This is a genomic window from Streptomyces sp. NPDC091387, assembly GCF_044756945.1.
Taxonomy (GTDB): Bacteria; Actinomycetota; Actinomycetes; order Streptomycetales; family Streptomycetaceae; genus Streptomyces.
This window is the reverse complement of record NZ_JBIVTZ010000020.1, coordinates 56,126-110,769: the sequence shown is the minus strand read 5'-3', so window position 1 is coordinate 110,769 and position 54,644 is coordinate 56,126. Positions and strand designations below refer to the sequence as shown.

Sequence of the window (54,644 nt, the reverse complement as noted above, 5' to 3'; positions counted from 1 at the left end):
GTTACGCGGGCGGCGAGATGCTGGCCTGCGCGGCCGCCGGCATTCCCTTCGAGGTCGTGCCCGGTGTCGCCAACGTCGTGGGGGTGCCCGCCTACGCCGGGGTGCCGCTGCGTGACGCGCAGGGCGCGGACGTCCGGTTCGTGGACGCCCGTACCGCCTCCGACCGCTGCTGGAGCGAGGTCGGCGCGAGCGATGCCACGTGCGTCATCTCGACGACGCTCGACGCGGTGGCCGCGGCCGCCGGTGAGCTGGTGTCCGCGGGCCGCAAGCCCGACACCCCGCTGACCGTGACGGTCGGCGGCACGACGACCCGGCAGCGCACCTGGACGGCGACGCTGGGCACCATCGCCCAGCTCTTCAAGCAGGGCAAGGTCCTGCCGTCGCCGGAGGGGCACCGGCCCGTCATAGCCGTGGTCGGGGAACGCAGCTCCGCCGCCCAGCGCGACCAGCTCGCGTGGTTCGAGTCGAAGCCGATGTTCGGCTGGAAGGTGCTCGTGCCGCGTACGAAGGAGCAGGCGGCGTCGCTCTCCGACCAGTTGCGTTCGTACGGTGCGGTGCCGCACGAGGTGCCGACGATCGCCGTCGAGCCGCCGCGTACGCCCCAGCAGATGGAGCGCGCGGTCAAGGGCCTGGTCACGGGCCGCTACGAGTGGATCGCGTTCACCAGCGTCAACGCGGTGAAGGCCGTCCGGGAGAAGTTCGAGGAGTACGGGCTCGACGCCCGTGCCTTCGCCGGGATCAAGGTCGCGGCCGTCGGTGAGCAGACCGCCGCCGCGCTCGTCGACTTCGGTGTGAAGCCGGACCTGGTGCCCTCGGGTGAGCAGTCCGCCGCCGGTCTGCTGGAGGACTGGCCGCCGTACGACCCGGTCTTCGACCCGATCGACCGTGTCTTCCTGCCGCGTGCCGACATCGCCACCGAGACGCTGGTGGCCGGTCTCATCGAGCTGGGCTGGGAGGTCGACGACGTCACCGCGTACCGCACGGTCCGCGCCTCGCCGCCGCCCGCGGACACCCGTGAGGCGATCAAGGGCGGCGGGTTCGACGCGGTGCTCTTCACCTCGTCCTCGACGGTGCGCAACCTGGTCGGCATCGCCGGGAAGCCGCACAACGTGACCGTCATCGCGTGCATCGGCCCGGCCACCGCGAAGACCGCGGAGGAGCACGGTCTGCGTGTCGACGTCCTGTCCCCTGAGCCGTCCGTGCACAAGCTCGCCGAGGCGCTCGCCGCCTTCGGCGCGCAGCGCAGGGACGCGGCGAAGGAGGCCGGTGACCCGGTGACGCGGCCGAGCGAGCGCCGTCCCGGCGCGCGGCGGCGTCGTACGACGACCTGATCCGGCGTGACGGATCGTGGGGCCCGGACGCTTCTCCTCGAAGCGGCCGGGCCCCTTTCCGTTCCCCGCCGCTTTCCCGGCACAGGTGTCGGTAAGACGGTGATGTGTACGGGTCTAGTCTCGAAGCATGACTGTGTACGGAAACTTCCCCGGCTCTCGCCCCCGACGGCTGCGGACGACCCCCGTCATGCGGCGGATGGTCGCCGAGACACGGCTCGACCCGGCGAACCTGATCCTGCCCGCGTTCGTGCGTGAGGGCATCGCCGCCCCCGTCCCGATCTCGGCCATGCCCGGTGTGCAGCAGCACACCCTGGACAGCCTGCGGAAGGCCGCGGTCGACGCGGTCTCGGCGGGTGTCTCCGGGATCATGCTCTTCGGCGTCCCCGCGGACGAGAAGAAGGACGCCCGGGGCACGGCCGGCACCGACCCCGAGGGCATCCTCCAGGTCGGTCTGCGCGCGGTGCGCGAGGAGGTCGGTGACGATCTCGTCGTGATGTCCGACCTCTGTCTGGACGAGACCACCGACCACGGCCACTGCGGTGTGCTGACCGAGGACGGCCGGGTCGACAACGACGCGACGCTGGAGCGGTACGCCGAGATGGCCCAGGTCCAGGCCGACGCGGGCGCCCACGTGGTCGGCCCCAGCGGCATGATGGACGGCCAGGTCGGGGTGATCCGCGACGCGCTGGACCAGACGGGGTACGAGGACGTCGCGATCCTCGCGTACACGGCGAAGTACACCTCCGCGTTCTACGGCCCGTTCCGCGAGGCCGTCGGCTCGTCGCTCAGGGGTGACCGCAAGACGTACCAGCAGGACCCGGCCAACGCCCGTGAGTCGATGCGCGAGCTGGCGCTCGACCTCGAGGAGGGCGCGGACATGGTCATGGTCAAGCCGGCCGGACCGTACCTGGACATCGTGGCGAAGGTCGCGGAGTCGGTGGACGTGCCGGTCGCCGCGTACCAGATCAGTGGCGAGTACGCGATGATCGAGGCCGCCGCCGAGCGCGGCTGGATCGACCGGGACGCGGCGATCATGGAGAGCCTGACCGGTATCCGGCGGGCGGGCGCGCAGATAATCCTGACGTACTGGGCGACGGAGGTCGCGCGGAAGCTGGCGCGCGGCGGCGCCTGAAGCGGGTGCGTGAGCGTCCCGCCCGGCCCTGAGCAGGTCCGGGGCCGGGCGGGACGCCGGGGCTACTTCCCGGTGGCGTAGGAGGCCCAGATCCGGAGCGGCAGGACGTTGCCGCGCTCCGAACGCTCTCCGCCCACGCCCTGCATCCCCAGCAGCTGGGGGGTTCCCGGCTTGTTGCGGAACACCGTCACGGCCGTGGTCAGCCCCTGGGTGTGGCCGATGTACCAGGCCGACTTCATCCGGTCGTCCTCACCGGTCGCACCGGCCGAGAGGTCGGCGAGGGAGCCGCCACCGGAGAACTGGTCGAACTTCCCGTCCCTCGCCAGTGTCGTCCAGGCCACCAGCCCCAGGGTGTTCCGCACGTCCTTGGCCACCGAGGTGTCCATCGCGCGCTCCGGTACGGGCCGCTCGAAGCCGTCGACCGGCTCGCCGCCGCGCGTCACGCCGGTCACCGAGTACGGGTCGGCCCTCATGCCCTCGTTGTTGAAGGCGGTGTACGCGTCCGCCATCCTGACCGCGCTCGGGGTGGACGTGCCGAGGGGGAACGACTTGTCCAGGGGGGCCAGGCTGTCCTCGCGCAGGCCGGCCGCGACCGCCATCTTCTTCACGTTCTTCATCCCGATGTGCTTGCCGAGCTGTACGAAGGTGACGTTCGCGGACTTGATCAGGGCGTCGCGCAGGGTCGTCGTCGTCAGGGGGGCCGGCGCCGGGACAGGACTGATTCCCTGCCGGGCCCAGGGAATCGCCGCACGCGGGCCGCTCGTGATCAGCCGCCCCGTACTGTCGTAGCCGCTGTTCAGGGTGATTCCGTTGCCGCTCTGAAGAGCGGCGGCCAGCACGAGGGGTTTGAACGCCGAGCCGACGGGGACGCCCGCGGTGTCGGCGTTGTTCGCGTAACGGGTCGTCGCGTCGGCTCCGCCGTACACCGCGACCACGGCTCCGTCCTGGGGCCGCACGGAGGCGGCGCCGACCTCGACGTACTTGTCCTCGGGACGCTTCTCGGGATCGAGGTCGTGCTTGCGCGTGCTGCGCACGGCCCGCTCCAGCTGCTGGACCCGGTCCTTCTCGAAGGTGGTGTGCACCCGGTAGCCGCCCCGGGCGAGGTCCTTGGCGGTGAGGCCGGAGCGCTGCTTGACGTACTTGTTGGCGATGTCGACGAGGTAGCCGGTCTGGCCGCCGAGGCTGGTCGGTTTGACGGCCTTCCGCGGCTCGGGGAACTTCGTGTACGAGGCCCGCTCGGTCTTCGTCATCATGCCGATCTCGACCTGCCGGTCCAGGATCCACTTCCAGCGCTCGACGGCGCGTTCGTGGTTGGCCCTGCCGTCCGCGGGGTCGTACTGCTCCGCCCCCTTCAGCAGCGACGCGAGCATCGCCGTCTGGCTGGGGTCGAGCTTCTTCGCGGGGATTCCGTAGTACGTGACCGCCGCTGCCTGGACGCCGTAGGCGCCGCGGCCGAACCAGCTGGTGTTCAGATATCCCTGGAGGATGCTCTGCTTGCTTTGCTTGTTGCTCAGCTTGACCGAGATGAAGAACTCTTTGAACTTCCGTGTGGCCGACTGCTCCTGGCTGAGGTAGGTGTTCTTCACGTACTGCTGGGTGATGGTGGAGCCGCCCTGGGTCTCACCGCCCTTGACCATGCTGACGGCCGCGCGGCCGATGCCCGTCAGCGATACCCCGGAGTCGGAGTAGAAGGTCTCGTTCTCGGCGGCGATGACCGCGTTCTCCATCGAATCGGGTATGTCGGCGAGCGTGACGTTCTGCCGGTTGACCGCGCCCACGCTCACCAACTGGCTGCCGTCCGCCCAGTAGTAGACGGTGCCCTGCATCCGCGCCTCGTCGTTCTCGTCGGGGATGTCGACGGACGAGTAGACCGCGGCGAACAGCCCGGCCACCGCCGCTGCTCCGAGCAGGACCCCGCTCAGCACCTGCCGCCACGAAGGGACCCAGCGGCGCCAACTGGCTCTCCCCCGGCGGGGGTAGTCGACTCGGCGGCCGTGCGGGCGTTTCGGGCGGGTGGGGCGTCGGGGCATGCTTCAGCTCCTCGTTCACCGTCCGCAGCGGGGGCGCGGACTTGTGAGAGGAGATGTTCCGGATCGCGATCAGGTTGTCTCTGCACCCCGTCCGGTACCGCCCGTGCTCAGAGCGCCGGTTCGCCACCCCAGGCGGTGAGGATACGAGCCGCCTCCCGGCCCAGTGTCCGGTCGTCGGCCAGCCGGTGCAGCACCTCGGCCCGGCTCTCGCTCGGGCCCGCCTGGTTGAGCGCGGCCAGGGCGTTGTCCCGGACGAGCTGGTCCTCGTCGGAGAGGACGGCGGCCGCCATCGCGTCGTGGATCTCCGGGTCGTCCGCGTAGGGGCCGAGCGCCATGGCCGCGTACTGCCGCACCAGGTCCTCGTCGGGCCCGCGCATCACGGCCAGCAGCGCGCGGGCCGCCCGCTGCCGGTGCGTGTCCTGGGTGGGCGGCGACAGCCGCAGGGCGGTCGTGGCCTCGATCCTGGCGAGCTCGTACTCCTCGGTGTCCTCGGTCACCGAGGCGAGGAACGTCAGGGCCGCCGGGTGGTCGGGCCGGTCCGCGAGTATGTCGCCTATTCCCGCGACGAGTTCGCGTCTTGTGTCGCTCTCGGGGGGCTGCGCGTGGAACTGGTCGATGAGGCTCTCTGTCCGGTCCATGGTGAGTGGCTTCCCCGTGGGAGGCGGCGCACTCCCCGTACACGCCCGTGCCCCGCCTGCCCCGCCGGTGGGCGGGGTGGACGGGGGGCGGGGTGGACGGGGGGCGGGCAGGGCGGACGCGGCAGAAGGGGCGGACGGGGCTCAGTACTGGAGGGCGTCGGCCATCTCGGTCTGCCAGTAGGTGACGTAGCCGTTGTCGTCCCAGTAGGTGTTGGCCGGGAGCGTCAGCTCGGCGGGGGTGCCCGTGGAGCCCACGTTGCTCTTGCCGGCGAAGTTGACCTGGAGGTGGGCGGCCTTGCGCGGGGCCGGACCGCTGCCCGGCTCGCCGGTCAGGCCGATGGCGGCGTAGGCGGACTCGCCCGGCTCCAGTGTCACGACGGCCTGGGGCTGGCTGTCGTCCAGGATCGGGAAGACGGCCTGGGCGTCGTCGAAGCGGAGCTTGGGTGCGTAGTAGGCGTTGCAGAGCTGGGAGCCCGCGTTCGTCACGGTCAGCAGCAGGTGGTTGACCGGGCGGCTCACCTTGGTGACGGTGACCTTGGTGTTGCTGCCGGTGCAGGTGACCGTCTTGGTGCTGGTGGGGCTGGCGGTGTTGCCTGCCTTGTTCGCGCCGGTCTTGACGGGCGGCACGGTGTTCTTCGTCGTGCCGCTGCCGCCGGACTTGGTGCCGGAGTTGGTGACGGGGGCTTCGGTGGCGCCCGTCTCCGGTGCGGCGGTCTGGGGCTGGGACTGGGGCTGGGACGTGGCGTGGGACTCGGGCTGGGACGTGGCCTGCTTGTCGATGGTGTTCGCCACCGGGGCGGCCGCTCCGGCCTTGCTGCTCTCGCTGCTGCCGCTGTCGCCGCTGCACGCGGTGAGCGAGAGGGCGGCCAGGAGCGCGGTGGCGGCGACGACGGTGGTGCGGATGCGGTTGCTGCGCATGGTGGTACTCCCCGTGAAGTGGTGGTGCTGGTGGTGGTGCTGATGGTCTGTGCGGTTCTTCGGTGCCGGTTGTTCAGCGCCGGTCGTTCAGTACTGGTTGTTCAGCGCCGGCTGTGTAGTGCTGGCTGTTCAGTGCTGGCTGTTCAGTACTGGAGGGCGTCGGCCATCTCGGTCTGCCAGTAGGTGACGAAGCCGTTGTCGTCCCAGGAGGTGTCGGCCGGGAGTGACAGCTCGGCGGCGGTGCCCGAGGTGCTCCCGGGGTTCTTGCCGGCGAAGTTGACCTGGAGGTGGGTGCCCTTGCGCGGCGCCGGGCCGGCGCCGGGCTCGCCGGTCAGGCCGATGGCGGCGTAGGCGGACTGGCCCGGGTCGAGCGTCACGACGGCCTGGGGCTGGCTGTCGTCCAGGATCGGGAAGACGGCCTGGGCGTCGTCGAAGCGGAGCTTGGGTGCGTAGTAGGCGTTGCAGAGCTGGGAGCCCGCGTTCGTCACGGTCAGCAGCAGGTGGTTGACCGGGCGGCTCACCTTGGTGACGGTCACCTTGGTGTTGTCGCCGGAGCAGGTGGCGTCCTTACCGTTGCTGGTGGTGCCCGGCTTGTTCGTGGAGCCGCCGGTGTTCTTCCCGTCGCTGTCGGCGGGCGGTGCGGTGTTCTTCGTCGTGCCGCTTCCGCCGGTCGTGGCGTCGGCGTCGGTGGCGTCGGTGCCGTCCTTCTCCGGTGCTGCGGACTGGTCCTGCTTGTCTGCGCTGTCCGCAGCGGGAGCGGACGCTCCCGCCTTGCCGTTGTCACTGGTGCTGCCGTCGTCACCGTTGCATGCGGTGAGCGAGAGGGCGGCCAGGAGAGCGGTGGCGGCGAGGACGGTGGTGCGGATGCGGTTGCTGCGCATGGTGGTGCTCCCCGTGAGGTGGTGAGGGTGTGTGAGGTGCGGTGCGGGTCGTTCAGGGCCGGTGGATGAGGATCATGACGACGGTGCCGGTCACGATCACCACCCCGATGGCAAGGACATCGATGAGCTCGATGCGGAAGAGCGTTTTCATTGCTCGTCCCCCGTTGTCGCTGCGGTGTGGTCACAGACTGCGGGGCGATGGATTCCGGCCGCAACGCCTGCCGGGCCATTGGGGATGCTGGAACGTCTGCGCGTACTGTGACCTGGGCAGATTCCACGTCCCTGGAATGGTGTTCCGGGACGAATCAGGAGGGGGAACGCTGCAGTGGCGACGCCGGAGGCCGAAGATTTCGCGGCCCTGCTCAAGGAACTGAAGGACCGTTCGGGACGCAGTTACGGGGTGCTCGCCACGAAGCTGCACGTCAGCACGTCGACGCTCCATCGGTACTGCAACGGGGACGCCGTCCCCAACGAGTACGGGTCCGTCGAAAGGCTGGCCCGGCTGTGCGGGGCCACGTCCGACGAACTCGTGGAGTTGCACCGGCGGTGGATCGTCGCCGAGGCCGCGCGGCGACGCGGAAAGCCGGAATCCGGGGCGGCGGCCGCCGGGTCCGGGGCCGATGCCCGTGCGGTGTCCGCCGCAGGGAGAGCGCCGGCTCCCGAGCCCGAGCACAAGCGCGAGCCGGAAGCCGCAGCCGTGCCTGAACCCGCACTCGCAGCCGCACCCGAGCCCGCGCCCGCTTCCGAACTGGAACGTGAGCACCTGGCCGGGTCCGCCCCCTCGGGCAACCGCTGGCGGCGCGCGTCCGCCCGTACGCGCGTCCTGCTCGCGGCGGCGGCCGTCGTCGCGCTCACCGTGCCGACCGCCGTCGTCGCCAACCAGCTCGCCGGGGCGAGCGAGGAACCCGCGGCGAACGCCTCGGACGCCAAGCACCCCGGGGACGGCAAGAAGGCGGACGCCGTGGCCGACGCCTCGGAGAGCGCCTCCACGTCGCCCAGCCCGTCGCGGAAGCCGAGCGCCTCCGCGACCACCGGGTCGGCCGAACCGACCGCAGAGGCCTCCGCGACCGCCTCGCACCAGGCGGGGACCGAGCCCAAGGCCGCCACCGGCCGGCCGCCGACCGTCACCATCAGCTCGTACAACTGGGACGGGCCCTGCGGCCAGTACTACCTGCTGGACGACGACCCCGCCAGCGTGCCTCCGCCGCCCGATCCGGAGGACACCCGTGGCTGGGCCCGCGCGCTGGGCGGGGTGGACGGCGGCCACATGAAGATCGAACTCACGGTGCAGGGGCGGTCGGAGGAAGCGGTCGTCCTGCAGGGCATGAACGTGCGGGTGCTGAACCGCAGCGCGCCCCTGAAGCAGTCCGCGTTCTCGATAGCTGACGGCTGCGGGAGCGGTATCGAGCCCCAGTCCTTCGATGTGGCCCTGGACAACAGCCGTCCCACGGTCACCCCTGTGGCGGGGAAGCAGGGGGACAAGACCGTGCCGCCGAAGAACTTTCCGTTCCGCGTCTCCTCCAACGATGTGGAGGTCTTCGACCTCAACGTGCATGTGGAGGGCCATGACGTCCGCTGGTACCTGGAACTGCGGTGGAGCAGCGGCGGCCAGACGGGCACGATGCGCATCGACGACGGCGGCAATCCATTCCGTACGAGCAGCATCGCGGGGCGGCCGGAGTACCGCTACAACCGCAGCGCTTCCAAGTGGGAGACCGACTGACGCCGCCGGATCCCGGGTCTCGGGTCTCGGGTCCCGAGCTTCGAGATCCGAGCTCCGAGAGGGGCGGTTCACTCGTTCGAGCGTATGAAGGGGCAGGTCGCCCCGAGTCTCGGGGCTTGGGATTCGAGCTCCGGGATTCGAGCTGCGAGGTTCGAGCGCCTTCTTTTAACCGGTGGGGAAAGAAGGGTGGTTGGGAAAACCTTCCTGACCTCCCTGACCCGTCACGGCCAGCAAGTATGACTAATGGTGACAGCTTGCGACGGAGCGTCGCGACTGTCTACGGTGCGAGAACTGAACGACCCCGACCGGTGTAATCAGCACCGAGCCGGGGTCTGACCTCCAAGATCGAAAGAGCGATCTCGTGGCTGTTGAGCACCTTAGTCCCGCCCTGCCCGCGTCCGCAGTGTCGCCCCCGTACCCGATGGCCCATCCCGGTTACGGCAAGCGATCCGTTCCGGACCAACCCGCCCCCCGCGCTGATGACTTCGACCTGCTGCCCTTCCGGGAGCGGTATGTCGCCGCGTTCATCGAGCGGCTGCCCGAGGGCGCCACGATGGGCGTGAAGTGCCTCGCCAAGCAGATCCCGTTGTACGGGCAGCAGGCCGTCGCCTCCGCGCTGACCGCGCTGTCGGTGGCCGGACACCTGCGGCGCGTACGGTGCGCGGTCGGCGGCGGAGACCAGGTGCGCTGGGTGTTCCAGACCTACTGGTCACGGACCTCGCACGACAACGAATGGTGGACGAACCACCTGGCACCCGAGCCAGTGCCCGCCCATGAGCCAGTGCGGGAACCCGTACGGGAACCGGCGCCCGAGCCCGTGCGGGAAGCGGTCCCCGCGCCCCGCACCGAGAGCCGCGCCGCCGCCCCCGCTCCCTCGCCCGCGTATCTCGCGCTGGCCGGGATCGGGCGGGCCGACGCACGCCTCGCGCTCTCCGCCGCCGACTGCACGGCCCTGGAAGCCCTGGCCGAGTGCTGGTTCGCACGCGGTGTGGACGCCGACTACCTCACCCGCGCCCTCACCGCCGGACTCCCCGCCCACGTCGACTCACCCGTCGGCTTCGTCCGCCGCCGCCTCCACGACAAGATCCCGCCCGCACTCCCCACCACCCCCACACCGCCGCCCACCGGAACCCCGGTCCGGCGCGTGATGATGGAGTGCACCGAATGCGGCACCCCCGGCCGCCCCGAAGCACTCCCCGACGGCCTCTGCCACCCCTGCCGACAGCCCGAAACCACCACCACCAACACCCAGGCGGGCTCGCCCGCCGAACCCGACGTCACCCAACTCGTCGCCGGGCTGCGCGGGCTCCTCGCGGGCGGTAGGTGAGCGGGCGCTCACCTGTAGTCCTATTAGATGGTGACATGGGAAGATTCGGCGATCACCGCGCGAAAGACGTGGCGGGTGCGGCAAGGCCGTTGACAGCGAAGGTGGAACCGGTGGAATCAGCCGAGGCGGAGAAGAAGCAGGTCGGGCGGACCTTCACGTGGCCGTGGTTCCTGGTGGCGGTGATCGTCTACCTGGGAATCATCCAGGGCGTCGGGCAGCTGACCGGAGTCGACACCTCCTCTTCCTCCTCCGACAGCCAGTTCCCGACCACCGAGTCGATCGTGCGCAACGCGCTGATCCCGATCGGCATCTCGATCGTGTTCGTGGCCGCACTGGTGACCTGGCTCGGCTGGTGGGGCGAAGTGCTGCGCTACCGCGCGCCCGTGCGGCGCTGGGTGCGCTGGGTGCCGATCTCCATGCTGCTCGCCGCCCTGGTCGGGATGAACTACGGCCACCTCGGCGACCAGAGCGCCTCCCTGGTCGGGAGCCTGCTGCTGCTCGGACTGTTCGTCGGTGTGGGCGAGGAACTGATGTTCCGAGGCATCGGCGTCCACGTGTTCAAGCGCGCCGGATTCAGCGAGGGCAAGGTCGCCCTCTGGTCATCCGTGGTCTTCGGCCTGGCTCACGTCAGCAACGCCATCGGCCAAGGCGCCCAGGCGATCATTCAGGCCCTGGTCGTCTGCACCTCGGGCTACTTCTTCTACCTGTGCCTGCGCGTGGGCGGCGTGATCCTGCTGCCGATGCTCGTCCACGGGCTGTGGGACACCAGCCTGTTCTCCAGCATGGTCGGCACCGAGCCCGTCGCCTACCCCGGTCTCGTCCTCATCATCGTGCTCCAGGTCGCCCTGATCATCGTGCTCGCCAGGCGACGCCGCAGGGTCGAGCCGGTCTCGCCCCAGAACGCGGGACAGTCGGCTCTCCCCACCCCTCAGTCCCCGTAGGAGCCGGAAAGCCCCTGGGGGATCAGTCCCACCAGAACGCCCACGTCTCCTGGTTCAGCACCGCCTTCTCCGCGTACGTCCGGAGGGTGTTGAGCGTCGACTGCTGGATGTTGTCCGGGCAGAACGCGAAGTGCTCGGCGGCCAGCGCCTCGGCCTCGGCCGCCGTGGTCGGCGGGCGGCTCACGGAGACGACCATGGTGTCGAAGCCGAGCACCACGACCCGCGCCCCGAACCGGTCCTCCCAGGAACGCAGCACCGCGCAGAGCCGGGCCACGTCGTTCTCGTGGTTGAGCGGCCCCGACCAGCCGATCGCCGCCGGTATGTCCGCGCTGCGCCGCGCGGGCACCAGCGCCGCCCGCATTCCGCCCGGCGAGAAGTCCATCTGGGTCATCTGGTCCGCGATCTCGGCCGCCAGACCGTCCGGGGTGTCCGGCCCCGCCTCGGCCGGCACGGGAGCCAGGCCCGGCCAGTCGGCCGCCTCGTCGCCGAGGTCGAGCTCTTCCTCGGCGTACGCCTCCCACACCTCGCTCAGGACCTCCTCTGCGTCATGGTCCCCGGGGTACGTCATCCGGGCCGGCATGAGGTCCCATCGTTCGGGCCACTGGGTGCGCATCCCGCCGTCGATCAGCACCGGAAGCAGCCCGACGGGCCGCCCCAACGCGCGCAGCAAGGCCCACGAGCCGGGGACCGCGGACTCGTCCCCGTACCAGAGCAGTGGTTCGTCCCACGCGCCGTCGGCCGTGTCGACCACGCGTGTGCCGGGCGGGAGTTCCAGCCCGGTGTCGGCCGGAGAGCGGAGAGGATTCGGGAGCATCGCCATGCCGAAACTCTAGGGAGCGTTCGAGCTCGGCGAAGCCGTTTTGTTCAGCGAAGCGCAGTCCATCAGGCGCCTGAAGGACCGGCGTAGTCCCGGTTTCGGCGGAGCGGCCGCAGTTGGCTGAGAGAGATGAGGAGGAGCCCGGCGAACAGGAAGGCGATTCCGCCGAAGAAACGGACATTCCAGGAAACGCTCGGCAAGATTCCAAAGTAGAAGAGGCTCTGCAGAAGTACGGACGCGCCCGTGAGCAGGCCACCGAGGCCGTGGAGCCTCGGCCTGGCGACGTGGCGACGCGCCGTGGGCAGGATCCATCCCGTCCGCAGTGTCACGATTCCCAGGGCGATCGCCAGCAGCCCCAAGACCCCGCCTGTTCCTACTACCCATGCCATGGTGTCGCTCCGCTCCGACCGCTAACAGGCCAGAAACGCGAGTTGCGTCCGGCCCGAAGATACCCACATGGTTGCAGCACCTGGTGGTGCCTGACCATGCCGGTACCAGGCAGTCTCCACGCTTCAGCACTGCCGTATATGCGCGCCGACTGCTCAAGATTCGCCGGACAGCCCTTATGCGCCCCCACTGACACTTGTCCCGTCAGCGTCCTACGTGCCCGGTGAACGCGGCCCAGGTGGCGGGGGCGAGGGTGAGCGCGGGGCCCTCGGGGTTCTTGGAGTCACGGACGTGCACGGCGCGGGGGTGAGCGGCGACCTCGACGCATGCGCCGCCCTGCTCGCTGCTGTAGCTGGACTTCCGCCAGTCGTAGGCGACTTCGAGGCACGCGCCGCCCTCCTCGCTGCTGTAGCTGGACTTGAACCACGTATGTGCGGTGCTCATAACTCTCCTAGCAGCCGGTCCAGCCGTCCCCTTGAAGCCACTGACACTCGTCCCGTCAGCGTCCTACGTGCCCGGTGAACGCGGCCCAGGTGGCGGGGGCGAGGGTGAGCGCGGGGCCCTCGGGGTTCTTGGAGTCACGGACGTGCACGGCGCGGGGGTGAGCGGCGACCTCGACGCACTCGCCGCCTTCGTCGCTGCTGTAGCTCGACTTCCGCCAGTCGTAGGCGACTTCGAGGCACTCGCCGCCCTCGCTACCGCTGTAGCTGGACTTGAACCACGTATGTGCGGTGCTCATAACTCTCCTAGCAGCCGGTCCAACAGACCCTTCGAATCCTCGACGTTGTGGGCCTGCGTTCGCAGCATCGCATATTTCTGCGACAAGATGCTGACCTCGTCCGGGTCGGAGATGAGCTGGCTGCCACGCTGCGTTTCGGTGTAGGCGAGACGTTGGTAGTCCGGTGTTTCCAGCAGGATGAACGGGCCGGCGAGGGCTGCGTGCGTGGCTCGGTCCAGGGGCATGATCTGGAGCGCGAATCCGGGGAGATCGGCACATGCGCGCAGGTGGCGAAGGGTCTCCTCATGCACGACAGGGCCGCCCAAAGGTGCCCGCACGATCGCCTCGGAGAGAATGAAGCTCGTGGTGGGCGGGAGCGTGCGCCGCATGATCTCCTGACGCTCCAGCCGGTTGCTGACGTGGGTGTCGATCTCCTCCGGGCTGAACGCGGGAACGCGGCTGCCGAAGACGGCCCGCGCGTACGTCTCCGTCTGCAACAGGCCGGGCAGAACCTGATTGGCGAAGAACGACAACGCCAGCGCCGACCGCTCCAGGTCCATGTACTGCTCCGCCCACGCCGGGATCAGGTCCACCTCCGGCATGTTGTCCACCGCCGTCTCCAGCGTGCCCTTCGTGTCCAGGAGGCCGTCCAGGACGCGGGCCAGGGGAGGGAGCAGGGTGCGGCGGCCCTGCTCGATGGAGGCGATGGTCTCCGGCTGGGCGCAGGCCTGTTCGGCCAGTTGGCGCTGGGTCAGTCCCGCGGCGATGCGGAACCGCGCCACGAGCGCGCCCACGAGCTTCATTGCCGACGCGTTCTTGCGCTGCCGATTCCTGGGGTGCATACGGTCCCCACTCCCCACTCTTGTCCGTACTTCACGCGTGATCGGGACGTACAAGAAATCTGTACGGGTGCACGTAGTGCATCAGCGTAGTCACGGAGTGTGACTCTCGTCTCATGAACGAGACGATGCAACTCGTGCTGATGCGCGAGCGGTTCTGCCGGCGCGAGCGCCGATCGGTGCGGTCCGTACGGGAGTTCGTGCGGGCGGCCGCCCAGGACTGGGGGTACGGGGCGCGGGCCGACGACGTGCTCCTCTGCGTGAGCGAGCTGGCGACCAACGCCCTGGTGCACGGGGTGCCGCCGGGGCGCGGGTACCGGGTGCGGCTGATGCTCAGCGAGGCGGGGCAACTGCTGCGGGTCGAGGTGCACGACAGCGGGGACGGGACGCCCGCGGTGCGGGAGCCTGCCGGGGAGTCGGGGCGGGGGCTGCTGATCGTGGCGGCGTACTCCGACGGGTGGGGGGTGGGGGAGCGCAGCCCCGGCAAGGTGGTCTGGTGCCAGTTCCGCAGGGGGCGGTGACGGGGGCTCCGAGGGCGGCCCAGGTGGTGAGATTTCGCCAACCCCGTTAAGGAGAAGCGTCGTTGAGGGATTTTCACTTGCGCTGACGAAGGGCGCGGCGCTTAATGGTTCCTTCGCGGCGAGCGGATCATTCATAGGGGGAACAGTGGAATCACCGGCCGTACCGCCGCGTCCGATGGGCGCCCCGTCGCCGTTCGCGCGCGCGGTGGACCTCAGGATCAGCAAGCGGCTGCTGTGGGTCGGGCCGGCCGCGTATCCGCTGGAGAACATCGTCCGCGTGTTCACGTTCGTGCTGCGCCCGCGTCGCAAGGAGGCCATCGCGCTCTTCTGCAAGCGTGTGGCGTTGATGCTCGTGATGGCGGTGGGCCTGACCGTGCTCATTCTGCTGGTGGACGGGGTGGCGACCCTGAGCCGGGGCGAGAGCGGCGGTGGCCCGTTCATCTTCTTCGTGTGGCTCGGGGCGGCGGGCTCGCTGGCCTACTTCCTGCTGGACATGACGAAGGTCTTGGCGGCCCGCGAGCACTTCGTGCTCGCCGTGGAGACGTCGGGGCTGTCGACGGCGATGGTGACCAGCCACGACCCGAACCATCTGATCGAACTCGTCGGCCGCATCACGCACGCGATCGACCATCCGGAAGCGGAGTTCACCGTGCGGGTGGAGGGAATCAGCGCGAGTCCCCATATCTACCACTACGGCGACAACGTCAATATGTACGGCGGATCCGGGAACGTGGGGATTGCGAATTCATGACCGGCGACACCGTGAACATGTACGGCGGCTCGGGGAACACGGGCATCCAGAACAACCATTTCGCGCAGCCCGCCGCCGAGCCCGTCTCCCCGGAGCTGCGGGAGGCGGTACGGGAACTGCTGCGGCTGGTCGGTGAGCTGCGGGGGCAGCTCCCGCCCGCCAGTGCCCGGGTCCTCGACGACAACCTTCCGGCCCTCACCGGAGAGGCCGACGCGCCTCCGGCACCCGAGGAGCGGCACCGCGCGCTGCTGGCGGTCGCCGGGATCGCTGCCACGGTGTCGACGGTCGGGGAGCCGGTGATCGAGGCGGTCCGGAAGGTGCTCGGCCTCCTGGGCGCTGTCTGAGCCGTACGCGCAACTGCCGTACCCGCAACCGCCGTACGCGGTGTGTGGCGGACCCCTCAGCGGGCCAGCGTCGCGAGGATGGTCTTTCCCTGGCTGCCGTGACGGCGCACGGTGACGCTGCTCGCCAGCCGGAGGACCATCGGCCAGCCGAAGCCGCCCGTCCGGCCGGTCAGGTCCGGGACGCGGCACTGCGGATGCGCGGGGCTGGGGTCGACGACCCGTACGTGCAGGGCGCCCTGGTCGGCCCCGAACGACAGGGCGGTGACGCCTCCGGCGTACCGGATCGCGTTCGTCACCAGCTCCGACGAGAGCAGCACCAGATTCTGGACCGCACGGGCGGACGGGGCCGGATTCAGCTTGGCGACGAAGGCGGCGGCGGCCTCGCGGGCCTCCGCGGCCCGGACCGGTGGCGGTGTGGTTTCCGATGACATTTCCGCAGCGACGAAGTCGGGTGTGGTGCATTGCTCTGTCATGTGGATTCACCCCAGAGGGAATGGCTCGGCAGCCGGTCTTCGCTGCGTGTACCCGAGCCCTTGCCGTATATCCGAAATTGGCCCGTACGAGTGACCGTCCGTTCCGAGGCGTGCGGCGGCCTCCTCGGGGAAGGTGGCCGGTACCAGACAGTGCGGCTCGCCGGAATCCGTTCCGGGACGACCGCCGCGGCGAAGGGAACAGCCCATGAACGAGTCCGTAGACCGCTCACCGGACTCGAACGCGGTGATCGTCGAGCCGGTGCCCGATCTCCAGCTCCAGCTGCTGCTCCAGCTCCTCGACCGGGAGATGCGCTCCGGGCTGCCGCTCACGCTGACCATCCCGGCCGGTGTGCTGCACGGTGACGTGATCGGGCACGAGGCCTGGAAGGCGGACTGGGCCAGGAGCCTGCGCCAGGTCGAGGGCGAGGGCGCCAACCTCATCGCGGAGTTCCCCGAGACGGTGGACCAGGGCATCAAGGAGCTCAGGGCCGACGAGGACACGCAGCAGCTTCCCCGCTGGATCCATCTGCGCGACGCCACCCTCGTGATCGGCGGCGCGGCCCCGCTGCGGCTCCCGCTGTGGCGCGGGCGGCTGTCGGACGTCTCCGGGTGGGCGCTGGGACGTCCGGAGTAGTTCCCGGCCGGGCAGGGGAGCCGACAGCGACGCTTACGCATCGCATTCGTCGAATGACTGTGCGTAGTCGATTTTCGGCTGACTGTCCGTCCCTCACGTCGCGCGTGTCGCTCGCGTCGACCCTTGCGCGCCCTTGCCGGTGCTCGTTTCATCCCTCCTGGGGCGGTATGACGCTTTCGGCCAGTCGGTTCGGGCGGTCTAGTGGATCAGTCCGGGCTCGATCAGGCTGAATCCGACCGATCGCTTCTGTCCGACCTCAGAGGAGACGAACGTGCGTAGTCATCACCGTGTCGCGGCTGTCGCCGCATCCTTCGCGCTGGCCGGCGCGGGCCTGCTGGGAGTGGCCTCGCCCGCGGCGGCATCCGCGGCGGGGCTTTCCTGCGGCACTCCCAGGCTCCTGGTCGGGAGCGCGGGACACCACGGCGCCTCCATCAGCTGTACGGGCGGAGCGTTCACCGAGTTCATCGACTGCAACAAGCCCGGCTACGGCACCTACCGGCACTTCGGCAACCGCGCGGTGTCCGGCGGGACCTCCACCACCTGGTGCGACATCGGCGCGGATGTCACAACGGTGGGGGTCACGGCCTCCTGAGCCCTCAGGGGGCCTCACCCCCCTGAGGCACCACCCGCGTGGGCCACGTGCTCCGGGCCCGACGCGCGAAGGGCCGCCGACGGCGCTCCGGGTCAGGAGCGTGCCGGCGGCCCTCCGCGGCCGCGCAGGTCAGGACCGTGTGGTGCTCAGAGCCGCTCGGGCGTCCGGATGCCGAGGAGCTTCATGCCCTGGTGGAGCGTGCGGGCGGTGATGTCGCAGAGGAACAGCCGGTTCTCCACGACCTCCGCCGAGTTGTCCTCGCTGAGGACGTGGCACTGGTCGTAGAACGTCGTGTAGTGCGAGGCCAGCTGGTAGAGGTACGAGGCCAGCTTGTGCGGCTCGTACCCCGCCGCCACCTCGGACAGCACCTCGCCGAACTGGTCCAGGTGCAGACCCAGTGCCCGCTCGGCCGGGGCCAGCTCCAGCTCCGGGTGCGCGACCGGCTTCGCGTCGCCGGCCTTCCGCAGGATCGACCGGATACGCGCGTACGCGTACTGGAGGTACACGGACGTGTCGCCGTGCAGCGACACCATCTGGTCCAGGTCGAACTTGTAGTCCCGCACGGCGGAGGTCGACAGGTCCGCGTACTTCACGGCGCCGATGCCGACGTACCGGCCGTTCTCGACGATCTCGTCCTCGGTCAGGCCGATCTTCTCGGCCTTCTCCCGGACCACGGCCGTCGCCCGCTCGACCGCCTCGTCCAGCAGGTCCTCCAGCTTGACCGTGACACCCTCACGGGTCTTGAACGGCTTGCCGTCCTTGCCGAGGACGGTGCCGAACGCCAGCTGGTGCGCCTTGACGCCGTCGCTCAGCCAGCCGGCCCGCCGGGCCGTCTCGAAGACCATCTTGAAGTGCAGGGACTGCCGCACGTCCACCACGTACAGCAGGGTGTCCGCCTTGAGGTTCCGCACCCGGTCGCGGATCGCGGAGAGGTCGGTCGCCGCGTAGCCGTAGCCGCCGTTCGTCTTCTTGACGATGAGCGGGACCTTGTTGCCGTCCGGGCCCAGCACGTCGTCGAAGAAGACGCAGAGCGCACCCTCGGAGCGGACGGCGACACCCGTCTCCTCCAGGATCCGGCAGGTCTCCTCCAGCATGTCGTTGTAGCCGGACTCACCGACGATGTCGGGGTCGCTGATCTCCATGTCGAGCTTGTCGAAGACCGAGTAGAAGTAGATCTTCGACTCGTCGACGAACCGCTGCCACATGGCGAGCGTCTCCGCCTCGCCGGCCTGGAGGGCGACCACCCGGTCCCGCGAGCGGGCCTTGAACTCCTCGTCGGAGTCGAAGAGGGCCCGCGAGGCCTTGTAGAGCCGGTTGAGCGAGGACATGGCGGCCTCGCCGTCGGCCTTGTCGCCCTCGTGGTCCAGCTCGTCGGGGTGCTCGATCAGGTACTGGATGAGCATGCCGAACTGGGTGCCCCAGTCGCCGATGTGGTGCCGCCGGACCACGGACTCGCCGGTGAACTCCAGGATCCGCACCATCGCGTCACCGATCACGGCGGACCGCAGGTGACCGACGTGCATCTCCTTGGCCACGTTCGGCTGGGCGTAGTCGATGACGGTGGTGCCCGCGGCGCCGTCGAACGGCACGCCGAGCCGGCCCTCGTCGTCCGCGGCACGGGCCGCGAGCGTCTCGGTGATCGACTTGTCGGAGAGCGTGATGTTCAGGAAGCCGGGGCCGGAGACCTCGATGTCCTTGATCAGATCGCTCGCCGGGAGGGCGGCCGTGACCTGGGCGGCCAGCTCGCGCGGGTTGCCCTTGAGCTTCTTGGCGAGGGCCAGGATTCCGTTGGCCTGGAAGTCGGCCCGGTCGCTTCGGCGCAGCAGCGGGTCCGCGGTGCCGGCATCCGGCAGGGCTGCCGTCAGGGCGTCCGCCAGCTGCTGCTGGAGCGTGGAAGCGAGGGAATTGACCGAGGCCATCAGCTGGCTGCCGTTTCCGTAGGAGTACAAGGGATGACGCCAAGTATCCCACGGTGTGCAAAGCCGTTTTCGCGCTGTGGGCGGTACCTGGGAGAATGGCACCCGCCCCTATGAGTCCTACAAGAGAGAAGGACGTGCCGACCGTGGCTCAGAGTCAGAGCAGCACCGAGACCGACTGGGTCTCCCGCTTCGCGGACGAGGTCATCGCCGAATCGGAGCGTCGTGCGCCTGGCAAACCGGTCGTCGTCGCCTCCGGCCTCTCCCCGTCCGGGCCGATCCACCTGGGCAACCTCCGCGAGGTCATGACCCCGCACCTGGTCGCCGACGAGGTCCGCCGCCGCGGCCACACCGTCCGGCACCTGATCTCCTGGGACGACTACGACCGCTACCGCAAGGTGCCGAACGGCGTCCCGGGCGTCGACGAGTCGTGGGCCGAGCACATCGGCAAGCCGCTGACCTCGGTGCCCGCCCCGGCCGGCTCCGCGTACCCGAACTGGGCCGAGCACTTCAAGGCCGCCATGCTGGCGTCGCTGGACGAGCTGGGCGTCGAGTACGACGGGATCAGCCAGACGGAGCAGTACCTCGCGGGTACGTACCGCGAGCAGATCCTGCACGCGATGCGGCACCGCGCCGACATCGACGCCGTCCTGGACCGCTACCGGACCAAGAAGGACGGGGCGGCCGGGGCCAAGGGCAAGAAGCCGCAGCAGAAGAAGGCCGACGAGGCCGAGCTGGAGGCCGAGGCGGGCTCCGGCGCCGCGAGCGAGGACGACGGCAGCGGTGGCTCGGCCGGCTACTTCCCGTACAAGCCCTACTGCGGCAACTGCGAGAAGGACCTGACCACCGTCACGTCGTACGACGACGAGAGCACCGAGCTGAACTACACCTGCTCGGCCTGCGGCTTCGCGGAAACGGTTCGGCTGAAGGAGTTCAACCGCGGCAAGCTGGTCTGGAAGGTCGACTGGCCGATGCGCTGGGCGTTCGAGGGCGTGATCTTCGAGCCGAGCGGGGTGGACCACTCCTCGCCCGGTTCCTCGTTCGTCGTCGGCGGCCAGATCGTCCGAGAGATCTTCGACGGCGTGCAGCCGATCGGACCGATGTACGCCTTCGTCGGCATCTCCGGCATGGCGAAGATGTCCTCCTCCAAGGGCGGCGTGCCGACCCCGGCCGACGCGCTGAAGATCATGGAGGCCCCGCTGCTGCGCTGGCTGTACGCGCGCCGCAGGCCCAACCAGTCCTTCAAGATCGCCTTCGACCAGGAGATCCAGCGGCTCTACGACGAGTGGGACTCGCTGGAGCGCAAGGTCGCCGACGGCTCCGTGCTGCCGGCCGACGCCGCCGCGTACTCCCGCGCGATCGGGACGGCCGCCGGTGAGCTGCCGCGCACCCCGCGCCCGCTGCCGTACCGCACCCTCGCCTCGGTCGCGGACATCACCGCCGGAGCGCAGGACCAGACGCTGCGCATCCTCAGCGAGCTGGACCCGGACAACCCGCTGACCTCGCTGGACGAGGCCAGGCCCCGGCTGGACCGGGCCGAGAACTGGATCACCACCCAGGTCCCGGCAGAGGCCCGCACCATCGTCCGCGACGAGCCGGACAAGGAGCTCCTCGGCTCGCTCGACGACGAGGGCCGCGCGTCGCTCCGGCTGCTGCTGGAGGGTCTCGACTCGCACTGGTCGCTGGACGGGCTGACCACGCTCGTCTACGGCGTGCCGAAGACCCTGGCCGGGCTGGAGCCGGACGCCAAGCCGACGCCCGAGCTGAAGACCGCGCAGCGGTCGTTCTTCGCGCTGCTGTACCGCCTGCTCGTCAGCCGGGACACCGGGCCGCGACTGCCCACGCTGCTGCTCGCGGTCGGGGCGGACCGGGTGCGCACGCTGCTCGGCGCGTAACGACGCACGGCCGAAGGGCCGCCATCCCGTTCCCGGGGTGGCGGCCCTTCGGCGTCGCTGCGGTCGGTGTGCCCGCGTGCCCGGTGCGGCCTACGCGATGTGGTCCGCTTCGAGTTCGGCGTGGTAGCGGTTCTTGAAGCCCTGGATCAGCTGGCGGAGCAGGGCCGCGCTGCGCGGGTGCCGCACGTTGTGGCCGTCCGACAGGTGTATGTCGAGGACCTCGATGCTGGGGTACGTGCTGTGCTGGGTCACGAACGCGGCGAAGACCTCGTAGGCGATCTCGCTGAACTCCGCGTCCTCCTGCGCCCACTCCTCGGCCCACTCCTCGGCTGCCTCCGCGACGGGCTTCGGCTCCTCGGGGACCTCGTCGGACGCGGGGACCTCGTGCGCCTCGTGCGCCTCGGGGACCGGCACCTGCTGCTCGCCGCGCGGGGCCGGCATGGCGCCGATCGTGCCCACGTTGCCCAGCGGGCGGGTGCGGCGGGGGCCGGTCGGGATCATGACCGGGCCGGGTTCCTGGGTGTCCACGTACGTCGGGTTGTACGAACCCTCGTACGCGCCGTCCGGCGCCTGTGCCGCGAACCACGGGCTCTCGTACGAGGCGGGGTCGGGGGCGGGGGCCTGGTTCTGCGGCTGGGCCCGGGAGTGCGGCTGGAAGGCGCTCTGCTGCTGGGGCTGCTGGGGCTGCTGCGGGTTCTGCCGCTGATGCTGCTGGTTCTGTTGGTGGTTCCGCTGCTCGTTCCGCTGCTCGTTCCGCTGCGGGTTCTGCTGCTCGTTCTGCGGCTGCCGGTCCGGCTCGGCGTACTGCTCCTGCCGCGGGGCGCCGACGAGTTCGGGCTGCTGGAACGGGGCCTTCTCGACGGCGGCGACCGCTTCCGCGGCGGCGGGGGCGACGGGGGCCGGGGGCAGCAGGGCCGGTTCGATGCCCGCGGCGGCGAGTCCGGCCGGGCCGGTCTCGGCCAGCGGGATGCCGTACTTCGCGAGGCGGAGCGGCATCAGGGCCTCGACGGGGGCCTTGCGGCGCCAGGCGCGCCCGAAGCGGGCCTGGAGACGGGCCTGGTAGATCAGCCGGTCCTGTTCGAGCTTGATGACCTGCTCGTACGACCGCAGCTCCCACAGCTTCATCCGCCGCCACAGCCGGAACGTCGGGATGGGGGAGAGCAGCCAGCGGGTGAGGCGGACACCCTCCATGTGCTTGTCGGCCGTGATGTCGGCGATCCGGCCCACGGCGTGCCGGGCGGCCTCGACGGAGACCACGAACAGCACCGGGATCACCGCGTGCATGCCGACGCCGAGCGGGTCCGGCCAGGCGGCCGCGCCGTTGAAGGCGATCGTCGCGGCGGTCAGCATCCACGCCGTCTGGCGCAGCAGCGGGAACGGGATGCGCAGCCAGGTCAGCAGCAGGTCCAGCGAGAGCAGGACGCAGATGCCGGCGTCGATGCCGATCGGGAAGACCAGCGAGAAGTTCCCGAAGCCCTTCTCCATGGCGAGTTCGCGCACGGCCGAGTACGAGCCCGCGAAGCCGATCGCTGCGATGAGCACCGCACCGGCGACCACGAGCCCGATGAGTATGCGGTGCGTGCGTGTGAGCTGCATCGCGGCCACCCGCGATCCCCTTCCCGTTTCTTCGTCTCCGACGTCCGGTCCGAAGGGACGATTTCCAGTTCTGGCGGGCACAGCCTGGCACATGCGTGCGAGAGGCGTTGCGCGGGGAGGGGCGAAGCCCGGTTCCCGCGGGAGGACCGGGCTTCGTGAATCCGCTTCTGTGCTGGGGCGTTGGCGCTGTCCGGCTAGCTCGCGGCCTTGTCGCTCGCCTTGTCCGTCGCCTTGTCGGTCGTCTTGGACGCGGGCTTGGTGGACGCCTTGGGCGAGGTGCTCGCCTCCGGGCTCTCGTTGGCGGTGGCGACCGCGGCGACCGCGTTCTTGGCGGCCATCTCGGCGCCCGTGGTGATCTTCTCGGCCGACGGGGTCTTCGATCCCGCGTAACCCGCGCCGTTGTAGGTGAGGGTGACGACGACGTTCCCCGTACGGGCGACGATCGTCGCGTACTTGAAGTTCTCGCCCGTCTTGTCGAGGTCGTACGTGATCAGCGTCGCCTGGTCGCCGATCGCGCTGACGGGAGTCGTGACGACCTTCTTCGCGCCCTCGACGGCCTTGACCTTGGCGAGCTGCTTCGTGAGGTCGTTCCCGGCGCGGTCGGCGCCGCTGCCCAGGGCCTGGTCCGAGGCGAAGCGGGTGAAGCCGACGTCGAGCCAGCGGTACTGGGAGCCCTTGACGCCGTTGTCGTCCAGACCGTTCCAGGAGCAGCTGCCGCGGGCGGCGGTGTCGCTGGACTTGCCCTGGGTGCCCTTCTTGTGATTGGCCGCGGGGACCAGGGACGTGACCGTCTTCTCGGTGATCGACTTGCACGGGTCGGGCAGCTCGGCGAACTTCGCCGCGGCGACCGCGGGTTCCGACTTCGTCGCGTCCGGCGCGGGGGACGAGGAGGAGGCCTTGTCCTTGTCGCCGTCGGAGTCCGACGAGCAGCCGGCGACGACGAGCATCACCGGAACGGCGGCGCAGGCGAGTATGCGGGTGAGTCGCGGGGCTGATCGGTGCATGGTTCCTTCACTCGGGTGGCGCGGCGCTCTGGCGGCCGGACGGTCGGTGGGCGGGGGCGCCGGCGTGGTGCGGGCGGTCGGCGGGCGGTGGTTCCGGAGGGCCACGGTACGACGGACGGCAGCCGGATGCCGCCTCGGCCGGACGGTTCGCGAAGTGGCCGGCGGCCGGGCCGGACCGGCCGGGGACGGGGTTACTCGCTGAACCTGTCGACCAGTTTCCGGCCCAGTGCCTGGGCCTTCTCCTGCAGTTCCTTGCTGTCGGGCACCTCGGTGGAGAGGGCCGGCTGCGCGGTGTACTGGATGGTCACGATGACGTTCGATGTGCGGAATACCACGCTCACCGTGCGGTGCTTCGCGGTGGAACCCGCCCGGGTGAGCGAATCGTCCAGAAACGCGCTGTCGCCGAGCGAATCGAGGACGCGGGGCTGGAGGCTGCCGTCCGTGGTGGTGCCGGCGTCCCCGCCGGTCTTCGAGTCCGGGTCCGCGCTCCTGCCCGGCTCGCCGCTCGCGGTCCCGGACGAAGCGTCCGGTGTGCCGTTCCCCGCGCTGCCGGACGGGACGGAGGACGAGGGCAGGTCGGCGGCGGCCTCCTTCTTCGCGTACACCGCGCGGGCGCGGTCGTCGTCGCTCACGGCCGGGTCGTACGAGACGACCCGCTCGAAGTCGACGAAGAGGCTGCGGGCGCCGTCGGGTGCCTCGGTCTTCCAGCGGCAGCCGGCCCGCCGTTCGGTGTCGTACGTGACGGCGGGCGAGCCGTCGAACACCTTCTCCTGCTGGGCCTCCGGCAGCTCGGCGGAGCCGGGCAGCAGGTCCTTCAGCGTGGCGGGCGCGATGGAGCGGCAGGCCTCGGGGAGGGTGCGGTACTTGCCCGGGGGCGCGGCCGAAGTGGTCGGGGCCCCGGGCTTGCTGTCGGTGTCGGAATCACCGGTTCCGGTGCCGCTGCTGCAGCCGGCGGCGAGCGCTGCGATGAGCACGGCGCCGGTTGCGTACGCCATTCGTCGCACGGTCCTGGGCTCCCTTCGTGCGAAAAACGGTTGCCGCTCGTCGGCGGCCGGTGGACACAATGTGTATCGCACGCGCCGCTGTGAATGCCCGTCGGCCGATACTTTTGCCGACCTTGGCACCGGTTTTGCGCTTTCAGGCTTTTCGGGGGAATCGAGGAACTATGTCGTACGTAGAGGTGCCGGGCGCGAAGGTCCCCATCCGCATGTGGACCGACCCGGCCAAGGTCGAGGACGTCGCGATGCGGCAGTTGCACAACGTCGCGACACTGCCCTGGATCAAGGGCCTGGCCGTCATGCCGGACGTCCACTTCGGCAAGGGCGCCACGGTCGGCTCGGTCATCGCGATGCACGGTGCGGTCTGCCCTGCGGCGGTGGGCGTCGACATCGGCTGCGGCATGTCCGCGGTGAAGACCTCGCTGACCGCCAACGATCTGCCCGGGGACCTGACCAGGCTCCGGTCGAAGATCGAGCAGGCCATTCCGGTGGGCCGCGGGATGCACGACGAGCCGGTGGACCCGGGCCGGCTGCACGGGCTCGCGGCGACCGACTGGGACGACTTCTGGAAGCGGTTCGACGGGGTGGCCGATGCGGTCAAGTTCCGTCAGGAGCGGGCCACGAAGCAGATGGGAACGCTCGGAGCGGGCAACCACTTCGTCGAGTTCTGCCTCGATGAGTCGGGTTCGGTCTGGCTGATGCTGCACTCCGGCTCCCGGAACGTCGGCAACGAACTGGCCGCCTTCCACATCGGAGAGGCCCAGAAGCTGCCGCACAACCAGGACCTGATCGACCGCGATCTCGCGGTCTTCGTCTCGGACACCCCGCAGATGGCGGCCTACCGCAACGACCTGTTCTGGGCGCAGGAGTACGCGAAGCACAATCGCGCGATCATGATGGCGCTCTTCCAGGACGTGGTCCGCAAGGAGTTCAAGAAGGCCGAGGTGGCCTTCGAACCGGTCATCTCCTGCCACCACAACTACGTGGCGGAGGAGCGGTACGACGGCATGGATCTGCTGGTCACCCGTAAGGGTGCCATCCGGGCGGGCTCCGGTGACTTCGGGATCATCCCGGGCTCGATGGGCACCGGCTCGTACATCGTGAAGGGCCTCGGCAACGAGAAGTCCTTCAACTCGGCCTCGCACGGCGCGGGCCGGAAGATGAGCCGGAACGCCGCCAGGCGGCGCTTCTCCACGAAGGACCTGGAGGAGCAGACGCGGGGTGTGGAGTGCCGCAAGGACTCCGGCGTCGTGGACGAGATCCCGGGCGCGTACAAGCCGATCGAGAAGGTCATCGATCAGCAGCGGGACCTGGTGGAGGTCGTCGCGAAGCTGAAGCAGGTCATCTGCGTGAAGGGCTGAGCGCGCCGGGGCGGGGGAGAGCGCGGGCCCTGGGGGAGCGAGAGCGGGGCCGGGGTGAGACCCACGGGGGTGGACTCACCCCGGCCCGTCCCGTCAGGCGGTGCGGTGGACCTTGGAGTTGGAGGCCTGGGCGCGCGGGCGGACCACCAGGAGGTCGATGTTGACGTGGCTGGGGCGGGTGACGGCCCAGGTGATCGTGTCGGCCACGTCCTCGGCGCTGAGGGGGGCGTCGACGCCGGCGTAGACCTTGGCCGCCTTCTCGGTGTCCCCGCGGAAGCGGGTGGTGGCGAACTCCTCCGTCTTGACCATGCCGGGGGCGACCTCGATGACGCGGACCGGGGTGCCGACGATCTCCAGGCGGAGGGTCTCGGCCAGGACGTGCTCGCCGTGCTTGGCGGCCACGTAGCCGCCGCCGCCCTCGTAGGCGGAGAAGCCCGCGGTCGAGGAGAGGATGACCACCGTGCCGTCGCCGCTCGCGGTGAGGGCGGGGAGCAGGGCCTGGGTGACGTTGAGGGTGCCGATGACGTTGGTCTCGTACATCTGGCGCCAGTCGGCCGGGTCGCCGGTGGCGACCGGGTCCGCCCCGAGCGCGCCGCCCGCGTTGTTGACCAGCACGGCGAGGCCGCGGAACGCGGTGGCGAACTCGTCGACCGCGGCGCGGTCGGTGACGTCCAGGGCGTACGCCGTGGCCTCGTGGCCCGCCGCGGTGATCTCGGCGGCGAGCGCCTCGATGCGGTCCTTGCGGCGTGCGGTGACCACGACGCGGTAACCGGCGGCCGCCAGTTGCCGGGCGGTCGCGGCACCGATGCCGCTGCTCGCTCCGGTGATGACGGCGATGGGGGATGCGGCCATGGCGGGCTCCTCGGACAGCTGATCGATACGGGGCCAGGATAGGCAGGCGCGGTCAGTGGTTGCGCGGGGCGTACATGATCACGGCCATGCCGGCCAGGCAGACCAGGGCGCCCGTCACGTCCCAGCGGTCGGGCCGGTAGCCGTCGGCGACCATGCCCCAGACGATCGACCCCGCGACGAAGACCCCGCCGTACGCGGCGAGCACCCGCCCGAACTCGCCGTCCGGCTGGAGCGTGGCGACGAAGCCGTACGTGGCCAGCGCGACGACCCCCGCACCGATCCAGGCCCAGCCGCGGTGTTCCCGGACACCTTGCCAGACCAGCCAGGCGCCGCCGATCTCGAAGAGCGCGGCGACGACGAACAGGGCGATGGAGCGGACCACGGACATGTGATCAGCGTGTCATGCGCGGCGAGGTGCCCTGGAGGCGCGCCCGGCGCCCGGCCGGTCAGCCGGAACAGCGGGCCCCGCGGTCTCGCGGGGACGACCGGATCTGCGCTTCGTGCACTCTCCGCGTGCCGCAGCAGCCCGCCGGCCCCCGCCGCACCGCGATGCTCGCCGAGCTCTCGGTCGTGTCGCGCCGCTACATGGCCGCGTACGCCCTGTTCAACCAGGCCGTCGCCGACCGGCTGCGGCTCCACCCCACCGATCTCCAGTACCTCAACCTGCTCGGCCTGGAGGCGGCTCCCGTCACCACGGGGCGGATCGCGGAACTGACCGGGCTCACCACGGGGTCCGCGACCCGGCTGGTCGACCGGCTGGAGCGGGCCGGTTACGTCACGCGCGCCCGGGACACGGTGGACCGGCGGCGGGTGCTCGTCGCGACGGTGCCCGCGCGGATGGCGGAGTTCGGGGCGCTCCGGGAGCAGCTGAACGCCGGCTGGTCGGCCATGTCCGAGGCCTACGACGACGCTGAGGTCGCGCTGCTCATCGCCCGTATGCGGCGGACGGTCGAGCTGAGCGCGGCGCAGATCGCGGGGCTGCGGGAGGGCGACAGCGGGCCGGGGTGAGGACGGGACCGGGTGCCGTGTCGCGCTCAGCCGGCGGACGGGTCCGGTGGCCCGGCGGGGGAGTCGCCGAACTCGCGGACCGCTTCGGTGACGATCGCCTCCAGCCGGGCGTGATGGGCGCCGCGCCAGTACACCCGGTCGCACTCCGTGCACTGCGCGAAGACGTCGTACGAGCGCTGGGTGCCGTCCTCTAGGCGTGCGCCCACGGTGTCCTTGTCGGCCGCCGTCAGCCGTCCGTTGCAGGCGGTGCACCGGCTCCACGGGGCGAGCGCGGGCGCGAACCGCTCCAGTACGTCGCGCAGTTGCTCCTCGGGCCGGTCGCTGTAGACGTACGCCCCCGCCCAGATCTCCCGCCGGCGGAGCAGGCCCCGGTCCCGGGAGAGCAGGACGCGCCGCTCCTTCGCCGAGCGTGTGGCCAGTGCGGGGTCGCCGATGTCCTCGTACTCGTAGGCGGCGTCGACGCCGAGCAGCCGCAGCCGCCGCGCGAGGGTGCCGAGGTGGACGTCGAGGAGGAAGCGCAGGGGCGCGCCCGGCACCCGCTGCGGGCGCCGCACCGCGTGCACGTCGACCACGTCGCCCGCGGCGGGAATGTGCGACACCGGGACCGGGCGGCCGCCGACGAGGAGCTGCCCGGCCTCGGTGAGGGGCACCCCGAGCGATTCGACGACATGGCCGAGGGTGGACGCGCCGTCGGTGGTCACGGCCGTCCGCCCGTTGCGGCGTTCGTGCGCGACGAAGAGCCGCAGTTCGGGGGCGACTTCGAGGTGGATCTCCGGTCCGTTCACCTGGTCAGGATGCCATTGGGCCGGGTACGCGGGCCACGGGTTTCGGGCGGGGCGGGGACGGGGGTGACGGTGTGGGCCGGGCGGGCTCGGGCGCGGAAGGCGGCGGCGCGGCCGGGTCGCCGGTCAGCGATCCGGGTGGAGGTCCAGCCGCCAGTCGTTCGTCAGCAGCGGATGGCCCGGCGGGTACTCGACCTCGCACTCGCCGAGCAGGGTGAAGCCCGCCTTGCGGCACACCCCGTTCGACGCGCCGTTGGCCACGGACGGGTAGGCGTGCAGAAAGCGGTGCCGCTGCTCGGCGCGCGCCTGCTCGGCCACGGCCCGGGTCGCGGCCGACGCGATGCCCCGCCCCTGGAAGCCCGCGAGAACGGCCCACCCCGTCTCGTACACCTCCTGGCCCCGCCAGGTGCGCTCCCAGAACCCGATGGTGCCCACGGCCTCGTCCTCGCCGGTCAGCGCGATGCGGAACATCCTGCCCCGGCCCGTCCGGTCCGCGCTCAGCGCCACGTAGCGGCCGTGGCGCCCCAGGAGCTGCTCCTCCGACTCGGGGCCGCCCAGATGGTCCATCAGCTCCGGTGCGTTGGCACGGCGGAGCAGCTCCAGATCGCTCTGCGACCAGGGCTCGATCCGTACGGGTGATGCTGTGGTGCGCTCCATGCCAGAACTGTAGGACGGGGCACTGACAGTCAGCGGGGCCCGTGGGCGGCCAGCGCGGTCGGCGGCACGCCGACCGTCGCCGTGAAGTCCCTGACCAGGTGCGCCTGGTCGCTGTAGCCGAGATCCGCGGCGAGCGCCGCCCAGTCGGTGTCCGGCTCCGATTCGGCGCGTTCCAGCGCCTCGTGGATGCGGTAGCGCAGGATCACCCACTTCGGCCCCACGCCGACGTACGTCGCGAACAGCCGCTGGAGCGAGCGCACCGACACCCCCTCGGCGCGGGCGAGTCCGCTGACGCGGCGGACCGTGCGGTCGGTGCGGATCAGCTCGGCCAGGGCCATCGCCCGGTCGGCCAGCGGATCCGGTTCGGGGCCGAGCGCCAGCAGGTACGCGTCGAGCGCGGCGATCCGCTCGTCCTCCGGGCCGGGGTCCAGGACGGCGGCCGGCGCGGCGGGCGGCGTGAACACCTCGGCGGCCGGGACCCGGCGCCCCGTCCACTCCGCCACCGGCCGGCCCGGTGCGAACGGGTGGAAGCCGCCGGGCCGGAACTGCACCCCGCAGACCCGTCCCCGGCCCTCCAGCTTCTGGGTGAACAGCTCCAGGCCGATGCCCGAGACCTCGGCGAACCCGGCCTCGTCGTCGCCGCAGCCCGCGTACCGCTCGAAGACCAGGTTGACGCTGGGGTGGGGGACCAGCTGGGAGGAGTACGGCTCGGGCAGGTCCCAGTCGATCAGCCAGTAGTGCTCCAGGTACGGACGCAGCGCGGGGGCGGGTTCGCGCCGCCGGAACCGTACGTGCGTGAACAGTTCGGGAGCGTCGACGATGCCGCGGGTGTCACGCCGGAGACCTCGGTGGCCAGTCATGACGGCCGATCCTATTGCCGCGGCCGATCCCGTGTCCGCCGGTCGCGTCGTGTTTCTTCAAGACTCCTGCCGCTGCCGCGTGCATGGTCGAAGCATGAAGAAGATCAGTGAATTGCTGGATGCGGCGGCCGGTGGCGCGCTGCCCGTGATCCGTGGGATCGACGACAGCCGGCTGAGCGGTCCCACACCCTGCGCGGAGTACGACGTCCGCGCCCTGGTCAGCCACCTCTCCCAGGTGGTCGTCAACTTCACGGCCCTGGCGTCCCGGCAGGACGTGGAGTTCGGTGCGGCCCCGGACGTGGTCACCGGGGACTGGCGCGAGCGCTTCGGCGAGCAGACGGCCGCGCTGGTCGAGGCGTGGGCCCGGCCCGGCGCGGAGGACGGGACCGCGGGTTCCATGGGGTTCCCGGCCCGGACCGTCGCCCACATGGTGCTCGGCGACCTGACCGTCCACGTGTGGGACCTGGCCCGTGCGACCGGTCAGGAGTTCGTGCCGGACGCGGACGTGCTGGACGAGCTCGCCCCGGCCATGGCGGCGATGGCGCCGAAGGCCCGGGAGGCGAAGATGTTCGGCGAGCCGTTCCCCGTACCGGAGGGGGCTAGCCCCTTCGTGCGGGTGCTGGCACTGACCGGCCGCGACCCTGACTGGCAGCCGCCCCAGGGGTGACGCCCGTGGCCGGAAAACGTGCGCCCGGCGCACTCGGTCCGTCGTAGAGCGCGCCGACGGTCTCGTACGCGCTGTCCACGATCCTCTCGGCATCCACCAGCATCGCGCGCTCGGCGAGCCGGGCCGCCTGATGGGTGTACGGGGACGGCGGCGCCGGGTGCCGACGCCGCCACCAGCTCGCACCTGCGGCGTGGATGCCGCCGGCGAAGACCAGCACGGGAATGGACAGGGCCAGCAGAGTGTCGCCCATGGCAGGCCTCCCTCAGTCTCGGTGCCTCCTGCATCGGCAGGTTCTCCAGGTCAACTGAAGATCACTCTTCGGCCAATGAATGGCCGGATAGGGCTGGCCGACGAACGCCCGTCATGCAGGCGGGCGTTCGTCGGTGAACGGGCCGGGCCGCGGGTTCCGCACGGTCACTGCGGCGCGTAGGCCAATAATAGTTCCGGTTTGTCCTTTGGAGTCCGATACGCATAGATTCCTGTCGCGCTGCCTGCGAACTGCGAACTGTGAGCCCTCTAAGCACAGTTGAGCGACGACGCGATCCCTCACCCCCATCGGCTGGGAGGACCCGCCCACATGTCCGGAACCGTCAACCGGTGGACCGCCGTGCTGCGCAGATCCTGGAGGGACGGCACGCTGTGGCCGTGGTGCCTGGCGGCCGTCGCGGCGGCCTGCGGATACGCCGTGGCCACCGTCTTCCACCCCGGGTATCTCAGCGCGGACAGCAACACCCAGCTGTGGCAGGCGCTGGGGGACGAGCCGGTGAACGACTGGCATCCACCGGTGATGGCACTGGCATGGCGGCTGCTCATCGGGATCACGGGGGACTTCTCGGCCATGGCCGCCCTCCAGGCCGCCGTGCTCTGGGGGACGCTGTGGGTCCTGGCCCGGCTGGTGTGGCGGAAGACCGGCAGCCGCGGACTCTCCCTCGCGGTGCCGGCCGTCGGCTTCGCGCCGCACATCATGAACCTCACGGGAGTGGTGTGGAAGGACGTGCACCTCGCGTACGCGCTCCTCGCGGTCCTCGCCATCGCGCTCACCGTGCGCGACCTGCCGCGGGACCGGACCGGGACCCGCTGGGCCCTGCTCGTGCTGGGCACGCTGTTCCTCGTGTACGCCGCCCTCGTGCGGAAGAACGGCATCCCCGCCGCGATCCCCGTCTTCGCCCTGCTGGTCCTCGCCGCCTGGCCCGCCCCGGGCCGGCGCCGCTGGCTGGCCGCCACCGGTGTCTTCGCCGCGGCCGTGATCGCCGGCAGCGCCGGTGTCTCAGCGGCCACGGCCCCGCTGGCCACCCGGGTGTACGCGGTGATCCCGGTGGACGACCTCGCCCATGTGCTCACCCCGGCCCAGATGCGCGCCGCCGCCGAACAGGCCGGCGCGAGCACGGACCTGCGCGACCGCCTGGTCACCACCGCCACCACCTGCCAACAGCGGCACATCACCTCCGACGCGTACCTCCAGTGCTTCCCCCGGGACCGGCCGTTCGACGTGACGTATCTGGACCGGCACGCCGACGTCGTCGTCCGGATGTGGACGCGCCAGATGCCGCGGCACTGGAAGGGCTACGCCGAGTACCGGGGCCGGGTCTTCACCAAGCTGCTCTTCCAGAGCAACCAGGTCTTCTGGAACGGCACCCAGGTCAACGCCGGTGCCCGGCTCCACCCCGAGGTGCGCGAGGAGCCGCTGAACGACACCCTCAGGTCCGCCCTGCAGAACTACGTGACCGGCTTCGCCCGCGACCTGCCGATGCTGTTCCAGGGCTGGTTCTGGCTGGCCGTCTCGCTGGTCCTGGTGCTGCGCCGCCGGTGGCCCGGCCCCTACGCCCGCGAACTCCGGCTCATCGGGGCCAGCTCACTCCTGTACATCCTCGCCTACCTGCCCACGGCGCCCGAGTCCAACTACCGCTACGTGTACTGGCCCGCGCTCTCCGGGACCGTCGCCCTCACCCTCGTCGCGACCGCCTACGCGGCCCGTCGCCGCGCGGCGGCCGGTGGCACCACCGGTGAGCCGGACACCCGCCCCGCAGCGCTGCCCGGCGGCCGGGCTCCCGAGGCCGGACCGGCGGGTCCCCGCGAGGACGCGGGCGCCGCCGTGTGACCGCCCGCTGACCCGGGCGCCCCCTCCGGGCGCCGACGGGGCGAGGCCCGGAAGCCCTGCCCTTCGTCGACGAAAGGCCGGGTCAGGGCCACACCAGGCAGTACGCCTGATGTCCCGCGTCGTGCAGCCGGTGGGAGAAGTCCTGCCACTCGTGGAGCAGTTGGTAAACGTTGTACGCGTCGCGCGGGCCGCCGCGGTCCGGGACGGTGGACCAGATGAAGGCAGCGGCACCCACCGACTCCTCGCCGACGCCGCGCAGCGGGTCCACGACCGTCATCGGGAGCCTGACCACCGCGTAGTCGGGGTGCAGGACGACCAGCTCCAGCGGCGGGACCTTGTGCAGGGGTATGCCCTGTATGCCGGTGAGGACCATCGCGGCCACCGTCTCCGGCTTGATCTTGCTGAACATGCCGCCCATGCCCAGCTCGTCACCGCCGAGCTCCTCCGGGCGCATGGAAATGGGCACGCGTGCGGCAGTGGCCCCGTCGGGAGCCCCGAAATACTTGTAGGTCACCCCCACCCGGCCACTACTCCTGCTTCCGGCTCCGCCGCCCACCTGCGCACTACCGGCCTGTATACCCTGCCTGCGCTCAGCCTCGCGCCGGTGCCGACCCCGCCGGGCAGGCTCGGGCCCCAGGTCGTCGGTCCCTTCGCCCACTCCGCCACCGCGATGCATATCTCATCCACCCGACTACTAACTAGGAGACACAGCCCCCGCCGCGCAACCCGATCATCGTGTCAGTGACCTCCCCCACGGGCGTGCGGTGAAACACCCGTCCGCAAGACCGTCCGTGGCTCTGACACCATGGCATGTGTGAGCTTTCCCTATGACGCCCCAGTTTCGCAGACGCTTTTCGACCGCGCGTCCCTCGTGACGCCCGGCGGCGTGAACTCTCCCGTACGTGCCTTCCGGGCCGTGGGCGGTACGCCCCGCTTCATGGTGTCCGGTACCGGTCCGTACCTCACCGATGCCGACGGGCGTGAGTACGTCGACCTCGTGTGCTCGTGGGGGCCGATGATTCTCGGCCATTCCCACCCCGAGGTCATCGCCGCAGTTCAGGAGGCTGTCGCCCGCGGCACCTCGTTCGGTACGCCCGGGGAGGGCGAGGTCGCGCTCGCCGAGGAGATCGTCGCCCGGGTCGAGCCGGTGGAGCAGGTACGGCTCGTGTCGTCCGGCACCGAGGCGACCATGTCCGCGATCCGCCTCGCCCGCGGTTTCACCGGCCGGGCGAAGATCGTGAAGTTCGCCGGGTGCTACCACGGTCACGTCGACGCGCTGCTCGCCGCCGCCGGGTCCGGGGTGGCGACCTTCGGGCTGCCGGACACGCCCGGGGTGACCGGCGCCCAGGCCGGCGACACGATCGTGGTGCCGTACAACGACCTGGAGGCCGTGCGGGCCGCGTTCGCCGCGCACCCCGGCGAGATCGCCTGTGTGATCACCGAGGCGTCTCCGGGCAACATGGGTGTCGTGCCGCCGCTGGACGGTTTCAACGCCGGGCTCAAGGAGATCTGCGCCGCCGACGGCGCGCTGTACATCTCCGACGAGGTCATGACCGGGTTCCGCACGTCGAAGGCCGGCTGGTTCGGCATCGACGGGGTACGGCCCGACCTGATGACCTTCGGCAAGGTGATGGGCGGCGGCTTCCCCGCCGCGGCCTTCGGCGGGCGCGCCGACGTGATGGCGCACCTGGCCCCGGCCGGCCCGGTCTACCAGGCAGGCACCCTCTCCGGGAACCCGGTCGCGACCGCCGCCGGTCTCGCCCAGCTCCGTCTGCTGGACGACGCCGCGTACGCGAAGGTCGACGCGGTGTCCGCGGAGATCCGGGGGCTGGTGAGCGGGGCCCTGGCCAAGGAGGGCGTCGCGCACACCGTGCAGGCGGCGAGCAACATGTTCTCCGTCTTCTTCACGGACCGGCCGGTCCGTGACTACGAGGACGCCAAGCGGCAGGAAGCCTTCCGCTTCACCGCGTTCTTCCACTCGATGCTGGCGCAGGGCGTCTACCTGCCGCCGTCGGCGTTCGAGTCGTGGTTCGTCTCCACCACCCATGACACCCGGGCCGTCGAGCGCATCGCCGCCGCGCTGCCCGCCGCAGCCCGCGCCGCATCGGAGGCCACCGCATGAGCGAGAACAGCAGCAGCGAGAACAGCGGCACGGGACGCGAGGACATCACCGTCGTCCACCTGATGCGCCACGGAGAGGTGCACAACCCGGACGGAGTCCTCTACGGGCGCCGCCCCGGCTACCACCTCTCCGAGCTCGGCCGGCAGATGGCCGACCGGGTCGCCGAGCACCTGGAGAAGCGCGACATCACGCATGTCGTCGCCTCCCCGCTGGAGCGCGCCCAGGAGACGGCGACGCCGATCGCCAAGACGCACGGACTGGACCTCGCCACCGACGGGCGGCTCATCGAGGCGGCCAACGTCTTCGAGGGCAAGACCTTCGGCGTCGGTGACGGCGCGCTGCGCAAGCCGGACAACTGGAAGCACCTGACGAACCCGTTCCGGCCGTCGTGGGGTGAGCCGTACATCGAGCAGGTCGTACGGATGATGGGCGCCCTGGATGCGGCGCGCGACGCGGCCCGCGGGCACGAGGCGGTGTGCGTCAGCCATCAGCTGCCGATCTGGATCGTCCGGAGTTTCGTGGAGCGGCGGCGGCTGTGGCACGACCCGCGCAAGCGGCAGTGCACGCTCGCCTCGCTGACCAGCTTCACCTATCAGGGCGACAAGATCGTGTCGGTCGGGTACTCGGAGCCGGCCCGGGACCTGGTGCCGGCGCACCTGCTCGCGGGGGCGAAGCCGGTGAAGGGCGCGTCGAAGGGGTTCGGCGCGTAGCCGTCCCCCGGGCCGGGGGCCCTGGGATCCCCAGGGTTGCCCGGCCGGCTTGATCCGGTGGGGCCGACCGGGCGGAATCCGACCGTCCGGGATTTCGGCATGCCCGTTTGCGGACCGCGACGGTATAGGACTTGCGTTCGGTTAAGCCTGGGGGCTGGTTACGCAAAGAATTGTGTGCTATTTCGGGGAACCCTCGTGTTGCTTCGCCCATCTAAGCCTCTGGCAGTTTGTATGGACTTAAGATAAAACGACCGCAGATGGGAACCGCATGCGTGACATCAGCCGAAGGGGTTTGCTCGGAGCCGGACTTGGGGCCGCGGCCGCCATCGGGGTGGCGGGCTGCAGTTCCTCCGACTCCTCCGACACCGGCCGGGCGGGTCCGGGCAAGGGGGAGAAGGGTGCCGACGGGACCGCCAAGGGGACCGGGCCCGCGAAGAAGGACGTCAGGTCCATCGGGGACGGTTCCACCGCCGACACCGGAAAGCAGCCGCACCAGCCGTCCGCACCGGTCCCGCTCGAACCCGGTCAGAAGCCGCCGCAGTTCGTGATCTTTTCCTGGGACGGCGCCGGCGAGGTCGGCAACGGGCTCTTCCCGCGCTTCCTGGAACTCGCCAAGGAACACAACGCGGGGATGACCTTCTTCCTCTCCGGGCTCTATCTGCTGCCCGAATCGAAGAAATCGCTCTACCGCCCGCCCAACAATCCCGTCGGCGCCTCCGACATCGGTTACCTCACCGACGAACACCTCAAGGCGACGCTGACGAACGTGCGCCAGGCCTGGTACGACGGGCACGAGATCGGCACCCACTTCAACGGGCATTTCTGCGGCGGTTCCGGATCCGTCGAGAACTGGTCCTCCTCCCAGTGGCAGAGCGAAATCGACCAGGCGGTCTCCTTCGTCACCGAATGGCGCACCAACACCGGCTGGACCGACCAGGATCCGCTGCCCTTCGACTACCGCAAGGAACTCATCGGCGGCCGCGCCCCCTGTCTGCTCGGACAGGAGAATCTGCTGCCCACGGCGAAGAAGCTCGGCTGGCGCTACGACGCCAGCTCGCCCGGCGGCACCCAGGTGTGGCCCTCCAAGCGCATGGACGTCTGGGACCTGCCGCTCCAGGGCATGCCGTTCCCCGGGCACAGCTTCGAGGTCCTCTCGATGGACTACAACATCCTGGCCAACCAGTCGAAGAATTCGACCAAGGGAATGCCGTCCCGGTATCCGGGCTGGCGCGAACAGGCCACCCAGTCGTACATCAGCGGTTTCAAGCGCGCCTACGAGACGAACCGCGCCCCGTTCTACATCGGAAACCACTTCGAGGAGTGGAACGGCGGCATCTACATGGACGCGGTCGAGGACGCGCTCAAGCACATCGCGGGGAAGCCGGATGTGCGCCTCGTCTCATTCCGGCAGTTCGTCGACTGGCTCGATGTCCAGGATCCGGCGGTGCTCGAGAAGCTCCGCACACTGGAGGTCGGACAGGCACCCGCGGGCGGCTGGAACGCGTTCTTTAAACAGGCCTGACAACGGGCTTTACGGGCAGCGAGGGGGGTGCCCAAGATCCCCGAAACCGCCATGCGAAACTTTTCACATGAGCCATGGCCGCGCATCCCGACGCCGCTTCACCCTGCTCGCCGCCCCCGCGGCGGCCGCCGCGCTCGCACTGACGCTGAGCGCGTGCGGCAATGGCGACGAGACCGGCGGCGGCGGCGACACGAACTTCGTCACGGGCACCGGCGGCATCTCCACCGTGGCCAAGGGCGACCGTGCCACCGCTCCGAAGCTCGACGGCGAGAGCCTGGACGGCGAACACCTGGACCTGGCCGACTACAAGGGCAAGGTCGTCGTCCTGAACGCCTGGGGCTCCTGGTGCGGCCCCTGCCGTCTGGAGGCGAAGTACTTCACCAAGGTGGCCAAGGCCACCGCGGACCAGGGCGTCCAGTTCGTCGGCATCAACACCCGCGACCCGCGGCGCGGCCCCGCCGTCAGCTTCGAGAAGGACTACGGGGTCACGTACCCGAGCTTCTTCGACCCGACCGGGAAGCTCCTGCTGCGTTTCCCCAAGGGCACGCTCAATCTCCAGACCATTCCGTCGACCGTCGTCATCGACCGGAACGGGAAGATCGCCGCCCGCTCCCTGGCGGCGCTCGACGACACCAAGCTGCACGAGATGATCGACCCGCTCATCGCGGAGAAGTGATCGGATGATCACCCTCGCGGAAACCAACGAGACCGTCATGAGCGGGGCTCTGCTGGTCGCCCTGCCCATCGCCGTGCTGGGCGGGCTCGTCTCCTTCTTCTCACCGTGCGTCCTGCCGCTCGTGCCCGGCTACCTCAGTTACGTCACCGGGGTCAGCGGCGCCGATCTGGCCGAGGCCCGACGCGGGCGCATGGTCGCGGGCGCCTCGCTCTTCGTGGTCGGCTTCACCGCCGTGTTCGTCTCCGGCGGCGCGCTCTTCGGTTACTTCGGGCAGAACCTCCAGGCGAACAGCGGGGTCCTCTCCAAGATCCTCGGTGTGCTGATGATCCTCATGGGGATCTTCTTCATGGGCCTGATGCCCTGGATGACGCAGCGCGAGTTCCGCATCCACAAGAAGCCGGTGTCCGGCCTGGTGGGCGCCCCGCTGCTCGGCGCCCTCTTCGGGATCGGCTGGACGCCCTGCCTCGGCCCGACACTCAGCTCGGTGACCCTCCTCGCGATGGACCAGGGCACCGCCGGACGCGGAGCGATACTGACCGTCGCCTACTGCCTCGGCCTCGGTGTCCCCTTCGTGCTCGCGGCCGTCGCCTTCCGCAAGGCACTCGGCGCCTTCAGCTGGGTCAAGCGCCACTACGCATGGGTCATGCGCATCGGCGGCGGCATGATGATCGTGACCGGGCTGCTCCTGCTCACCGGCGTGTGGGGCAGCATGATGCAGGAATTGCAGGGCTGGTCCAACGGCTTCACGGTGGGGATCTGAGTTCCAATGAGCAACACCAAGTCCAACCCCTCCCAGGAGCGCGGGCACCGCGACGAGCGGGAGGTACGCGCCGAGCGGGACCAGGAGACCGCCCGTGAACTCGGCGCCGCGGGCTCCCAGCTCTCCACCGCCCCGCGCGAGGAGGCCCTGGCGAACCTTCCCGCCATGGGGATCATCGGCTGGGCCCGCTGGTTCTGGCGCCAGCTCACCTCCATGCGGGTCGCCCTGATCCTGCTCTTCATGCTCTCGCTCGGTGCCATTCCCGGCTCGCTGATCCCCCAGAACAGCGTCGACGAGCTCAAGGTGGAGACCTTCAAGGGCCTGCACACCACCGTCACGCCGATCTACGAGAAGCTCCAGTTCTTCGACGTCTACAGCTCGGTGTGGTTCTCCGCGATCTACATCCTGCTGTTCGTCTCCCTCATCGGCTGCATCGTGCCGCGCACCGGCACCTTCGTCGGCCAGCTGCGCAGCCGCCCCCCGGGCGCCCCCAAGCGGCTGACCAGGCTGCCGGCGTACACCACCTGGCGCACCGAGGCCGAGCCCGAGCAGGTCCGCGAGGCCGCGCTCGGCATGATGCGCAAGCGCCGCTACCGGGCCCACGTCGACGGAGACGCGGTCGCCGCCGAGAAGGGCTATCTGCGCGAGGCCGGGAACCTGATGTTCCACATCGCGCTCATCGTGATGCTGGTGTCCTTCGCCGTGGGACAGCTCTTCAAGTCCGAGGGCGGCAAGCTGATCGTCGAGGGCGACGGGTTCTCCAACACGATCACCCAGTACGACGACTTCAAGTCCGGCTCGCTCTTCGACAACGACTCGCTGGTCCCCTTCAGCTTCACCCTCGACAAGTTCATCGGCACGTACGAGCGCAGCGGCCCGCAGATCGGCACGCCGCGCACCTACGAGGCCCATGTGACGTACTCCAAGGGCGCCTACGGCAAGTCGAAGAAGACCGTCATCAAGGTCAACGAACCGCTCGTCGTCGACGGCACCAAGGTCTATCTCAACGCCCACGGCTACGCGCCCGTCGTCTCGGTCAAGGACGGCAAGGGCAAGGAGGTCTACCGCAACGCGGTCCCGCTCCTGCCCATCGACAACAACGTCACCTCGACCGGTGCGATCAAGGTCCTGGACGGCTACCGCGACAAGAACGGCAAGAAGGACCAACTGGGGTTCCAGGCGTTCTTCGTGCCGACCTTCGCGGGCAACGGCAAGGGCACGATGTTCTCGCAGTTCCCGGCCGCCGACATGCCGGTTCTCGCGCTCAACGGCTTCCACGGCTTCCTCGGGCCGGACTCGGGGCTGGCGCAGAACGTGTACCAGCTGGACAAGACCAAGATGAAGGAGTTCAAGGACTCCAAGGGCAAGCAGCTCAAGCAGCGGCTGCTCGTCGGCGAGACGATGAAGCTGCCCGACGGCGCCGGCTCGATCACCTTCGAGGGCATCGACGAGTGGGCCAGCTTCCAGATCTCGGAGCAGCCCGCCAGTGGCTGGGCGCTCACCGGGGCGATCGGCGCCATCGCCGGTCTCGCCGGCTCCCTCTTCATCCAGCGGCGCCGGGTCTGGGTCCGGGCCGTACGCGGCAGCGACGGTGTCACCGTCGTCGAGATGGCGGGGCTCGGCCGCAGCGAGTCCGCGAAGCTTCCCGAGGAGCTGGCCGATCTCGCGGTCACGCTCAACGCCGTGGCGCCCACCGCGCCCGGCCCTGACACCGACCCCGATCCCGATCCGGACCCCGACGTCGTCGACGCGTCCTCCGTAGAACCTTCCGAAGGGGCTGAGAAGTGAATCTCGCCGCCGCAACCAACGAGAATCTGGCACACACCAGCAATGTGCTGATCTATTCGTCGATGGCCGTCTACACGCTGGCCTTCTTCGCGCACATCGCGGAGTGGGTGTTCGGCAGCCGCAGCAAGGTCGGCCGCACCGCCGCCGCGCTGACCACCGAGGAAGCCGCCGCCACGGTGAAGGTCGAGGTCGCGCAGAAGGCCGGCGGCACCGCCGTACTGGACCGGCCGAAGATCGTCACCCGCTCCGCGGCCGGATCCCGCGACGTCCCGGACGGGCCCGGCGCGGCCGGCGGCACGTTCAAGGGCGACCTGTACGGGCGGATCGCGGTCTCCATGACCGTGCTCGCCTTCCTCGTCCAGGCCGGCGGGGTCGTCGCCCGCGCCCTGTCCGTGCAGCGTGCCCCCTGGGGCAACATGTACGAGTTCTCCATCACCTTCTCCGTGGTGGCGGTCGGCGCGTACCTGACCCTGATGGCGCTGAAGAAGAACGTCCGCTGGATGGGCCTGATCCTGATCACCGCCGTCCTGCTGGACCTCGGCCTCGCGACCACGGTGCTCTACACCTCCAGTGACCAGCTGGTGCCCGCGCTGCACTCGTACTGGCTGTGGATCCACGTCTCCACCGCCATCATCTGCGGCGCCGTGTTCTTCATCGGCGGCATCGGCACCCTGATCTACCTCTTCCGCGACAGCTACGAGAACAAGCTCGCCAACGGACAGCAGCCGGGTGCGTTCGCCCAGTCCGTGCTCTCCCGGATGCCGTCCGCGTCGAGCCTCGACAAGTTCTCGTACCGGATCAACGCGGCCGTCTTCCCGCTGTGGACGTTCACGATCATCGCGGGCGCGATCTGGGCGGGCGACGCCTGGGGCCGCTACTGGGGCTGGGACCCCAAGGAGGTCTGGTCCTTCATCACCTGGGTCGCGTACGCCTGCTACCTGCACGCCCGCGCCACCGCCGGCTGGAAGGGCCGCAAGGCCGCCTACCTGGCGCTGGTCGCCTTCGGCTGCTGGATCTTCAACTACTACGGCGTCAACATCTTCGTCACCGGCAAGCACTCCTACGCCGGCGTCTGACCGGCAGGCACACGGCGACGGCCCGCACCCCTTTCCGCTCGGGGTGCGGGCCGTCGCGTCTGACGCGTCAGGGCATCGGGGTGACCAGGACCGCCTTGCGGTGGCTGAACGTCTCCAGCGAGTAGCGGCCGTGGTAACTGCCCATGCCGCTCTCGCCGACCCCGCCGAACGGCAGGTCGGAGACGGTCAGATGGGCCAGCGGCAGCCCGATCCCGACGGCCCCCGACGACGTCTCGGCGACCAGCCGTTCGCGTACGGTGTCCGACTCGGTGAACGCGTACAGCGCGAGCGGCTTGTCCCGGTCGTTGATGAACGCGATGGCCTCGTCGAGGCCGTCCACCGTGACGATCGGCAGCACCGGGCCGAAGATCTCCTCCCGCATCACGGGCGCGTCCGGTGCCACATCGGCCAGCACGGTGGGGGCGAGGTACTTGTCGTCCCTGTCGTACGTCCCGCCGGTCACCGTGCGGCCCGAGCCGAGCAGGGCCGTCAGCCGGTCGAAGTGACGCCGGTTCACGATCCGTCCGTACTCCGGGTGCGCCGAGGCGTCCGCCCCGTACAGCGCCTCGACGGCGGCGGCGAGCGCCTCCGCGAGGGCGGGGTCGGTCTCCGGGTCGGTCAGTACGTAGTCGGGGGCGACGCAGGTCTGGCCCGCGTTCAGGAACTTGCCGGCCGCCAGCCGGCCCGCGACCGCCTTCAGGTCCGTGTCCCGGTCGACGAAGACCGGCGACTTGCCGCCCAGTTCGAGCGTCACCGGGGTGAGGTGCTTCGCCGCGGCGGCCATCACGATCCGGCCCACCGCGCCGTTGCCGGTGTAGAAGATGTGGTCGAAGCGCTCGGCGAGCAGCGCGGTGGTCTCGGGGATCGCTCCCTCGACGACGGCGACCGCGTCCTCGTCCAGATAGCGCGGCAGCAGCCGGGCGACGGTGGCGGAGGTCGCGGGTGCCAGCTCGCTCGGCTTGGCCACCACGGCGTTCCCGGCGGCCAGCGCGCCGACGACCGGGGCGAGCAGCAGCTGCACCGGGTAGTTCCAGGGCGCGATGACCAGGACGACACCGAGCGGGTCCTGCACGGTGTGGGCCTCCGCCCCGCCCAGCCTGGCCGGCACGGGGGCGGGCTCGGGCCGCAGCCAGTCGGCCAGGTGCTCCAGCGTGTGGTCGATCTCGCGGACCGTGAAGTCGATCTCGGTGCGGTACGCTTCCTTGCGGCTCTTGCCGAGGTCGGCGTGGAGCGCGTCGGCGAACTCGTCACCGCGTTCGGTGAGCAGGGCGCGCAACCGCCGGAGCTGGTCCGTGCGCCAGTCGAGGCTCTTGGTGCGGCCGGTGCGGAAGGTGGTGCGGAGGCGGTCGACGGTCTCGGCCGGGGTCTCGACGGGGGCGAGCGCGGCGACGATCTCCCGGGCGAGCCGCTCGGAGGAGGCCGGGTTCTGGCCGGTGTGCAGGGTGCGGTCGGTGACGGTGTGCGGGGCGAAGGGGGCGGCGGCGGTGTAGTCGGCGCCGAGTGCGACGAGCCGGTCCTCCAGCAGCCAGGGCGCCTTGTCGGCGAGCCCGCCGATGGACTCCTCCGCGTTGCTGAACCCGGTCATGCGGTAGCCGGCGAACGGCCAGTCGCCGTCCTCGCGCCGGGCGGCGAGCAGTGCGGCGGGCGCGTGGCAGAGCACGCCGAGCCGGGCGCCGGAGTCGAGCGCGGTGGTCAGCAGCCGCCCGGACGGCTCGCTGACGGCCAGGTCCTCCATGGGCCCGTGGCCGCCGGGGTAGAAGACGGCGTCGTAGCGGTCCGGGTGGATGTCCTGGAGCCGGGCCGGGGCGCGGAGCTCGGGGCCGATCGAGTCGAGGTACGCGGCGACGGCGTCGGCCTGCTCCTGCCCGCCGTTGGCGGCGGCCGTCAGGCTGCCCGCGTCGACGGTGGGGGTGACGCCGCCGGGGGTGGCGAGCGTGACGGCGTAACCGGCCTCGGTGAAGACCCGGTGCGGCGCGGCCAGCTCCTCGGCCCAGAACCCGGTGGGGTGGGTGGTGCCGTCGTTGAGGGTCCAGTGGTCGGCGCCGGTGAGGACGAACAGTACGGAGGGCATGGGGGGTACTCCCTGCGACGAACGGGGTGCGGTGAGCGGAACTCGGTGTCGGCTCAGGACGAGAACTTGATATGCTCAAGCAATTAATTCCATGTAACTGCCAACAGTTGAGCATGTCAAATAAAAGTCGGCAGACGCCGATCGAAGAATGGCCGACCATGACCACCGAACCGACGCCCCGCGCCGAGACCGCTCCGGACGATCGAGCCGCTCCGGCCCCCGATGACCTGCTGGAGCCCCTGGCCGTCGTCGTCCGGGGCCACCACGACGACCTCACCGCCGTCGCCGCCCGCCACGGCCTGTCCACCTCGCAGGCCCGCGCGCTGATCGCGCTCAACGCGCCCATGCCGATGAGCGCGCTCGCCGCCCACCTGGTCTGCGACGCGTCCAACGCCACCGGCCTCATCAGCCGCATGGAGACCCGCGGACTGGTCAGCCGCGCCCCCGCCCCGGGCGACCGCCGCTCCAAGGTCGCGAGCCGTACCCCCGAGGGCACCCGGCTCGCCCACACGATCCGCGCCGAGATGCGCGCCGTGCGCGGCGCACTGGAGGCGCTCACCCCGGAGGAGCGCACAGCACTGCTGCCCCTGCTCAACCGGCTGGGGCAGCTGCTGTACGCGTGATCCGCCGTACGTTACGAAGCGGGCGGCGCCGACTCCTCGGGACCCGCCCCGCTGTCACGCCGCTTGAGCTCGTCCTCCCGGCGGCGCAGGTCCGCCTCCCAGTCCTTGAGGAGGGACTCGTCCTTCTCGCCCTTCCGGTCCTCGCCCTTCAGCGACTTGAGGAAGTCGGGATTGTCGTCCGGCGCCACCCACCGGGTACGCCGGCCGCCGTGCCACTCGCCGGGCGCACGGCCCCCGGCGGGCATCTCGCGCACCTTGCCCGCGGCCAGCCACACGATCGGGCCGACGATCCAGAACAGCAGGATGATGAAGACCCAGGCGATCTTCGGCAGGTGCTTGGCCTCGTCCTCCGGGGTGTTCAGGCAGTCGATGAACGCGTAGATCGTCAGCGCCAGCGGCAGGAGGTAGATCAGGGCCCGGAGCATGGTGGAAGAGTCCCCCCGAAGAGAGTTGGCGAGGCATGTGCCCCGACCCGGTGACCGCCCAGCGTAACCGGTGTCAGTTGCGCCCCACGGCGAGCAGGTGGGAACTGGCGGCGAGCAGGTCCGGGTACGGCTCGGCCATGCGGGCGGCCGCCAGCGCGGAGGCGAACATGCGCGATCCGGTGAGGGATTCCCGGGTGTGCCGCTCGGTCGCCTTCAGCAACGCCCAGGTGGGGCCTTCGATGCCGTACACCTGGGTCCCGGTGAAGCCGGCGTCGCGCATCTCGGCCTCCAGCTCGGCACCCGTATGGAAGTGCGCCTCGGTGAAGCCCTTCTCCCCGTCGTGCGAGCCGGTGGCCAGGATCTTGGCGATGCCCTGCTGGAGCGAGGCGCCGTCGAGGTGGGCGAGGGCGGTGTGCTCGAAGAGCGAGGCGTAACGGTTGATACCGGCTGCGGCGACGAGGCCCCCGGGCCGGACCACGCGACGGGCCTCCGCGAGAGCGGTCCCGCGGTCGGCGGCCTCGACGAGGTGGTAGAGCGGTCCGAGGACCAGAACCACGTCGTACGAGTCGTCCGGCGCGCTCAAGTCCCGGGCGTCCCCCAGCTCGACGCTGCACCCGGCGTCCTCGGCCTCGGTGAGGTGCCGCCGCACCGGATCCACGAGGTGCACCCGGTAGCCGTCTTCGCGGAGCCAGCGGGCATGGGTCCCGGGGCCACCGCCGACGTCGAGCACGGACGCCGGAGCGGGCGGGAGATGGCGGCGCAGGAGCTCCTGGGTCCGGACCATTTCCAGGACGCCGTCGGCCGGAACGGAGAGCCGGTCGGCCTCGTTGAAGGTGGCGGTGTAGAACTCGATGATTCTCGGGGGGACTTGGTAAGCCGTCATGAGACCGTCCTGTTCCAGGCCGAGGCCGCGGAGGGTGAATCCCTCGACTAACGTAACCGGTTGACCTGTCCAGTCACCAGGAGGCCGCTGTGCCGCTACTCAAGTACGAGCAGATCGCCGATTCCCTGCGCGTCAGGATCTCGGACGGTGAGTTCGGGCCCGGCGATCTTCTTCCCTCCGGGCGCGATCTGTGCGAGCAGTGGTCGGTGTCGCGCGCCACCGTCATCAAGGCGATGGACGTCCTGCGGGGAGACGGCCTTGTCGTGGCCCGCCAGGGCTCGGGCTTCACGGTCGTCGAGACTCCCGTGGCCCGCCCGGCGGGACGGCGGACCGCCGGCTCCGCCCGGGTGTCCGGTGGCAGTCCGTTCCGGCGTCTGGGGGCGCCGGAGAAGGAGGAGCCGCCCAGCCGGGTGGCCGACGCGATGGGCCTCGCGGCCGGAAGCGTCGCCCTGCGCCGTGACCGGCTGATGCTGCTCGATGACGGTTCGCCCCTGTCGCTGGTCACGGCGTGGTTTCCGGAGGAGGTGGCGGACGCCTGCCCGAAGCTCGCCCAGAAGGGGCCGATCCCGGAGGGGACCACGCACTACGTCGCGCGGACGACCGGCAGGCGCCCGGCTCACGGAACGGACACGACCTCGGCGCGTCTCGCGTCCGCCGGTGAGGCCGAGAGCCTGGGCCTCGGAGTGCCCGCCGCCGTCGTGGTCGTCCTGCATACCGCGAGCGACGGCGACGGCGGTGTCCTGGTGTGCGAGGAAGGGGTGACGCCGGCGCACCTCTGGGAGCAGGTGGACAGCTACCCGATGGGTGGAAGAAGCGTCGAATGACTTGACTGGACCGGTCCACCGGTCCAGCCTCGTTTTCATGATCCCCCCAGAGCAACACGACGCCCTCCACGCCCGGTTACTGCCCTGGGCCCGACCGGACGGCAGTCCGTGCTACCTGCGTACCGACGGGCATGGATACGTGTCGCGGGTGGCGGACGAGATCGAGGCCGTGCAGCTCGCCATGGGGGCGGAGGTTCTCGACTGCGGCAGGCCGATCATCGCCGCCACCGGTGCGACCGTGACGGAGCTCCGCTTCACGGCGCTCCGGTTGGCCGAGTGCCTGGCCGACGCGTTACGGATCGCGGAGAGCCGAGGCGGACGGCTTCAGCGTGACGGGGGTCACGGATGAGGCCCGGTGTCCGCCGCCGCTGCCTCGGATGCGGATCAGCCATCGGCCCTGGGGCCCCTTCGGCCAGGCACCGGGCTTCCGGTGGGAAACCGCGCCGGATGACGGCCGAGGTGGGGGAGCCCTGACGGCTGACGCCGGGGAGGATGACAAACTTGACCCCATGGCTTACGACGATCTTCGATCCCTCCTCCGGGCTCTGGAGCGCGAGGGCGAGCTCAAGCGCATCAAGGCCGAGGTCGACCCCTACCTGGAGGTCGGTGAGATCGTCGACCGGGTGAACAAGGCCGGCGGGCCCGCGCTGCTCTTCGAGAACGTCAAGGGCTCCTCGATGCCCCTGGCCATGAACGTGTTCGGCACCGACAAGCGGCTGCTCAAGGCGCTCGGGCTGAAGTCCTACTCCGAGATCAGCGACAAGATCGGCGGGCTGCTCAAGCCGGAGCTGCCGCACGGCTTCGTCGGGGTCCGGGAGGCCTTCGGGAAGCTCGGCACGATGGTGCACGTGCCGCCGAAGAAGGTGAAGGCGGAGAACGCGCCCGTGCAGGAGGTCGTCCTCACCGGCGACGACGTCGACCTGGACCGGCTGCCCGCGCTGTTCACCTGGCCCAAGGACGGCGGCTCGTTCTTCAACCTGGGACTCACGCACACCAAGCACCCCGAGACCGGCGTACGGAATCTGGGGCTCTACCGGCTCCAGCGCCACGACCGGCGCACCATCGGGATGCACTGGCAGATCCACAAGGACAGCCGCAACCACTACCAGGTCGCCGCCAGGCGCGGGGAGCGGCTGCCGGTCGCCATCGCCTTCGGGGCGCCGCCCGCGGTGACGTACGCCTCCACCGCGCCGCTGCCCGGGGACATCGACGAGTACCTGTTCGCCGGGTTCATCCAGGGCAAGCGCATCGAGATGGTCGACTGCAAGACCGTCCCGCTCCAGGTCCCGGCCAACGCCGAGGTCGTCATCGAGGGCTGGCTGGAGCCCGGGGAGACGCTGCCCGAGGGGCCGTTCGGCGACCACACCGGCTTCTACACGCCGCAGGAACCGTTCCCCGCGCTGACGATCGACTGCGTGACGATGCGGAAGCGTCCGCTGCTCCAGTCGATCGTGGTGGGCCGGCCGCCGACCGAGGACGGGCCGCTGGGGCGGGCCACCGAGCGGTTCTTCCTGCCACTGCTCAAGATCATCGTGCCGGACATCGTGGACTACCACCTGCCCGAGTCCGGTGGTTTCCACAACTGCGCGATCGTCTCGATCGACAAGAAGTACCCGAAGCACGCCCAGAAGGTGATGAGTGCCATCTGGGGCGCGCACATGATGTCGCTGACCAAGCTGATCGTCGTGGTGGACTCCGACTGCGACGTCCACGACCTGCACGAGGTGTCCTGGCGGGCGCTCGGCAACACGGACTACGCGCGGGACCTGACCGTCGCCGAGGGCCCCGTCGACCATCTCGACCATGCCTCCTACCAGCAGTTCTGGGGCGGCAAGGCCGGTATCGACGCGACGAAGAAGTGGCCCGAGGAGGGCTACACCCGGGACGGGGGCTGGCCGGACATGGTCGAGTCCGACCCGGACACGGCGGCGAAGGTCGACCGCCGGTGGAAGGAATACGGACTGTGAGCGCCGCCGAAGCGACCCTGGGCTCCGGGCCCGCGCAACCGAACAGCAAGGTCAGGGCGTTCCTGCGGCTCGTGATGATCGAGCACTCGGTCTTCGCGCTGCCCTTCGCGTTCATCGCCGCCCTGACCGCGATGTTCCAGGACGACGAGTCGATCCACTGGGTGACGCTGCTGCTCGTGACCGTCGCCATGGTCGGGCTGCGCACCTTCGCGATGGCCGCGAACCGGATCATCGACCGGGAGATCGACGCCCGTAACCCCCGTACCGCCGGACGCGAGCTGGTGACGGGGGCGGTGTCGGTGCGCTCCGCGTGGACGGGGGCGCTCGTCGCCGTCGTCGTCTTCCTCGGTGCGGCGGCGCTGCTCAACCCGCTCTGTCTGGTGCTCGCGCCGCTCGCGGTGGTCCCGATGGTCGTCTATCCGTACGGGAAGCGGTTCACGCACTACCCGCACGCGATCCTGGGGATCGCCCAGGCGATGGGGCCGGTCGGTGCCTGGCTGGCGGTGACCGGGAGCTGGTCGTGGGACGCGGTGATCCTGGGGCTGGCCGTCGGCATCTGGATCGGCGGCTTCGACCTGATCTTCGCCTGCCAGGACGTGCAGGCGGACCGGGCGCACGGGGTGTTCTCGGTCCCGGCCCGGTTCGGCGTCCCGGCCGCGCTCTGGGGCGCGCGGGTCTGCCACGTGGTGACGACCGGCCTGCTGGTCTGGTTCGGACTGGCCACAGAGGCGGGGCTCTTCTACTGGATCGGCATGGTGATCGTCGCCGTGGCCTTCGTGTACGAGCACCGGGTGGTGCGGCCGCACGACCTCTCGCGGCTGAACCGGGCGTTCTTCTCGGTGAACGGGTTCATCGGAATCGCCCTGTTCGCGTGTGCGCTGCTGGATCTGCTGGTGCGGGGCCTGACGGTCTGAGCGACCGGGCGCCGCGGCGCAGGACGAACGCGGCCACCGCTCCGCCGATCAGGCCGAAGAGGTGGCCCTGCCAGCTGACGCCCGGGTCGGTCGGCAGGACGCCCAGGAGCAGCGAGCCGTACACCGCCGCGATCACCACGCCGACGACCACGTCCAGCGGGCGGCGGTCCACGAAGCCGCGGACCAGCAGATAGCCGAAGAGGCCGAAGACCACGCCCGACGCGCCGAGCGTGACCGTGTTGGCCGGGGCGGTGAGCCAGACGCCGAGGCCGCCGACCACGATCACGGTGAGCACCACGCCGACGAAGCGGCGCAGGCCGCCCAGCGCGGCTATGAAGCCCAGGACCAGCAGCGGGACGCTGTTCGACGCGACGTGCGCCCAGCCGCTGTGCAGAAAGGCGGCGGGCACGATGTCGAGCAGCTCGCCCGGCTCGCGCGGGCTGATCCCGTGGCTGTCCAGGCCGTGGCCGGTCGCGAGGTCGATGCCCTCCAGCACCCAGAGCAGCCCGACCCAGCCCAGCATGACCGCGCCCGCCACGAGGGCACGGGCTCCGGTCGTCGTGCGGATGGCGTTCATGGAACAGCCCCTTCGTCCGGCCCCGGGGAACCTCGGTACAGCGGTTGACGCCCAGCCGGTGAGCTGGAGTATCCAGCAGAGGCGGCCGGCCCGGCAACGAGCTTCGCGGGGGATCTCCGCAGGACGAGAGTCCGTCGCGGGCGGGGACAGCCCTCAGGACCGCGTCGCCCTCGCGCACTCGTCCTCCGGGGACTCGCCCCGCCCGACCGGTGTGCTGCGGTCGTACGGGTCGATCTCCGTGCCGGCCTCGTCCGCGCGGCGGTCCGTGCCGAAGGGCGGGGTGAAGTAGCCCGTGGGGGCGCCGCAGCCGCCGTTGGTCATGTCGTACTTGTACGAGGCGATCGAGAACGTGCCCGGCTCGGTGATCACCTTGTCGGGGTTGTCCCAGCTCAGGACCAGCTCGCGCCGGACGATCGTGCGCACGATCTCGTCGTCGCCGCTCGCGTCCGCCGGGGTGACCGGGTAGACGAACGTGACGTCGGCGGTCACCTGGAGCGCGCCGCGCTCGCCCTCCCGGTAGGTGAGCCGGCCCCGGGTCTTCACGACGTCGCCGACCAGGTGGGTGCGGGAGGACCGGAAGCGGCTGAAGAGGAGGAGCGGGTCGTTCTTCTCGCCCGGGGTCCGGAAGGCTGTTCTCAGGAGGTCCTGGACGTCCTTCTGGTGCGGGTTGATCAGCGCGATGGCCTTCTCTGGGCGCTCGCCCGCCAGCACTTCGCGGTCCAGGCCCGACGCGACGAGGAAGTCCCGGCTGCGGGCGAGGGCCCGCTCGACCTCGGCCGTGCTCATCCAGCCGACCGCCCCGGCCTTCGGCACGGTGATACCCGCCGCTCCGCTCGCCCAGTCCGCCGCCGGTGAGCCGCGGAACGGCTCGTCCCTGGTGGGGCGCTGGACCGACTCCGTGGGAGGTACCCGGTTCGGGCGCGCGGTCCCGGCCGCCTGTGCAGGGGAGTCGGAGTCGTCGCCGGTGAACAGGTCCAGCGTCCACCCCGGCGCGAGCGCCACCACCAGGAGCGCCAGTGAGGCCAGCAGCCCGACCGCGTACCAGCCCGTGCGCCGTTTGGGCCGCGCGGGTGTGTAGCCGCGCCAGACCTCCGGGGCTCCGCCGGGCTCCGCGCGCAGCCGTTTCGTTACCTCGCGGGCCCGTGCCGACGGCTCCTTGGGCGAGTCGGCGGCCCCCGCCACCGACTCGCGCAGAAACCGCTCCCACTCCTCGTCCGACCTGGACGAGCCTTCCGGCTCCGTGCCCGCGTCCATCCCCAGCCCCCTATTCATCAGCAACCGCGGCCCACCCCCTGGGACGCGCCCGCATGATGACACAGAGCGCTGACAGCGAGGCCGCGCGGGCGGGGGTGCGGGCGCACGGTCCGGGGCGCACGCCCTCGCTCGTCCGTCGGCACGTACGAACCCTGGCTCGGTTCCGGGTGGCGTGTGCCGGATAGGCTCGGTTCTGTGGATTCCGGGATTTCAGTGAGTCAGCAGCAGCGGCAGCCTTGGATTGTCGGGGTTTCGGGCGCTTCGGGCACACCATTCGCCGCTGCGGTGCTGCGGGGTCTGCTGGCCGCGGGGGAGAGCGTCGATCTGGTGGTGAGCCGGGCGTCGCGGCTGACGCTGCTGGACGAGACCGGGATCGCCTTCCGCGACGCGCACTGGCAGGAGGACCTGCGCGCCTGGCTGGCGCGGGGTGCCGACGGGAAGCCGCACACCTTCGAGGTGGACGTGTCCGGGGTACGGCACTGGGCGGCCGGTGATCTGGCCGCCGGGCCGTCCTCGGGGTCGTACCCGGTGAAGGGGATGCTGATCGTCCCGGCCTCGACGGCGTGTGTGGCCGGGGTGGCGCTCGGGCTCTCGAAGGATCTGCTGCAGCGGGCCGCGAGCGTGACGCTCAAGGAGCGGCGGAAGCTGGTCGTCGCGGTGCGCGAGACCCCGCTCAGCGGACAGACGCTGAAGCATCTGGTGACCCTGGACGAGGCGGGCGCGGTCGTGCTGCCCGCCTCTCCGGCGTTCTACGCGGGTGCGACGCATATCCAGGATCTGGTGGATTTCGTCGCGGGGCGGGTGCTGGACGCGGCAGGGGTGCCGCATCTGCTGTACCGCCGCTGGGAGGGAGAGCTCGGTGGCGGCTCCCGTGGCTGATCCGGGTGGGGTCAGCGCTTCTTGGGTGCGCGCGGGGTACGGGCCCGGTCGATCCGGTGGGCGGCGGCGGGCTGATGGGCACGCGAGCGGTTGGCCAGATCCTGCAGCTCGCGCATCCGGGCGTAGGCCATCTCGATCGTGTACACGGTGTTTTCACTCCTGAAGATTCGAAAGCATTTTTTGGATATTCGAGAAGATCTGCAGGCGATGAAGCCTGCATGCCTTAGATTCTACACGTAGACTCGCGATACTACTGAATAATGGAAGGTTCCAGTCACATGGACGCGGTGGACAGGCAGCTCATCCAGGCCCTCAGGGAGAACGGCAGGGCCTCGTACGCGGAGCTGGGCCGGCTCGTGGGGCTCTCCGGGCCCAGCGTCACCGACCGCATCAACCGGCTGGAGACCGCCGGTGTGATCACCGGCTACCGCGCCACCGTCGACGCGGCCTCGCTCGGGCTCGGCGTCACGGCCCTGATCGGCATCTCGCTCTCCGACGCCGCGGACCACGAGGACGTCGCGCACCGGCTGAAGGACCTCGCCGAGATCGAGGACGCCTGGTTCATCGCGGGCGACGACTCCTACATGCTCAAGGTGCGCGTCGGTGACGTGGACGGCCTGGAGAAGACCATCCGCCGGCTCAGCGGCACCCGGGGCGTCTCGCGGACCCGTACCACCATCGTGCTGTCCACCAAGTGGGAGAACCGGGTCGGCGAACTGCCCGAGGAGAGCTGACGGGGAGGGCTGACGGGGAGAGCAGAGGGGGTCCCCGGGGCGCTCCGGGCGGGGGAGTACGGTGAGCGAAGTCTGTTACGTAGAGAAATGGGAGGCGCCCTAGTGGACGCGGGACTCAAGCGCGAGCTGGAGCAGAAGGTCCGGGCCGGCGAGCGGCTGACCCGCGAGGACGGGATCGCGCTCTACGAGTCCGACGACCTGGCGTGGCTCGGCGGGCTGGCGCATGAGGTGCGCACGCGGAAGAACGGCGACGTCGTCCACTTCAACGTCAACCGCCACCTCAACATGACCAACGTGTGCACCGCGTCGTGCGCGTACTGCTCGTTCCAGCGCAAGCCGGGCGAGAAGGACGCGTACACGATGCGCATCGAGGAGGCCGTCCGCCTCGCGAAGGCGATGGAGGGCGAGAGCCTCACCGAGCTGCACATCGTCAACGGGCTGCACCCCACCCTGCCGTGGCGCTACTACCCGCGTTCGCTGAGCGCGCTGAAGGAAGCGCTGCCCGAGGTCTCCCTCAAGGCGTTCACCGCCACCGAGATCCACCACTTCGAGACCATCTCCGGGCTCTCCGCCTCCGAGATCCTCGACGAGCTGATCGAGGCCGGTCTGGAGTCGCTGACCGGCGGCGGCGCGGAGATCTTCGACTGGGAGGTCCGTCAGCACATCGTCGACCACGCCACCCACTGGGAGGACTGGTCGCGGATCCACCGGCTCGCGCACGAGAAGGGTCTCAAGACCCCGGCGACGATGCTGTACGGGCACATCGAGGAGCCCCGTCACCGCGTCGACCACGTGCTGCGGCTGCGTGAGCTCCAGGACGAGACCGGCGGTTTCCAGGTCTTCATCCCGCTGCGCTACCAGCACGACTTCGTGGACATGAAGGACGGCAAGATCCGCAACAAGCTCCAGGCGCGGACGACGATGGCGACCGGCGCGGAGGCGCTCAAGACCTTCGCGGTCTCCCGGCTGCTCTTCGACAACGTCCCGCACGTCAAGGTCTTCTGGGTGATGCACGGCGTGCAGACCGCTCAGCTCGCGCTCCAGCACGGCGCGGACGACATGGACGGCTCGGTCGTCGAGTACAAGATCACGCACGACGCGGACAACTACGGCACGCCCAACAAGCTCGGCCGTGAGGATCTGCTCGACCTGATCCGCGACGCGGGCTTCCGGCCCGTCGAGCGCAACACCCGGTACGAGATCATCCGCGAGTACCCGGGCCCGGACACGGAGCGGCGCGAGTCGCCGCAGCCCATGCGGGTCTGACCCGGCGCGCGCTCCGAGCGCGCGCAGCGCTGTACGAAAGCTCCGGCCGCCGTCCCCGGCCGGAGCTTTCTCGTGTTCCGGACGGAGTTTGAGGGCGGGGCCCGTAATGGTTAATCTGCCTGTATGGCACTTACTTTTGAGTTGGACCCGACCTTCGACCGGCCCCTGCGGGACGGCATAGCCACGCTCTGGGCCGATGTGTCCAACGCGGGCGGCGCGGTGGGCTTTGTGCCGCCCGTCACGGTCGAGGACGTCCGGCCCGATCTGGTCAAGCACCTCATCGCCATGGCCGAGGACCGCGCCCGGCTGCTCGTCGGCTACGACGAGGAGGGCGCCGTCGCGGCCACGGCCTTCCTCACCCACAACACCCACCGCCTGATGGCCCACTGGGTCTGGCTCTACACGGTGATGGTCCACCCCCGTCACCAGGGCCGCGGATACGGGCGCTCCCTGCTGGCCGCGGCCGCCGACGCCGCGCGCACGATCGAGGGCGTCGAGGCCATCCGGCTCACCTGCCGGGGCGGTACGGGCGCCGACCGGTTCTACGCCTCCTGCGGCTACAAGGAGGTCGGGCGGGTGCCGGGGGCGATCCGGGTGGCCGACGGGGACGACCGCGACGACATCATCATGCTGCTGCCCCTCGGCTGAGCGCGGAGAGCCGGGAAGGGCCGGCCGGGTCCCCCGCGGTGAGAAGTCCGGGGCGCTTCGCGGAGCCCTCCGAACTGATCGATTGTGGGGCATGCTTCACTGGACGGGCAGGACTGTCACGTAGAGAGAAGGCGAGCTGTGTCCGCTGCAAAGCCGAGCGCAATGATCCGGTACACCGCGATGCGTCTCAGTATCTTCGTCGGCTGCTTCGCGCTCGCCGCCGTGGCCGTCAAC

57 protein-coding genes and 1 pseudogene (2 of these 58 running past the window's edge) are annotated in these 54,644 nt (G+C 70.3%); 32 read left to right on the top strand and 26 right to left on the bottom strand.

Annotation, left to right across the window (positions count from 1 at the left end; genetic code table 11):
- Positions 1-1,331, top strand: partial view of a uroporphyrinogen-III synthase gene (locus tag ACIQM0_RS32975; protein ID WP_401293840.1) — the 3' portion only. 337 nt of this gene lie to the left of the window's left edge; only the last 1,331 of its 1,668 coding nucleotides appear in the window; its start codon lies off the left edge, out of view; the stop codon is at positions 1,329-1,331.
- Positions 1,332-1,458: 127 nt separating this feature from the next.
- Positions 1,459-2,463 carry a porphobilinogen synthase gene (gene hemB / locus ACIQM0_RS32970; protein WP_401293838.1) on the top strand — a complete coding sequence of 335 codons (1,005 nt, stop codon included), beginning with the start codon at positions 1,459-1,461 and terminating at the stop codon, positions 2,461-2,463.
- 62 nt (positions 2,464-2,525) lie between these two features.
- On the opposite strand, the gene ACIQM0_RS32965 is transcribed toward hemB, so the two are convergent.
- The 4 genes from ACIQM0_RS32965 to ACIQM0_RS32950 all read right to left on the bottom strand — a co-directional run bounded on the left by ACIQM0_RS32965 (position 2,526) and on the right by ACIQM0_RS32950 (position 6,930).
- Positions 2,526-4,493: a transglycosylase domain-containing protein gene (locus ACIQM0_RS32965; RefSeq protein WP_401293835.1), complete on the bottom strand. Its 1,968-nt coding sequence runs from the start codon at positions 4,491-4,493 to the stop codon at positions 2,526-2,528.
- 107 nt (positions 4,494-4,600) lie between these two features.
- Positions 4,601-5,131, bottom strand: a complete 531-nt coding sequence (locus ACIQM0_RS32960; RefSeq protein ID WP_401293833.1) for a HEAT repeat domain-containing protein — start codon at positions 5,129-5,131, stop codon at positions 4,601-4,603.
- A 141-nt stretch (positions 5,132-5,272) separates the two neighbouring features.
- The gene (locus tag ACIQM0_RS32955; RefSeq protein ID WP_401293830.1) at positions 5,273-6,049 is read right to left on the bottom strand and encodes a DUF4232 domain-containing protein; all 777 of its coding nucleotides are present in this window, start codon (positions 6,047-6,049) and stop codon (positions 5,273-5,275) included.
- A 143-nt stretch (positions 6,050-6,192) separates the two neighbouring features.
- A complete protein-coding gene (locus ACIQM0_RS32950) occupies positions 6,193-6,930 on the bottom strand; it encodes a DUF4232 domain-containing protein (RefSeq protein WP_401293827.1) in 738 nt (245 codons plus the stop codon).
- A 325-nt stretch (positions 6,931-7,255) separates the two neighbouring features.
- On the opposite strand from ACIQM0_RS32950, the gene ACIQM0_RS32945 reads away from it, so the two are divergent.
- From ACIQM0_RS32945 to ACIQM0_RS32935, 3 genes are all read left to right on the top strand, one after another.
- Positions 7,256-8,653, top strand: a complete 1,398-nt coding sequence (locus ACIQM0_RS32945; protein ID WP_401293825.1) for a helix-turn-helix domain-containing protein — start codon at positions 7,256-7,258, stop codon at positions 8,651-8,653.
- A gap of 361 nt (positions 8,654-9,014) precedes the next feature.
- Positions 9,015-9,980, top strand: a complete 966-nt coding sequence (locus ACIQM0_RS32940) for a MarR family transcriptional regulator (RefSeq protein ID WP_401293822.1) — start codon at positions 9,015-9,017, stop codon at positions 9,978-9,980.
- Between the two features lie 110 nt (positions 9,981-10,090).
- Positions 10,091-10,921, top strand: a complete 831-nt coding sequence (locus ACIQM0_RS32935) for a CPBP family intramembrane glutamic endopeptidase (protein WP_401293820.1) — start codon at positions 10,091-10,093, stop codon at positions 10,919-10,921.
- A 22-nt stretch (positions 10,922-10,943) separates the two neighbouring features.
- Here ACIQM0_RS32935 and ACIQM0_RS32930 read toward each other — a convergent pair whose 3' ends face one another.
- The 4 genes from ACIQM0_RS32930 to ACIQM0_RS32915 all read right to left on the bottom strand — a co-directional run bounded on the left by ACIQM0_RS32930 (position 10,944) and on the right by ACIQM0_RS32915 (position 13,685).
- Positions 10,944-11,741: a DUF4253 domain-containing protein gene (locus tag ACIQM0_RS32930; protein WP_401293817.1), complete on the bottom strand. Its 798-nt coding sequence runs from the start codon at positions 11,739-11,741 to the stop codon at positions 10,944-10,946.
- Between the two features lie 588 nt (positions 11,742-12,329).
- On the bottom strand, positions 12,330-12,569 hold the full coding sequence (locus ACIQM0_RS32925) for a DUF397 domain-containing protein (RefSeq protein ID WP_401293815.1): 240 nt from the start codon (positions 12,567-12,569) through the stop codon (positions 12,330-12,332).
- A gap of 55 nt (positions 12,570-12,624) precedes the next feature.
- Positions 12,625-12,864, bottom strand: coding sequence for a DUF397 domain-containing protein (locus tag ACIQM0_RS32920; RefSeq protein WP_401293812.1), 240 nt, complete (start codon positions 12,862-12,864; stop codon positions 12,625-12,627).
- The gene (locus ACIQM0_RS32915) at positions 12,861-13,685 is read right to left on the bottom strand and encodes a Scr1 family TA system antitoxin-like transcriptional regulator (protein WP_401293811.1); all 825 of its coding nucleotides are present in this window, start codon (positions 13,683-13,685) and stop codon (positions 12,861-12,863) included. The genes ACIQM0_RS32920 and ACIQM0_RS32915 overlap by 4 nt, the downstream gene beginning before the upstream one ends.
- Positions 13,686-13,798: 113 nt before the next feature.
- On the opposite strand from ACIQM0_RS32915, the gene ACIQM0_RS32910 reads away from it, so the two are divergent.
- From ACIQM0_RS32910 to ACIQM0_RS32900, 3 genes are all read left to right on the top strand, one after another.
- Positions 13,799-14,203 carry an ATP-binding protein gene (locus ACIQM0_RS32910; protein WP_401293809.1) on the top strand — a complete coding sequence of 135 codons (405 nt, stop codon included), beginning with the start codon at positions 13,799-13,801 and terminating at the stop codon, positions 14,201-14,203.
- Between the two features lie 175 nt (positions 14,204-14,378).
- Positions 14,379-14,954, top strand: a complete 576-nt coding sequence (locus tag ACIQM0_RS32905; RefSeq protein WP_401293806.1) for a DUF6232 family protein — start codon at positions 14,379-14,381, stop codon at positions 14,952-14,954.
- A complete protein-coding gene (locus ACIQM0_RS32900; protein ID WP_363027377.1) occupies positions 14,951-15,298 on the top strand; it encodes a DUF5955 family protein in 348 nt (115 codons plus the stop codon). The genes ACIQM0_RS32905 and ACIQM0_RS32900 overlap by 4 nt, the downstream gene beginning before the upstream one ends.
- Before the next feature lie 56 nt (positions 15,299-15,354).
- On the opposite strand, the gene ACIQM0_RS32895 is transcribed toward ACIQM0_RS32900, so the two are convergent.
- The gene (locus ACIQM0_RS32895; RefSeq protein WP_401293803.1) at positions 15,355-15,729 is read right to left on the bottom strand and encodes an ATP-binding protein; all 375 of its coding nucleotides are present in this window, start codon (positions 15,727-15,729) and stop codon (positions 15,355-15,357) included.
- 247 nt (positions 15,730-15,976) lie between these two features.
- Between ACIQM0_RS32895 and ACIQM0_RS32890 the strand changes: the two genes are divergently transcribed.
- Positions 15,977-16,405, top strand: a complete 429-nt coding sequence (locus ACIQM0_RS32890; protein ID WP_401293800.1) for a hypothetical protein — start codon at positions 15,977-15,979, stop codon at positions 16,403-16,405.
- Positions 16,406-16,676: 271 nt separating this feature from the next.
- Positions 16,677-16,997, top strand: a complete 321-nt coding sequence (locus ACIQM0_RS32885) for a hypothetical protein (protein WP_401293798.1) — start codon at positions 16,677-16,679, stop codon at positions 16,995-16,997.
- Between the two features lie 146 nt (positions 16,998-17,143).
- Here ACIQM0_RS32885 and argS read toward each other — a convergent pair whose 3' ends face one another.
- Positions 17,144-18,916 (bottom strand): arginine--tRNA ligase, encoded by a 1,773-nt coding sequence (argS, locus tag ACIQM0_RS32880; RefSeq protein ID WP_401293881.1) that lies wholly within the window; start codon positions 18,914-18,916, stop codon positions 17,144-17,146.
- 134 nt (positions 18,917-19,050) lie between these two features.
- Here argS and lysS point away from each other — a divergent pair, with 134 nt between their 5' ends.
- On the top strand, positions 19,051-20,808 hold the full coding sequence (gene lysS, locus ACIQM0_RS32875; protein WP_401293878.1) for a lysine--tRNA ligase: 1,758 nt from the start codon (positions 19,051-19,053) through the stop codon (positions 20,806-20,808).
- A gap of 90 nt (positions 20,809-20,898) precedes the next feature.
- Here lysS and ACIQM0_RS32870 read toward each other — a convergent pair whose 3' ends face one another.
- From ACIQM0_RS32870 to ACIQM0_RS32860, 3 genes are all read right to left on the bottom strand, one after another.
- The gene (locus tag ACIQM0_RS32870; protein WP_401293795.1) at positions 20,899-22,404 is read right to left on the bottom strand and encodes a DUF2637 domain-containing protein; all 1,506 of its coding nucleotides are present in this window, start codon (positions 22,402-22,404) and stop codon (positions 20,899-20,901) included.
- A gap of 194 nt (positions 22,405-22,598) precedes the next feature.
- Positions 22,599-23,408: a DUF3558 family protein gene (locus ACIQM0_RS32865; protein WP_401293793.1), complete on the bottom strand. Its 810-nt coding sequence runs from the start codon at positions 23,406-23,408 to the stop codon at positions 22,599-22,601.
- Positions 23,409-23,599: 191 nt separating this feature from the next.
- The gene (locus ACIQM0_RS32860) at positions 23,600-24,403 is read right to left on the bottom strand and encodes a DUF3558 domain-containing protein (RefSeq protein WP_401293790.1); all 804 of its coding nucleotides are present in this window, start codon (positions 24,401-24,403) and stop codon (positions 23,600-23,602) included.
- Between the two features lie 170 nt (positions 24,404-24,573).
- Between ACIQM0_RS32860 and ACIQM0_RS32855 the strand changes: the two genes are divergently transcribed.
- Positions 24,574-25,767, top strand: a complete 1,194-nt coding sequence (locus ACIQM0_RS32855) for an RtcB family protein (protein ID WP_401293788.1) — start codon at positions 24,574-24,576, stop codon at positions 25,765-25,767.
- 93 nt (positions 25,768-25,860) lie between these two features.
- Here ACIQM0_RS32855 and ACIQM0_RS32850 read toward each other — a convergent pair whose 3' ends face one another.
- Complete coding sequence (locus tag ACIQM0_RS32850; RefSeq protein WP_363027364.1) at positions 25,861-26,619, bottom strand: SDR family NAD(P)-dependent oxidoreductase; 759 nt, start codon at positions 26,617-26,619, stop codon at positions 25,861-25,863.
- A 52-nt stretch (positions 26,620-26,671) separates the two neighbouring features.
- Positions 26,672-27,007, bottom strand: coding sequence for a YnfA family protein (locus ACIQM0_RS32845; RefSeq protein ID WP_124284276.1), 336 nt, complete (start codon positions 27,005-27,007; stop codon positions 26,672-26,674).
- Positions 27,008-27,168: 161 nt separating this feature from the next.
- Between ACIQM0_RS32845 and ACIQM0_RS32840 the strand changes: the two genes are divergently transcribed.
- Positions 27,169-27,627 (top strand): MarR family winged helix-turn-helix transcriptional regulator, encoded by a 459-nt coding sequence (locus tag ACIQM0_RS32840; protein WP_401293876.1) that lies wholly within the window; start codon positions 27,169-27,171, stop codon positions 27,625-27,627.
- A 26-nt stretch (positions 27,628-27,653) separates the two neighbouring features.
- On the opposite strand, the gene ACIQM0_RS32835 is transcribed toward ACIQM0_RS32840, so the two are convergent.
- From ACIQM0_RS32835 to ACIQM0_RS32825, 3 genes are all read right to left on the bottom strand, one after another.
- On the bottom strand, positions 27,654-28,412 hold the full coding sequence (locus tag ACIQM0_RS32835; RefSeq protein WP_401293785.1) for a Mut7-C RNAse domain-containing protein: 759 nt from the start codon (positions 28,410-28,412) through the stop codon (positions 27,654-27,656).
- Between the two features lie 123 nt (positions 28,413-28,535).
- A complete protein-coding gene (locus tag ACIQM0_RS32830) occupies positions 28,536-29,066 on the bottom strand; it encodes a GNAT family N-acetyltransferase (protein ID WP_401293783.1) in 531 nt (176 codons plus the stop codon).
- Between the two features lie 29 nt (positions 29,067-29,095).
- Positions 29,096-29,926 (bottom strand): DUF6597 domain-containing transcriptional factor, encoded by an 831-nt coding sequence (locus tag ACIQM0_RS32825; protein ID WP_401293780.1) that lies wholly within the window; start codon positions 29,924-29,926, stop codon positions 29,096-29,098.
- A 94-nt stretch (positions 29,927-30,020) separates the two neighbouring features.
- Here ACIQM0_RS32825 and ACIQM0_RS32820 point away from each other — a divergent pair, with 94 nt between their 5' ends.
- Together ACIQM0_RS32820 and ACIQM0_RS32815 are read left to right on the top strand one after the other, a co-directional pair.
- Positions 30,021-30,593, top strand: a complete 573-nt coding sequence (locus ACIQM0_RS32820; RefSeq protein ID WP_401293777.1) for a TIGR03086 family metal-binding protein — start codon at positions 30,021-30,023, stop codon at positions 30,591-30,593.
- Positions 30,594-31,170: 577 nt separating this feature from the next.
- Positions 31,171-32,691: a hypothetical protein gene (locus tag ACIQM0_RS32815; RefSeq protein WP_401293775.1), complete on the top strand. Its 1,521-nt coding sequence runs from the start codon at positions 31,171-31,173 to the stop codon at positions 32,689-32,691.
- Between the two features lie 82 nt (positions 32,692-32,773).
- On the opposite strand, the gene ACIQM0_RS32810 is transcribed toward ACIQM0_RS32815, so the two are convergent.
- Entirely contained in the window at positions 32,774-33,367 is a 594-nt protein-coding gene (locus ACIQM0_RS32810; protein WP_401293772.1) for a hypothetical protein, read from the bottom strand.
- A 129-nt stretch (positions 33,368-33,496) separates the two neighbouring features.
- Between ACIQM0_RS32810 and hemL the strand changes: the two genes are divergently transcribed.
- The 7 genes from hemL to ccsB all read left to right on the top strand — a co-directional run bounded on the left by hemL (position 33,497) and on the right by ccsB (position 41,345).
- Positions 33,497-34,813 carry a glutamate-1-semialdehyde 2,1-aminomutase gene (gene hemL, locus ACIQM0_RS32805; RefSeq protein WP_401293769.1) on the top strand — a complete coding sequence of 439 codons (1,317 nt, stop codon included), beginning with the start codon at positions 33,497-33,499 and terminating at the stop codon, positions 34,811-34,813.
- Positions 34,810-35,523 carry a histidine phosphatase family protein gene (locus ACIQM0_RS32800; protein ID WP_401293767.1) on the top strand — a complete coding sequence of 238 codons (714 nt, stop codon included), beginning with the start codon at positions 34,810-34,812 and terminating at the stop codon, positions 35,521-35,523. Before hemL ends, ACIQM0_RS32800 begins: the two co-directional genes overlap by 4 nt.
- Before the next feature lie 268 nt (positions 35,524-35,791).
- Positions 35,792-37,045, top strand: coding sequence for a hypothetical protein (locus ACIQM0_RS32795; protein ID WP_401293765.1), 1,254 nt, complete (start codon positions 35,792-35,794; stop codon positions 37,043-37,045).
- A gap of 67 nt (positions 37,046-37,112) precedes the next feature.
- Positions 37,113-37,721, top strand: a complete 609-nt coding sequence (locus ACIQM0_RS32790; protein WP_401293763.1) for a TlpA family protein disulfide reductase — start codon at positions 37,113-37,115, stop codon at positions 37,719-37,721.
- A gap of 4 nt (positions 37,722-37,725) precedes the next feature.
- Positions 37,726-38,481, top strand: coding sequence for a cytochrome c biogenesis CcdA family protein (locus tag ACIQM0_RS32785; protein ID WP_385033356.1), 756 nt, complete (start codon positions 37,726-37,728; stop codon positions 38,479-38,481).
- A gap of 6 nt (positions 38,482-38,487) precedes the next feature.
- A complete protein-coding gene (locus tag ACIQM0_RS32780) occupies positions 38,488-40,269 on the top strand; it encodes a cytochrome c biogenesis protein ResB (RefSeq protein WP_401293759.1) in 1,782 nt (593 codons plus the stop codon).
- Positions 40,266-41,345 (top strand): c-type cytochrome biogenesis protein CcsB, encoded by a 1,080-nt coding sequence (gene ccsB / locus ACIQM0_RS32775; protein WP_401293756.1) that lies wholly within the window; start codon positions 40,266-40,268, stop codon positions 41,343-41,345. The genes ACIQM0_RS32780 and ccsB overlap by 4 nt, the downstream gene beginning before the upstream one ends.
- Positions 41,346-41,412: 67 nt before the next feature.
- Here the strand turns inward: ccsB and ACIQM0_RS32770 are convergent, their stop codons facing one another.
- Positions 41,413-42,738 (bottom strand): aldehyde dehydrogenase family protein, encoded by a 1,326-nt coding sequence (locus tag ACIQM0_RS32770; RefSeq protein WP_401293873.1) that lies wholly within the window; start codon positions 42,736-42,738, stop codon positions 41,413-41,415.
- Positions 42,724-43,416: pseudogene (locus ACIQM0_RS32765) on the bottom strand (type 1 glutamine amidotransferase domain-containing protein); the annotation flags it as partial. The pseudogene ACIQM0_RS32765 and the gene ACIQM0_RS32770, both read right to left, overlap by 15 nt.
- A 158-nt stretch (positions 43,417-43,574) precedes the next feature.
- Between ACIQM0_RS32765 and ACIQM0_RS32760 the strand changes: the two are divergent.
- Positions 43,575-44,039, top strand: coding sequence for a MarR family winged helix-turn-helix transcriptional regulator (locus ACIQM0_RS32760; protein WP_401293753.1), 465 nt, complete (start codon positions 43,575-43,577; stop codon positions 44,037-44,039).
- Positions 44,040-44,050: 11 nt separating this feature from the next.
- Here ACIQM0_RS32760 and ACIQM0_RS32755 read toward each other — a convergent pair whose 3' ends face one another.
- The gene (locus ACIQM0_RS32755) at positions 44,051-44,464 is read right to left on the bottom strand and encodes a PLD nuclease N-terminal domain-containing protein (RefSeq protein ID WP_401293750.1); all 414 of its coding nucleotides are present in this window, start codon (positions 44,462-44,464) and stop codon (positions 44,051-44,053) included.
- A gap of 73 nt (positions 44,465-44,537) precedes the next feature.
- Positions 44,538-45,347, bottom strand: a complete 810-nt coding sequence (locus ACIQM0_RS32750) for a class I SAM-dependent methyltransferase (RefSeq protein ID WP_401293748.1) — start codon at positions 45,345-45,347, stop codon at positions 44,538-44,540.
- An 89-nt stretch (positions 45,348-45,436) separates the two neighbouring features.
- On the opposite strand from ACIQM0_RS32750, the gene ACIQM0_RS32745 reads away from it, so the two are divergent.
- From ACIQM0_RS32745 to mqnP, 4 genes are all read left to right on the top strand, one after another.
- Complete coding sequence (locus ACIQM0_RS32745) at positions 45,437-46,171, top strand: GntR family transcriptional regulator (protein ID WP_401293745.1); 735 nt, start codon at positions 45,437-45,439, stop codon at positions 46,169-46,171.
- A 37-nt stretch (positions 46,172-46,208) separates the two neighbouring features.
- The gene (locus ACIQM0_RS32740) at positions 46,209-46,520 is read left to right on the top strand and encodes a hypothetical protein (RefSeq protein WP_401293743.1); all 312 of its coding nucleotides are present in this window, start codon (positions 46,209-46,211) and stop codon (positions 46,518-46,520) included.
- Positions 46,521-46,680: 160 nt separating this feature from the next.
- Positions 46,681-48,138 (top strand): menaquinone biosynthesis decarboxylase, encoded by a 1,458-nt coding sequence (locus ACIQM0_RS32735; RefSeq protein ID WP_363027329.1) that lies wholly within the window; start codon positions 46,681-46,683, stop codon positions 48,136-48,138.
- The gene (gene mqnP / locus ACIQM0_RS32730; RefSeq protein ID WP_401293740.1) at positions 48,135-49,052 is read left to right on the top strand and encodes a menaquinone biosynthesis prenyltransferase MqnP; all 918 of its coding nucleotides are present in this window, start codon (positions 48,135-48,137) and stop codon (positions 49,050-49,052) included. Before ACIQM0_RS32735 ends, mqnP begins: the two co-directional genes overlap by 4 nt.
- On the opposite strand, the gene ACIQM0_RS32725 is transcribed toward mqnP, so the two are convergent.
- Both ACIQM0_RS32725 and ACIQM0_RS32720 read right to left on the bottom strand, forming a co-directional pair.
- Positions 48,988-49,629 carry a rhomboid family intramembrane serine protease gene (locus tag ACIQM0_RS32725; protein ID WP_401293738.1) on the bottom strand — a complete coding sequence of 214 codons (642 nt, stop codon included), beginning with the start codon at positions 49,627-49,629 and terminating at the stop codon, positions 48,988-48,990. The genes mqnP and ACIQM0_RS32725 overlap by 65 nt on opposite strands.
- Before the next feature lie 153 nt (positions 49,630-49,782).
- Entirely contained in the window at positions 49,783-50,883 is a 1,101-nt protein-coding gene (locus ACIQM0_RS32720; RefSeq protein ID WP_401293736.1) for a hypothetical protein, read from the bottom strand.
- Positions 50,884-51,096: 213 nt separating this feature from the next.
- Here ACIQM0_RS32720 and ACIQM0_RS32715 point away from each other — a divergent pair, with 213 nt between their 5' ends.
- Positions 51,097-51,762, top strand: a complete 666-nt coding sequence (locus tag ACIQM0_RS32715) for a UbiX family flavin prenyltransferase (protein ID WP_363027326.1) — start codon at positions 51,097-51,099, stop codon at positions 51,760-51,762.
- 11 nt (positions 51,763-51,773) lie between these two features.
- On the opposite strand, the gene ACIQM0_RS32710 is transcribed toward ACIQM0_RS32715, so the two are convergent.
- Complete coding sequence (locus ACIQM0_RS32710) at positions 51,774-51,908, bottom strand: hypothetical protein (protein ID WP_362963919.1); 135 nt, start codon at positions 51,906-51,908, stop codon at positions 51,774-51,776.
- A 132-nt stretch (positions 51,909-52,040) separates the two neighbouring features.
- Here ACIQM0_RS32710 and ACIQM0_RS32705 point away from each other — a divergent pair, with 132 nt between their 5' ends.
- The 4 genes from ACIQM0_RS32705 to ACIQM0_RS32690 all read left to right on the top strand — a co-directional run.
- Positions 52,041-52,496, top strand: coding sequence for an Lrp/AsnC family transcriptional regulator (locus tag ACIQM0_RS32705; protein WP_385033412.1), 456 nt, complete (start codon positions 52,041-52,043; stop codon positions 52,494-52,496).
- Positions 52,497-52,598: 102 nt separating this feature from the next.
- Positions 52,599-53,762 (top strand): aminofutalosine synthase MqnE, encoded by a 1,164-nt coding sequence (gene mqnE, locus ACIQM0_RS32700; RefSeq protein WP_401293871.1) that lies wholly within the window; start codon positions 52,599-52,601, stop codon positions 53,760-53,762.
- Positions 53,763-53,885: 123 nt separating this feature from the next.
- Positions 53,886-54,410 carry a GNAT family N-acetyltransferase gene (locus ACIQM0_RS32695; protein WP_401293731.1) on the top strand — a complete coding sequence of 175 codons (525 nt, stop codon included), beginning with the start codon at positions 53,886-53,888 and terminating at the stop codon, positions 54,408-54,410.
- A 180-nt stretch (positions 54,411-54,590) separates the two neighbouring features.
- Positions 54,591-54,644, top strand: partial view of a DUF4229 domain-containing protein gene (locus ACIQM0_RS32690; protein ID WP_363027321.1) — the 5' portion only. It continues 201 nt past the right edge of the window; only the first 54 of its 255 coding nucleotides appear in the window; it begins with the start codon at positions 54,591-54,593; its stop codon lies beyond the right edge, outside the window.

Coding starts and splice junctions, on each gene's coding strand:
- ACIQM0_RS32785 (WP_385033356.1), top strand. CDS start 37,726: ATGATCACCCTCGCGGAAACCAACGAGACCGTCATGAGCGGGGCTCTG.
- ACIQM0_RS32790 (WP_401293763.1), top strand. CDS start 37,113: ATGAGCCATGGCCGCGCATCCCGACGCCGCTTCACCCTGCTCGCCGCC.
- ACIQM0_RS32735 (WP_363027329.1), top strand. CDS start 46,681: ATGGCTTACGACGATCTTCGATCCCTCCTCCGGGCTCTGGAGCGCGAG.
- ACIQM0_RS32925 (WP_401293815.1), bottom strand. CDS start 12,569: ATGAGCACCGCACATACGTGGTTCAAGTCCAGCTACAGCAGCGAGGAG.
- ACIQM0_RS32865 (WP_401293793.1), bottom strand. CDS start 23,408: ATGCACCGATCAGCCCCGCGACTCACCCGCATACTCGCCTGCGCCGCC.
- ACIQM0_RS32845 (WP_124284276.1), bottom strand. CDS start 27,007: ATGTCCGTGGTCCGCTCCATCGCCCTGTTCGTCGTCGCCGCGCTCTTC.
- ACIQM0_RS32910 (WP_401293809.1), top strand. CDS start 13,799: ATGAACGAGACGATGCAACTCGTGCTGATGCGCGAGCGGTTCTGCCGG.
- ACIQM0_RS32740 (WP_401293743.1), top strand. CDS start 46,209: ATGATCCCCCCAGAGCAACACGACGCCCTCCACGCCCGGTTACTGCCC.
- ACIQM0_RS32705 (WP_385033412.1), top strand. CDS start 52,041: ATGGACGCGGTGGACAGGCAGCTCATCCAGGCCCTCAGGGAGAACGGC.
- hemB (WP_401293838.1), top strand. CDS start 1,459: ATGACTGTGTACGGAAACTTCCCCGGCTCTCGCCCCCGACGGCTGCGG.
- ACIQM0_RS32800 (WP_401293767.1), top strand. CDS start 34,810: ATGAGCGAGAACAGCAGCAGCGAGAACAGCGGCACGGGACGCGAGGAC.
- argS (WP_401293881.1), bottom strand. CDS start 18,916: ATGGCCTCGGTCAATTCCCTCGCTTCCACGCTCCAGCAGCAGCTGGCG.
- ACIQM0_RS32960 (WP_401293833.1), bottom strand. CDS start 5,131: ATGGACCGGACAGAGAGCCTCATCGACCAGTTCCACGCGCAGCCCCCC.
- ACIQM0_RS32915 (WP_401293811.1), bottom strand. CDS start 13,685: ATGCACCCCAGGAATCGGCAGCGCAAGAACGCGTCGGCAATGAAGCTC.
- ACIQM0_RS32755 (WP_401293750.1), bottom strand. CDS start 44,464: ATGCTCCGGGCCCTGATCTACCTCCTGCCGCTGGCGCTGACGATCTAC.
- ACIQM0_RS32900 (WP_363027377.1), top strand. CDS start 14,951: ATGACCGGCGACACCGTGAACATGTACGGCGGCTCGGGGAACACGGGC.
- ACIQM0_RS32950 (WP_401293827.1), bottom strand. CDS start 6,930: ATGCGCAGCAACCGCATCCGCACCACCGTCCTCGCCGCCACCGCTCTC.
- ACIQM0_RS32930 (WP_401293817.1), bottom strand. CDS start 11,741: ATGGCGATGCTCCCGAATCCTCTCCGCTCTCCGGCCGACACCGGGCTG.
- ACIQM0_RS32895 (WP_401293803.1), bottom strand. CDS start 15,729: ATGTCATCGGAAACCACACCGCCACCGGTCCGGGCCGCGGAGGCCCGC.
- ACIQM0_RS32750 (WP_401293748.1), bottom strand. CDS start 45,347: ATGACGGCTTACCAAGTCCCCCCGAGAATCATCGAGTTCTACACCGCC.
- ACIQM0_RS32815 (WP_401293775.1), top strand. CDS start 31,171: ATGTCCGGAACCGTCAACCGGTGGACCGCCGTGCTGCGCAGATCCTGG.
- ACIQM0_RS32920 (WP_401293812.1), bottom strand. CDS start 12,864: ATGAGCACCGCACATACGTGGTTCAAGTCCAGCTACAGCGGTAGCGAG.
- ACIQM0_RS32870 (WP_401293795.1), bottom strand. CDS start 22,404: ATGCAGCTCACACGCACGCACCGCATACTCATCGGGCTCGTGGTCGCC.
- ACIQM0_RS32955 (WP_401293830.1), bottom strand. CDS start 6,049: ATGCGCAGCAACCGCATCCGCACCACCGTCGTCGCCGCCACCGCGCTC.
- ACIQM0_RS32795 (WP_401293765.1), top strand. CDS start 35,792: ATGCGTGACATCAGCCGAAGGGGTTTGCTCGGAGCCGGACTTGGGGCC.
- ACIQM0_RS32860 (WP_401293790.1), bottom strand. CDS start 24,403: ATGGCGTACGCAACCGGCGCCGTGCTCATCGCAGCGCTCGCCGCCGGC.
- ACIQM0_RS32905 (WP_401293806.1), top strand. CDS start 14,379: ATGGGCGCCCCGTCGCCGTTCGCGCGCGCGGTGGACCTCAGGATCAGC.
- ACIQM0_RS32825 (WP_401293780.1), bottom strand. CDS start 29,926: ATGACTGGCCACCGAGGTCTCCGGCGTGACACCCGCGGCATCGTCGAC.
- ACIQM0_RS32855 (WP_401293788.1), top strand. CDS start 24,574: ATGTCGTACGTAGAGGTGCCGGGCGCGAAGGTCCCCATCCGCATGTGG.
- ACIQM0_RS32720 (WP_401293736.1), bottom strand. CDS start 50,883: ATGGACGCGGGCACGGAGCCGGAAGGCTCGTCCAGGTCGGACGAGGAG.
- ACIQM0_RS32840 (WP_401293876.1), top strand. CDS start 27,169: ATGCTCGCCGAGCTCTCGGTCGTGTCGCGCCGCTACATGGCCGCGTAC.
- ACIQM0_RS32890 (WP_401293800.1), top strand. CDS start 15,977: ATGAACGAGTCCGTAGACCGCTCACCGGACTCGAACGCGGTGATCGTC.
- ACIQM0_RS32965 (WP_401293835.1), bottom strand. CDS start 4,493: ATGCCCCGACGCCCCACCCGCCCGAAACGCCCGCACGGCCGCCGAGTC.
- ACIQM0_RS32820 (WP_401293777.1), top strand. CDS start 30,021: ATGAAGAAGATCAGTGAATTGCTGGATGCGGCGGCCGGTGGCGCGCTG.
- ACIQM0_RS32810 (WP_401293772.1), bottom strand. CDS start 33,367: ATGCATCGCGGTGGCGGAGTGGGCGAAGGGACCGACGACCTGGGGCCC.
- ACIQM0_RS32830 (WP_401293783.1), bottom strand. CDS start 29,066: ATGGAGCGCACCACAGCATCACCCGTACGGATCGAGCCCTGGTCGCAG.
- ACIQM0_RS32760 (WP_401293753.1), top strand. CDS start 43,575: ATGACCACCGAACCGACGCCCCGCGCCGAGACCGCTCCGGACGATCGA.
- ACIQM0_RS32780 (WP_401293759.1), top strand. CDS start 38,488: ATGAGCAACACCAAGTCCAACCCCTCCCAGGAGCGCGGGCACCGCGAC.
- ACIQM0_RS32850 (WP_363027364.1), bottom strand. CDS start 26,619: ATGGCCGCATCCCCCATCGCCGTCATCACCGGAGCGAGCAGCGGCATC.
- ACIQM0_RS32725 (WP_401293738.1), bottom strand. CDS start 49,629: ATGAACGCCATCCGCACGACGACCGGAGCCCGTGCCCTCGTGGCGGGC.
- hemL (WP_401293769.1), top strand. CDS start 33,497: ATGGCATGTGTGAGCTTTCCCTATGACGCCCCAGTTTCGCAGACGCTT.
- ACIQM0_RS32695 (WP_401293731.1), top strand. CDS start 53,886: ATGGCACTTACTTTTGAGTTGGACCCGACCTTCGACCGGCCCCTGCGG.